The organism is Nonomuraea salmonea (assembly GCF_042428605.1).
Lineage (GTDB): Bacteria > Actinomycetota > Actinomycetes > Streptosporangiales > Streptosporangiaceae > Nonomuraea > Nonomuraea salmonea.
On record NZ_JBHMCF010000013.1, the window covers coordinates 1 to 56,327 of the forward strand.

Sequence of the window (56,327 nt, forward strand, 5' to 3'; positions counted from 1 at the left end):
CCTGCCATCTCATGCAGCGCAAGCGATCAAAGGGACATCAACTCGCGAACCGCCCTCTGAGACCGGTTGGGTCGGAGGTGCCGACGGGATTGTTGCCCGCGTAGGAGTAGGGGTTGGTCCATTGCGGTTTGGATACGTCGAGGAGAGGGTCCGTGGAGACGAACTTGCCGATGGCGGGGTCGTAGTAGCGGGCGGATAAATAATCCAGACCTGTAGAAGCGTCTTCGTCTTGCCAAGGAAACCCCGGTCGGTGAACGGCAAATCGTCGCCCCCACGGCGCTGGCCGAAAGGCAAGTAGCGTTCGCGGGAGACCTGACCGGTGGCGTCATCGATGGCCAGTTGACTGGAGCCGTGCAAACCTGAGGCCAGCCACTTCAGCGTAGTACTGGTACGCATGGCGACGACAGCGCCGTCGGGGCCGGTGTAATAGCGCGTCGACCTGGTCGCTGCACCACTCGCCTGGACCTCCATTGAACCGAGGTAGAGGGTGGCGGTGCCGTCAGGGTCGCGACGGATGAGCCGTTCGCCATCGGCGTCGTAGACCATCGAGGTTTCTTGGCCGTTGACGACGGCCTTATCCATCTGCCCCAGAGCATTCCAGGTGAAGGTGGCCTGCTTGTTGTCAACGGTGCGGGCGGTCAGTTGGCCGGCATTGTCGTAACCGTAGGTGTCGGTCCGGCCGGGCCTGGCGATAGAGCTGACAGCGTTGGGCCGAACAGCGGACGGGCCCGCGGCCGGGTATCCGTACGTTGCAGTGGTGCCGCCGTCAGTGACGCTGGTGAGGTTGCCGACAGGGTCGTAGGCGAAGGACTGGTCATAGGGGTCGCCACCATTGCCGTCGGCTCCCGCGGCGCACGCTGAGCCGGTGGTGGTGTAGGCGGTACTCAGCCGGGACAGGCCGTCATAGGCGAAGCACTCCGACTGACCGGGACTACTGCCCGGGATGGCGGAGGCGGCGTCCAAGATACGGGTGATGTCGCCGTTGGTGTGGTAGGTGAGTTGATCGTCCTGCGCGAGCTGCGACCCGGACGTGGTGGTGAGCCGGTTGAGCCAGCCAGTCCCCTCATCCCACGTAAAGGTGCGTTTCACCTGAGCGCCGGCGCCATAAGTGCGTTCGTTGAGGCGTCCGGTGGCCGAGTAGGTGGTTTCGTTGATGTAGGTGGTACCGCCGTCGTAGTTCGAGGTAAGGCTCTTGGCCAGGCCGAGGTCTGTATAGGAGAAGGTGAGCGTTTCCGAGTTCAGGTCGCCCTTGCCCGGCACAGTTTGCTCGACCATGTTGCCGGCGACGTCGTACTTGGTGGAGAAGACGTACTCACCGGCCAAGCCGCCTTCGACTTGGGGGATGGTGACTTTGGTGGCAGTAGGCCGGTAGGAGTTGTCGTAGGTGGTGATGGCATCGGTATAGGCGTTGGCGCCGACGTAGCGGGTGGCGGAGGTCTGGTAGCCCTTGGCGACGCTGTCGTAGGTCCATTCAGCGAGCTTGGTGCCGGTCTGCGGTTCGCCGGACCATTGGGTGAGGCTCCGTCCGAGGTCGTCGTAAACGTTGGAGACCTTGGTGCCGTTGCCGTTGACGCCCCAAAGTTGTCTCCCTGCGGCGTCGTAGCCATAGGTGGAGTTTCGGCGTCGGGATCGGTTGCGGCAGTACGGCGGCCGAGCCAGTCGTAGGTGAAGGTGCGGACGTTGCCGTTCGCGTCGGTGATCTTGGTGAGGTTGCCGGCGGCGTTGTAGGTGTAGGTGGTGTCGTGGTGGGTGGTGGCGTCCTTCCACTCCTCGGTCTTAACCGTGCGATCAAAGACGTCGGACACTGTGACGGTCTTGCCGCCGACGGGCGGCGTGACTTCGATACGGTCAAGGCCCGGGTAGGCGGTGGTGGTTTGCCGGTACTCGTTTGCCCCGCGATAGTCGACGACCGCGGTTGGGCGTTCCATACCGTCGTAGACGGTCTTCGTCCACGAGGGCAGCGCGGCTGCAGGAGACCCATCCCAAAGAGCCCGGTGAACGTCGGGCGCCCCAACATATCCCCGCATTTGTAGACACGCTGGACTCCTAGTTGCTGGAGCTCTCCTAAAGCGAGTGCCGCAGGTTTGAAGCCTGCCGGGGCCACTCACCCAGATCGCCACAGTTTGGCCCTGACCTGCGGTTTCAAAGCCGCAGGTTTTTTGCTTTCCGGACCTCGGTAGGCGAGCCAAGAGTGCCTGCATGCGGCCGTGCGGCGGCCAGCATCATGGGATGTCTATCAGGCATTCTCCCAGGCCAGCCCCTAATGTCGGGTCATCCGCGCGGCCCACAACCCGCTACGACCGCCTCGGTGCGCGGGCGACGCCCACAGCCGTCGATTGTGCCGGATACGTACGTACGACCAGGAGCGTCCCTCGGCCATCGCCATTGAGGGCGGCGGCATCCTCCTTGGCTGCGCGCTGGCCGCGGACCGTCTCCGACCGGGTGGCACCATTCCGGCTCCTTGCCTCCTGGAGGGCCGGGGCTCAGCTGGCCGGGCGATGTCGCTGGCAGGGTGGGCTCGTGCACCGCTCCCCTGGAGGACGTCTGAAGGGGCGGGCAACCGTTGGTGGGCTTCAGCAGGTCATAACGGGAGCCGGGACGACGGGAAGGGCGCGGTTGATGCGAGATAAGTCGGATTTCGTGGCGTATGTCGAGGCGCGATCGCCACGACTGTTACGAACCGCCTACCTGCTCTGCCGTGATTGGGCGCAGGCGGAGGACCTGCTTCAGACCGCGCTGGTACGCGTGTGGCGGGCCTGGGGCCGCGTGGGTGAGCATCCGGACGCCTATGTTGCCCGGGTCCTGGTCAACACGCACCTGTCCTGGCGGCGCCGGTTCTGGCGGCGCGAGTTGCCCACGGAAGCACCGCCTGAGATGGTCCTGGCGGACGACATGACCGGCGTGACCGACGAGCGGGCGGTGCTCTGGGCGGCGCTGGGACGCCTGCCGCCGCGCCAGCGGGCGGTGCTGGTGCTGCGCTTCTTCGAGGATCTGCCCGAGTCCGCCGTGGCCGAGATCCTCGGCTGCTCCGTCGGCACCGTCAAGAGCCAGAGCAGCAAGGCACTGGCCAAGCTGCGTATCGACCCCGAGATCGCGCCGCCGGCGGTGGCGTCCCGTGTGGAAGGAGAGCGGGGATGACGCCTGCCCTGCGTAAGCTGCGTGATCTGTTCGACGACATGAGCGCCGACGCGCCGGACAACCACGGGCGCATCGCCCAGCTTGAGCGGCGTATCCGCAGCGACGCCCGCCGCCGGGCAGCCGGCGCGGCCCTGGCGGGGGTGACCGTGCTCATCGCCGCCGGGGTCTTCGTCCCCGCGTTCTTGTCCCCCGGACGGGCCGTGCCGCCGCCCGAGACCGCGGCGGCCGTGCAGCCGGCGGCCGAGTTGCCGCCGCGTTTCACCTCGGGCGACGGCTCCGCCTATCGCCGGCTCGCCTCGGCCATGCTCAAGGCGGAGTCGAAGGGGGAGACGAAGGTGTCGGTCACGGTTCCGGTCTCGGGCAGGCCGCTGGAGGTGGCCGCGCTGTGCCCGCGGGACGGCTCGATCAAGGTGGCGAGACCGAGGGTCGTCGTGAACGGCGAACCCACTGCCGGCTGGTTCCAGCAGTGCATGACCCGGCCGGGGATGGGGATGGCCCTGGACTCGGTGAGCGTGCCCAAGGGCGTGAAGCAGGTGACCATCACCTTCGACGTCACCGGTTCGGGCTGTGTTCGCGAGAAGGGCGGGCCGTGCCCCACCCGTACGTTCTCGCAGCATGCCGACTGGCCCTTGGCGGTCTACGAGTACACGCCGCCGGCCCGGCCCGTCGAGCCGGATCCGGTCGAGGCGTTCCCCTCTCAACTGGGGACCCTGGAGCTGGCCGGTCGGGCCTCTGGGGTGTGGCCGCGCGAGACGTCCTTCGAGCTGACGGTCACGAGCCCGGGCGGCTACTTCCGGATCGAGCAGCTGTGTACGGGCGATCTGGCGGATCGGCTTTCCCTCTCGTATCGGATCGGCGACGAAGCATCCCAAGGGGACGAAGCATCTCAAGGGGAATGGGCCTGTAGTCGTCACCGGGACCTGGACGAGACGAATGGGACGTTGTGGAGCGAGAAGATCCCCGAAGGCACGAAGATCACCATCTCGGGGAAGGTGAGGGTGCGGGGTGGGCATCCCAAGCGCCAGGTGGGCTGGTCGGTGGGGGTGTACTCGAGCAAGATAGTCAGGCTCGCACGCTGAGCTTCCACAGCCGGCCATGAGCCGTACGCGGTGGTCCCGGTCACCGGCTTGACCGCCGCGGCAGCGGAAGCCACCGGCCGGCGCATGGCGCGCGACCCCGGTCCAGAACCGGCATGGCCGGCGCGGTCCGTGGCGTCCATGGGCAGCGCCAACAGAGGGGATGTCGATGAATCTCTCCGGGGAAAGCTGGGAGCTGCTGCGCGCCTACGGCATGGACGACAGTCTCGTCAGCGCGTGGTGCAAGGGGCTGAGCGTGGAGGAGGCGGCGACGCGGCTACGGGCCGACCTGGGTTCGGCCACGCCATGCACGTGGGAGCGTATCGAGGACGGCCTTGATCCGGCTTCGCCGCGGGAGGGCGTCGTGTGGATCGGTGCGCAGGCGCCGGGCTGGGTGCTGATCATCGCCTTCGAGGGGGACCACCTGGCGCTTCCCGAGCCGCAGCGGGCGCTGACTGCGAACGGCGGCGAGCTGATCTACCTCGGCTGGCCCCTGTATGAGATGGAAGGCCCGCAGGATCTTGAGTACGTGGTCGATGGCCGGCCGCGGACGAGCGTCTGCCTCGTCGCCCCCGACGTGCGGGCCGGCCGCGAACCCGACGCACTCAACGCCCACATGGAGGGGCTCGCGCTGGGAGCCGGCAACGACTCCGACACCATCTCGGACGCCGCGTTCGCGCTCATCGGCAGAATGACCGGCCGGCCGTTGAGCGCGGACTGGCTGCGGGCTGAGCACACGCGATACGTCCTCCCAATGGGCGCGTGGAACGGGTGAGCCGGGTCAGTAACTGATCACGATCAGGTCGTAGCCGTGGGCGGCGACGTCGCGGTAGTAACGCGCGAGCCACCGTAGGTTGTTCATGGCGCGCGCGAATGTCTCGTCCTCGTCGTCGTCCGAACGCGTCTTGTAGACGCCAGGTGCCATCTCTCTGATCGAGAATTCGCGGCGGATGGACGTCTCGTCCAGTGCCTCGATCGTGTCGGCGGCCTCGATGAGGAACGCTCGGGCGGAGCAGCGCCACAGCATGCCCTGTCCCGAGACCGCGTGGTCGGCGAAGTGCCGGTCGCCGTGGATGATCCGGTACGGCAGCGAGCGCTCCCGCTCCTCGTAGTCGTCCCACTGGCGGTACGCCGCCGGGTCGAGCGCGTACTCGGCTTGCTCATAATCACGTGCACCCGAGCACCAGGGGCCATCGAGCGTGTCGAGGGCGCTTGGACGGTCCGCCAGCATCGCCTGGTTGGTCTCGGACAACGGCTCACCGATGCCGTCGGAGCCGGAGCCGGCGTCGGAGTCGGAGTCGGAGTCGGAGTGGAAGGGCGGCTGCCACGAAGCGGTCTCCCACACCTCCGCATCGCGACGCATCGCCCGGACCGGCTCCGAGTTCAGCCGGACAGGAACGCTCCGCAGGTCCATGCCCATCGTCGTACCTCGATACCGCGTTTACGCGCTTCAGGGTGCTCAAGCGTCCCGCATGAGAAGGTTCTTCGCGGACTGCACGAAGTTGGACACCAGCGGGTTGCGGTCGCCGTTCCGGGTGACGACGACCACCTGGCAGGGCTCGATGCCCTCGACAGGGACGGTGGTGAGGTCGTCTCGCAGGGCAGGGCGTGGGTCGTCGGCGGGTACGAGGGCGATGGCCCTGCCGTCGGCGACGGTTTCGAGCTTGTCCTCGAACGTGTCGACGATCATGTGGCCGAGCGGGGCCGGGTCGCCGTTCGGACGGGGGTCGAGCCGCCAGAACCCGGTCCACAGCGCGGCCATGCCGGCGCAGGCCACGAGGGGTTCGTCGGCGAAGTCCGCGGCGGTGACCGACTCCTTGCCGGCCAGCGGGTGGGTGGCGGGCAGGAGGAGCGCACGGGGTTCGTCGTACAGGACGGTCACGCGCAGGCCGTCGGTCGGGATGGGCAGCGGCGTCCGGGCGACGAGCGCGTCGACCCGGCGCTCGGGCAGGGCGGTGGTCTCGTCCCAGTCCAGGTGGCGGGTGCGGACGTGGGCGCCGGGATGGCGGCGGCGCAGGTCTCGTACGGCGGGCGAGATGACGAGATCCTCGACGTAGCCGATCGTGATCGTACGCTGCGGGGCGGCGGAGCGGGCGGTGAGCGCCGCCTGCTGGGCAGCGTGCACAAGCGCCTGCGCCCTCGGCAGGAAGGCCGCGCCCGCCACGGTGAGGCGGCTGCCCTGGGGAGTGCGCTCCAGCAGCCGTACGCCGAGCACGTCCTCCAGCCGCTGGATCTGCCGGCTCAGCGACGGCTGGGCCAGGTGCAGTGCCTCGGCCGCGCGGGCGAAGTTGAGGTGCTCGGCCACGACCGTGAAGTAGCGCACCAGCCGCAGGTCGAGATCGATGGCGGGCTGCGATTCCACTCCTGTTTCGGACACTTCATCACCGTATCCGTTATGCGGATCCTGCATGACGAGGTGCGGAACAGGTCTTGGACGCCCAGGTGAGGGCGGCGGTTGACTGAGGAACGTCCCGCTCGGGACGAGAACCGGTAACCCGAATACCTGTGAAAGGGCCGTCTGATATGGGCAAGTACGAGGGCAAGAATGTTGTGATCACCGGCGGCGGCAGCGGGTTCGGCCTGGCCACCGCGCGGCTGCTGGTGGCCGAGGGCGCGCGCGTCCTGATCACCGGGCGTACCCAGGCCACCTTGGACGCCGCCCGTGCAGAGCTCGGCGACCGCGCGATCGCCGTCCGCAGCGACGCGGCCTCGCTTTCCGACATCGACGCGCTGGCCGAACGGGTGAAGGCCGAGTTCGGCACGGTCGACGCCGTGTTCGCCAATGCCGGCGTCAACGGTTTCGCCCCCTTTGAGGCGACCGGCGAAGAGCTGTTCGACGAGTTGATGGCCATCAACGCCAAGGGGCCGTACTTCACGGTGCAGAAGCTCGCCCCGCTGATGGCCGAGGGCGGCGGCGTCGTGCTCACCACCTCGGTCGCCAACGTGCTCGGCCTGCCCATGCTCAGCGCGTACGCCGCCACCAAGGCCGCCCTGCGCTCCATGACCCGCAGCCTGGCCCGCGAACTCCTGCCCAGCCGCATCCGCGTCAACGCGGTCAGCCCCGGCCCGATCGACAGCGGCATCCTGGAGAAGTCGATGCCCAAGGAGGTGGCCGACCAGACCAAGGCGCAGATGGCCGCCGACAACCCCATGCTCCGCATGGGCACCCCGCCCGAAGTCGCCAAGGCGGTCGTCTTCCTCGCCTTCGAAGCCACCTTCACCACCGGCGCCGAACTCCCCGTGGACGGCGGCGGCTCCCAACTCTGAACCCGGCCAGGGCCCGGCGTGGCTTCGTCGTGCTGCCGCGCAAGGTGGGCAGGCGCGCGCCCAAGGTGGGCAGGCGCGCGCAAGGTCGGCAGGCGCGCGCAAGGCACTGAACAGCGCCTGGGTGGTGACGGCCGCATGCCGTCCTCACAGCCCGATCGCTCCGTCGATCCGTTCACGGAGCAGGTCGGCATGGCCGTTGTGCCGGGCGTACTCCTCGATCATGTGGATGAGCACCCAGCGCAGCGACACCCGTCCGCGCCACGCGTCGTGGCCCTCCAGGTTCAGGTCGGGTGCGGCGGCCGTGAACGCGTCGGCGAACGCCACCTCGCCGCGCCATGCCTCCCATGCCTCCGCGACGACCCGCCGATCGGGCACCGCGCCGTCGAAGTCCTCATCGGGCCGCGTGGCCGAAGAGAAGAGATGCGGTGCGTCCTGACCGGCCAGGACGCACCGGAACCAGCGACGTTCCACGTCGGCCAGGTGGCGGACCAGCCCCAGCAGCGAGAGGGTGGAGGGCTTGACCGACCGGCGGGACAGTTCGGTGTCCAGGCCGGAGCATTTCATCTCCAGGGTCGAACGTTGCGCTCGCAGGAAGTCCGTGAGCATGCGCCGCTCGTCGCCCGTGGCAGGGGGGTCGAACCGGCGGTCATCGGCCGTGGGGAACAGCTCGGCTCGCCTCCGCCGACCGTCCGCGTCGGGGGCAGGCGGGCCCTGATCGTGCCGCTTCGCGTCCTGCGCATGGTGCGGAAGGTGTCCGGTCACTGCCGTGACATGGTCGCGTGGACCGGACACCGCGACGGCGACCTGGCCGATCTGCTCGCCCGGGGTCGCCGCCGGCGCGGCGAGATGGTCGTCGCGGTCGAGGGCCTGCTGGTCGAGACCGACGGTGATCTCGTCTGCGGGGCGCGCCGTGGCGTACAGCTCGCGCAGGTGCTCTGGTGCGGCGCGCAGGACGGACACCGGGCGCGGGTCCGGGCCGGGGACCAGGTCACCTGGGACGTCCATGGCGTCAGGCGTCGGAGGAGCGCCGGCAGCCGCCGTCCCATGGTGACCCCGAGCACGGCCGCCGGGCACGTCGCCGAAGGCGGCGGCTCGCGCGTGCTCCTGGCATCGCGCCTCGTGGTCGCCGGTCCAGCCGTACCACTCGCCCATCCGCTGGAACTCGCGGGCGATCGTGGTGTCGGAGGTGGTGCGGGCGTCGGTGGAGATGGTGACGGCCAGCCCCTCGGCCAGCAAGCGGTCTGCGGGATGGGCGGCGGGACGGTCTGCGGGGTGGGCGGCGGGATGGGCGGCGGGATGGGCGGCGGCCTCGCGTACCGCCCCGGTCTGCAGGTTGCTGGTCGGGCACATCTCCAGAGCGACGCCGTCCCGCCTGAGCCGGTCGAGCAGGGCGGGATCGTCCGCCGACCGCACCCCGTGCCCGATGCGCGCGGCGCCGAGCACGTCGAGCGCCTCCCACACGCTCTCCGGCCCGGCCGCCTCGCCCGCGTGCACGGTGACGGGGAGCCCGGCGGCGTGCGCGGCGGCGAAGGCCGGCAGGTGCGGCGCGCCGGGACGGCTCTCGTCGCCGGCCAGGTCCACGCCGGCGACCGATCCTCGGTGGCGCAGCGCGGCGGCCACGACCTGCTCACTGATCTCCGGCGGCTGCTGGCGCAGGCAGCACAGGAGGAGCGCACAGCGGACGCCGGTCTGCTCCGATCCGGCCGCCAGGCCGTCGGCCACCGCCTCGACCGCCTCGTCGAGGGTCATCCCCCGCTCGCCGTGCAGCTGCGGCGCGAACCTGGCCTCGCCGTACACGACTCCGTCGGCGTGCCAGTCGTGCACCAGCTCCAGCGCCGCCCGGCGCAGCGCCTCGGGGGTCTGCAGCACCCGCAGGACCGGATCGAGGTAGGTGAGGTAGGTCATCAGGTCGCCGCACTCGCGCGGGGCCACCACCAGCGACTCGACCGGCCCGCCCAGCGTGATGCCCTGCTGCGCGGCCAGCTCGGCGACCGTGGCGGGACGTACCGAACCGTCTAGATGGCAGTGCAGTTCGTAACGGCCGATCATGCGCGTGCCTCCTCCGGCGCCAGCAGGCCGAACAACAGGTCCTTGAAGCTCTTCTCGTGCACGCGGCGGACGAGGGTGACGTTGGGCGGCGGGCCGGTCAGCCGCCGGTCGACCATGGTCTGGCCCCGGGCCTCGTCCCCGAGCGCGATCCGCACGTGGGCCGTCTCCCGCTCGGCCACCAGGCCGGGGCGCAGCGCCACCGCCATGGCCACCGGGTCGGGCAGGTCGTAACCGGAGAGCCCGGTCACCCGGGCGGCCCACTCGGTCACCTTGCGGTTGATGCGGTGAGTGAAGCCGGCCAGCGGGGAGTCCAGGGCGCTCAGCCGTTCCTGGTCGGCCGGCGTCATCACCGCGTCGCGCCGTGAGACGTCCCAGCCGATCCAGGTGACCCGACCGGGATCGGCCGCCGCGAGGACGACGTGCGCGGCCTCGGGGTCCGCCCAGACGTTGAACTCCGCCGTCGCGCTGATGTTGCCGACCGCGTCGGGCGCGCCGGCCATGCAGTACACCTGCTGGTAGCGGCCCAGCAGGTCGCGGTCGCGCAGCAGCGCGGCGGCCAGATTGGTCAGCGGCCCCAGGGTGACCAGCGTGTACTCGCCCGGCCGCGCGTGGGCCCGGTCGAGCAGCACGTCGACGGCGTGCCCTGCATGGGGATGGCGGGCGGGCCCCGGCAGGCCGAGATCGCCCATCCCGTCGTCGCCGTGCACCGGCTGCGCGGTGGACAGCGGCCGCACCATCGGGCGGTCGCAGCCCTCGAACACCGGCACGCCGTCCATCCCGGCGACTTCCAGGGTGAGCAGCGCGTTGCGGGTGGCCTGCCGCAGCGGGACGTTGCCCGCGACGGTGGTGACCGCCTCCAGCTCGGCGCTCCTGTCGCGCGCGGCGAGCAGCAGCGCCACGGCGTCGTCGGACGCGGTGTCGGTGTCCACGATCAGTTTCATCACGGCTCCGTGAAGGAGGAGGGGGAAAGCAGCTTGTCTAAACGTTTAGATTCAGTGTCGGGTGCAACGATGGTGGCCGCGTACGTGAGCTGTCAAGAAGGGAGCGGGTATGGCGGTGACGATGGCCGACGTGGCCCGCCGCGCCGGAACCTCGATCGCGGTGGTGAGCTACGTCGTGAACGGCGGGCCGCGGCCGGTCGCGGCGCGCACGCGGGAACGTGTCCTCGCCGCCGCGGCAGAGCTCGGGTACCGCCACAACCGGGTGGCCGCCGCGCTGCGCTCCGGCTCCTCCGGCCTGGTCGGGGTCGTGCTTCCCGACACGGTCAACCCCTACTTCGCGGCCCTCGGCCAGCGGCTGGAGGAGGCGCTCTCCGCCTCCGGCAAGCTGATGGTCGTGGCGAACTCGGGCTATGACGGGCAGCGCCAGGCCGCCGTGATCGACGCCCTGCTGGGCGCGCAGGTCGACGGCCTGATCGTCGTCTCGGCCCCGGGCGCCGACGACCCGGCCGGCCTCGCGGCCGAGAGCGGCGTCCCGCTCGTGCACGTCCACCATCGGCCGCCCGGCTCGGACACGACGCTCGTGGCCGCCGACAACGCCGCCGGGGTCGCCGCGGCGGTCGCCCACCTGCGCGGGCACGGGCACGGGCACGACCGGGTCGACTTCCTGGCCGGCCCCACCGACGAGGGTCCCGTGGGCGACCGCGTCGCGGCCTGGCGAGCGACCGGCGTGCCGGGCGAGCTGCTGCGTTCCGAGTACGGCCGAGCCGCCGCCGCCCGCCTCGTGGCCGGGCTGAAGGCCGCGCCTCGGGCGCTGGTCGCGGCGACCGACGAACAGGCCGTCGGCGTGCTCGCCGGCTGCGGCGCGGCGGGCATCGAGGTGCCTGGCAGGCTCGCCCTGATCAGCTGCGACGGCAGCTCGGAGACCGGCTTCACCGTGCCGCCGCTCACCACGGTGGAACAGCCGCTCGCCGAGATGGCCCGCCGGGCCGTACGCCACCTGCTCGGCGAGCCCGTGCCTGGCACCCCTCCGACGGCCACGCTCGCGATCCGGCGAAGCTGCGGCTGTTCCCACCCGGGCTTCTCCGGGGTCGGGGCGACGGATTGAACGCCCCGCGGGCTGCCGGCATCCTGGGTGCTCCCCGGCCATGGCGCACCCTGGCGCACCTCACCCTCCCAGGTGAGCAAGGCGATCAGAAACGGCTGAGACATCCCAGCTCGCATGGAAGGCCGCGCCGCCTGACACCTCCTGACCGCCGTCTCAGGAGGCCTTCCACGTGACAGGCTCGGCGCCCTCGGCGGTGGAGGAGAAGGTGACGGTGACGGGCTTGTCGCCCTTGTCGACGAGGTACACGCCGCACTGCTGCACGCTCTTGCCCGGCTGCACCATGCCGTACGGCTGAGAGGACGGGCAGCCCTTGGGGCCGTTGCTGCCGATCGCGATGAGGGTGAGCTTGCGCAGGGTCTGTCCGCTTTCGGTACGCAGGATGACCGCGTCGTCCATGCCCGGGTACAGCTTGGACGTGCCGTTGTTGCGGTACGAGAACGTGACGAAGTACACCGTGGCGGCCTTCTGCCTGGCGTTCAGCTCGTAGTCGGAGAGCGCGCCCGCGCCGGCCTTGCGCACGCTCCTCAGCGCGACGGTCAGCGGCACGTCCTTGTCGTCGGTGTCCTTCCACGTCACCTTGGCCGGCTTGCCCGCGGCCAGCACGCCGCCGCCGACGTCGCCGCCCTCCACCTTCCACGTCCTGGTGACGGACTCGGCGCTGTAGGAGACGGTGGCGGGCTTGGCGTCCTCGGGCAGCAGCACGACCCGGCACTCGGTCGCCGCCTGGCCGGCCGTCAACGTTTTGGGAGCCGTCGTGCCGATGCACGTCTCCAGCGGGCCGGTGCCGGGCGTGGCCAGCGGGTTGCCGCCGAAGAACGAGACGGCCTTGCCGGCGGTGCCGTCGGCGAGCGCCACGCGGAAGTTCCTGACGGCCGTGGAGGGCTCGACCGCGTCGGTACCGGCGTTGGTGACCGACACGGTGAGGTAGTGCGGCACCATGCCGCGCATGTCGTCGTCGAGCCGCACGCCGTCGAGGTCGCTCGCCGAGCCGCGCGTGAGCTGGGTAGGGTTGAGCGTCAGCTGGTGCACCTTGTCGTCGCGGTCGGTGTAGTTCACCCGCCGCGGTGCGGTGTCGAGCGTCAGCGGCGTACCGGGGGACGCGGGCGTCTCCGCGGCCTGCGTCTTCTCCGCCGTCTTCGGCTGCTCAACGCTCTCGCCGGTGTCGGCGCCTCCGCAGCCGGCCAGGAGCAGCGCGAGAACGCCTGCCCCGGCGGTGGTGCTGATCCGTCGGCTGACGCGCTGCACTACAAACCCCCGTCGTTCCAGACTCGTGTTGTGAAGGACCACCTTAGAGGTGACCCGCACCAGTCCTCCGGTCGATGCGGATACCGCCTATGGGGCATGCTGGGCGTTCGCCGGTGCCGGACCGATTACGGCCGTGACTACGCTGGAGCGGTGTCCCCCGACGCAGCGCTGCGCCGTTCGCCGGGACTGCCTCGATGCCCCGGGAGATGGTGATGGACGCGACCGGTGATGTCGTCTTCGCTCTGTCCGACGGTGTTCTGCTGCTCGATGTGGCCGGGCCTGTGCAGGTGTTCGACAGCGCGGGTGGGTATCGGGTGCGGCTGGCCTCGGTGGATGGGCGAGCCGTTCGCACCGATGTGGGTGTCTCGCTGGGCGTCGATCTCGCGCTGTCCGAGGTGGGCGGTGACGTGGACACCTTGGTGGTGCCGGGATATCCGCGGGATGAGTTCGCCGGAGTCGTGCCGGAGTTGGTGGACGGCGTGCGACGGCTGGCGGCCGGCGCGCGGCGGGTGGTCTCGGTGTGTACGGGGGCGTTCGTCCTGGCGCGGGCGGGGTTGCTCGACGGGCGGCGGGCCACGACGCACTGGCAGGCCTGTGCGGCGTTGGCGGAGTTGTATCCCGGGGTGCGAGTGGAGCCTGATGCCATCTACGTGCGGGATGGTCCGGTCGTCACCTCAGCGGGGGTGACCGCCGGGATTGACGTCGCTCTCGCGCTCGTCGGGGAGGATCGGGGTGAGGATCGGGCCCGTGCGGTTGCGAAGTACCTGGTCGTGTTCCTGCAGCGTCCTGGTGGACAGTCGCAGTTCCGTGCCCGCCACGCCGTGAGCGGTCCGCGCTCTGCGACGCTGCGCCGGGCGCTGGACCTCGTGGCCGCTGACCCGTCCGGCGATCATCGCCTCGCCACGATGGCCGGCGCGCTCGCCGTGAGCGAGCGCCACCTGAGCCGTCTGTTCCGTCGGGAGCTGGCGATGACGTGCGGTCAGTTCGTCGAACGCCTCCGGGTCGAAGCGGCGCAGACTCTCCTGGAGTCCGGCGAAGAGCCGGTGCCGGCCGTCGCCCGTGCCTGCGGTTTCGGCTCGGCCGAGACGATGCGGCGGGCGTTCCTGCGGGTGCTCGGCGTCTCGCCGTCGGCCTACCGGCATCGCTTCCGGCTCGCCGACCAGAGAACCGCGCCATGGCGACCGGTCAGTTGACGTACGTGAGGATGATGAGGCCGAGGCCCAGCGGCACGTCGAGGAAGATGCAGGCTTCGGCCAGCGACGGCGCCACGACCAGCTTGCGGCGGAGGTGGATCGCGTCCCAGATCGCGTGGCTCGCGAGTGCGAGGCCGGCCACGATCACGCCCGTCTGAGGTGCGATGAACACCGCGATCACGGCGGCACCGCCGAATCCGGCCACCGCGAGGGCCTGGGCGAGGAGCGCGGGCCGTGACACGCGCAGGGCAAGGCCGACGACCACCAGGACGACGGCCGTGCCGCCGAGGCCGGCCCACCAAGGTGTTCCGATCAGCTCGCTGACGACGACGACCAGGCTGCCACCGAGGACGGCCGGCCACACGGTCCAGGGTCTGCCCAGCGCCGCCGCGGCGAGGTAGCACACGGCGGCGACGGCCAGGGTGATGGCCAGGGACTCCTCGTTGCTGCCGGTCACCAGGGAGAGGACGGCGACGGCCAGCCCCAGTGCGGTGGGCCAGCGATGCAGGACGAAGCGCCGGCGGTCGGCCGCCGGCGAAGGGGCACTCATGACGGGGAGAGTACGAGAGCGCGATGCGACCGTGAACAGAATGACCGGAGACGTGGAATTGATGGCCGTCAGCGTGGAATCCGACCACTGGTCGTGCCGCATATGGGGGTGAACGACTCCCCTGGCTGACCGGTCGCAGAACTTTGTCGGTCGATGCCGCCATACTCGCCGCTGTCGATCACGATGAGGCTGGGTGGTGGGAGCGGTATGGGCGTGGAGCGCAGGCTGACGTTCGTGGGTGGGGGTTCGGCGAAGTTCTGGGAGGTGCGGCAGGACGGGGCGGAGCTGCACATCCGGTACGGGCGGCTCGGCGCGGCCGGGCAGACCCAGGTCAAGTCGTTCGACACGGACGCCACCGCCGCAGCGGCCGCGGAGAAGCTGGTGGCGGAGAAGGTACGTAAGGGCTACACGGAGGACGAAACGCCGCAGGCGGCCGGCGGCGGCGTCGCGGATGAGGACCGGCTGACGTGGCCGGTCGCCTGGTTACGCGCTCTCCACCCCCGCCGCGGCGGAACGAAGGTCGCCGTGCCGGGGCCGGATGCGAGCGCACCCCAGAAACTGGCCGCCGAGCTGGGCGAGCATCGGAAGGCGCTCGCCGGCATGGTGGCGACGTGCCAGGACCCCGAGCTCGCGGCTGCGGGCGCGGCGTACCTGGCGGGAGATCCGGGCGGCACGCCGCTCGGTGCGGCGGTGGTCGCGACGGCGATGGCCGCGACCCTCTCGTGGCACGAGCGCGAGGAGCTGTCCCTGTTCGCCGACGCCTGGCTGGCCGGACGCGGCCTGGCGTTCGCGGCGGTGGCCGTGACAGAGCTGGCCTCACTGGAATACGCCTACCGCGGGGCCACCCTGCAGATCCGGCAGGTGCCCAGCGGCGCGGCCCCCGACAGGTGGTACGGCGGGCACGCCACGGGGCGGATCGACGCCCGGGTCCGCGCCGTCCTGGCCACCGTGCCCGACACCGCGTACGCCGAGGTCGTCGCGGCGCTGGCGGTGAGCAGGGAGAGCGGGCTCCACCACCGCGTGGCCGCCTCCTACCTGGCGCCCACCGAGACCGGCTGGGTGACGGCCGACTGCACCGAGGTGCGCCAGAACCTCCCTGCCCTCGCCCCGCGCCTGCTCCCCGCCATCAGCACGCCGGAGCAGGCCGAGCTGATCAAAGACCTCGTGCCGCCCTACTCCGTCGGGGACGACCTCGCCATACCCGTCACGATCGTCGACGGCATGGGCGAGGCGGCCGTGCCACTGCTGGCCTTCTGGACGGACGATTACCGCGGCACGGACGCCAGGAAGCGGCTGCTGGACGTGCTCGCGGAGGTGCCGTACGACACGGCGATGCGGGCGCTCCTCGGCCAGGTCGAACAGACGTACGTGCAGCCGGCCTTCCTGCGCGCGGCCGCCCGCTTCCCGCGCCGCGCGATGCGGCTGCTGCCCGAGTACGACGGCAAGATCGTGGACCTGTTGCTGCGCACCCACGTGGCGACCCACCCCGACCTGGCGGACGAGCGCCTCAAGAAGCTCGTGGACATCACCGCCGCTCCGCGGGAGGCCCTGCCCGAGGTGCTGGTCAGCCCGCCCTGGACCCGGGAGCGCAAGGCCCACAAGACGGTCGTGGTCAACGGCCTCACGTGCACCGACGCACCGGCTCTCGTGTGGGCGCCGGGCGAGCAGGACAGCTGGCGGGAGAGGACGACCAACACCTCATGGGACCGGCACCGGAGCTGGAAGGACATAGCACGCAATATCGCCAAGGGCGCGGACGGCTACTGGGCCGACGAGATCGCTCTGTTCGTCGCGGGGCCGGAGGACATGGCCGCCCCGCTGATCGAGCAGTGGCGTCCCGGCGACCTGTGGGGCGCGGGCGACTGGATGCCGACGGTGGTGGCCAGGTTCGGGACGGCGGCGCTGCCCATGGTGCTCGACAGCGCCCGCCGCGCGCCCAGCTCGCTCGCCGCGTCGCTGCTGCCGTTCGCCGCGCCTGAGGTCGCCGTGCTGATGGCCGGTTGGCTGAACCGGCTGAAGTCCGTACGCATGACCGCCCTGGCCTGGCTGCACCGCCACCCGGCGGCGGCCGCCAGAGCGTTGATCCCGCCGGCTCTCGGCAAGCCGGGCACGGCCAGGCAGCGGGCCGAGCAGGCACTGGTGACGCTGGTCGCGACCGGTCACCGGGACGCCGTGGCCGAGGCCGCCACAGGCCATGGGCCGGCCGCCGAAGCCGCGATCGCCGGCCTGCTCGTGAGCGACCCGCTCGACGTGCTGCCGGCCACGATGCCGGGGCTGCCCGAGTGGACGGAGGTCGCGATCATGACCCCGATCCACCTGCGTAACGGCGCGGGCGCGCTGCCCGCCGAGGCGGTCCGCCACCTGATGACGATGCTGGCGATCTCCAAGCTCGGCGAGCCGTACGCCGGGCTCGCCGTGGTCAAGGAGACCTGCGAGGGCCGCAGCCTCGCCGAGTTCACCTGGGGGCTGTTCCAGCGCTGGCAGGGGGCCAGATATCCGTCCACGGAGAAGTGGGTGATGGACGCGCAGGCGCTGCTCGGCGACGACGAGACCGTACGCCGGCTGACCCCGCTGATCAGGGCCTGGCCCGGCGAGAACGCGCACGCGCGCGCGGTCACCGGCCTCGATCTGCTGGCTTCCATCGGCTCCGAGGTCGCGCTGATGCATTTGCACGGGCTCGCGGAGAAGGGCAAGTTCGCCGGGCTCAAGAACCGGGCCAAGCTGAAGATCGAGGAGGTCGCCGCCGAGCTCGGCCTGACGCCGCAGGAGCTGGCCGACCGGCTGGTGCCCGACTTCGAGCTGTCCGCCGACGGCAGCCTGACCCTCGACTACGGGCGCAGGCAGTTCGTGGTGGGCTTCGACGAGCAGCTCAAGCCGTACGTCACGGACGCGGCCGGCAAGCGGCTGAAGAACCTTCCCAAGCCGGGCGTCAATGACGATCAGGAGCTCGCGCCCGCCGCCTACCGCCGCTTCGCGGGGCTGAAGAAGGACGTGCGCTCGGTGGCGGGCGACGCCATCCACCGCCTGGAGCAGGCCATGGTGGACCGGCGTCGCTGGAGCGCCGCCGACTTCGCAAGGCTGCTCGTCGGCCACCCGCTGCTGTGGCACATCGTCCGGCGGCTCGTCTGGGGCACGTACGACCCGTCGGGCCGGCTCACCGGCACCCTGCGGGTGGCCGAGGACCGCAGCTTCGCCGACGTGAACGACGACGCGCTGCCGCTCCCCCAGGACGCCCTCGTCGGCGTGGTGCACCCGCTGGAGCTGGGCGACGACCTGGCCGCGTGGGCGGAGGTGTTCGCCGACTACGAGATCCTGCAGCCGTTCCGGCAGCTGGACAGGGAGACGTACGAGCCGGACCCGAAGCTGATCGCCGAGATCGAGGCCGCGAAGGTCCCCACCGGCGCGGTGATCGGTCTGGAGCGGCGCGGCTGGCGGCGCGGCACGCCCCAGGACGCCGGCTGGCAGTATTGGATCGAGCGGGACGTACCGGGCGGCAGGATCGTCACGATCAGCTTCGATCCCGGCATCGTGATCGGCCACCCCGACTTCGCGGAAGAGCAGACCCTGATGATGCCGGGCCTCGACGACCTCGACCCGATCACCGCCTCCGAGATCCTGCGCGACCTGAAGGACATCACCCGATGAACGCCCAGCGGCCTCCCGCCGAGCTCCGCTACGCCGACGAGCTGGCCAGGCTGCGGGAGCACGACACCGACGACCGGCCGCCCGGCTGGGCGCTCAGCCTGCGGGCCGCCCGGCGGTTCGTCCTCGGGGACGAGACGCTGGGCGTCAGCCGCAAGTTCGTGGGCGATCCTTCGCTGATCGACCGGTCCCTGGTGACGCTCGCGACGAACCGCGGGCTGATGCTGGTGGGCGAGCCTGGCACGGCGAAGTCGCTGCTGTCGGAGCTGCTCGCCGCGGCCGTGAGCGGCACCTCGACGCTCACCATCCAGGGCGGCGCGGCCACCACCGAGGACCAGATCAGATACTCCTGGAACTACGCGCTGCTGGTCGCCGAGGGCCCCTCCACCCGGTCGCTGGTGCCCGCGCCGCTGCTGCGCGGCATGGCCGAGGGCAGGGTGGTGCGGTTCGAGGAGATCACCCGCTGCCCGCTGGAGGTGCAGGACTGCCTGCTGTCGCCGCTGTCCGACCGGGTGCTCGCCGTGCCGGAGCTGAGCGGTCCCGAGTCGATGGTGTACGCGCAGGAAGGCTTCACGGTCATCGCGACCGCCAACACCCGCGACCGGGGCGTCAACGAGATGAGCGCCGCCCTCAAGCGCCGCTTCAACTTCGAGACCGTCTTCCCGATCGCCGACTTCGCCACCGAGCTGGCGCTGGTGGAGGCGGAGGCGACAGCGCTGCTCAAGCGTTCGGGCGTCACCGCGCCGCCGCGCCGCGACGTGCTGGAGGTGCTGGTCACCGCCTTCCGCGAGTTGCGCCAGGGGCAGACGGCGCGCGGAGACACCACCGATCGGCTGTCGGGGGTGATGAGCACCGCGGAGGCGGTCTCGGTCGCCCATGCGGTCGGGCTGCGCGGCTGGTTCCTGCGCGGCGAGCCGGGCACCGCCGCCGACCTGGTCTCCTGCCTCGCCGGTACGGCCGCCAAGGACAGCCCGGACGATCTGGCCAAGCTCCGCAGATACCTGGAGCGCAGGCGGCACGGCGACCAGTGGCAGGCCCTGTACGAGGCCCGCCACCTCCTGCCGGGCTGACGCGATGGGGGTCGTCTTCCTGGGCGTGCGGCACCACAGTCCCGCCTGCGCCCGGCTGGCCGCCGAGACCATTCATGCCGTACGTCCCGCGTACGTGCTGGTCGAAGGCCCAGCGGACATGAACGACCGGATGGACGAGCTGCTGCTCGGCCACGACCTGCCGATCGCCGTCCACACCGGCTACCGCGACCACGAGCGGCGCCACAGCTCGTGGACCCCGCTGTGCGACTACTCCCCCGAGTGGGCCGCGCTGACGGCGGGTCGCGCGACCGGCGCCGAGCTGCGCTTCATCGACCTGCCCGCCTGGCACCCCGCGCTCGCGGACCTCGCCAACCGGTACGCCGACGCCCGCCACGACGAGGCGGCCGGAAAGCTCTGCCGGGCCTTCGAGGTGGACAACGTGGACGCGTTGTGGGACCACCTCTTCGAGGTCCCACCGGCCGACGGGCTGGCCGGACGGCTGGCCACGTACTTCGACCTCGTCCGTGGCGACGCCCAGGCCGGTCCTGATGACGCCGCCCGCGAGGCGTACATGGCGCAATGGGTCCGCGCGGCCGCGTGGGAGGCGGGCGAGCGGCCGGTGGTCGTGGTGACGGGCGGGTTCCATCGTCCCGCGCTGATCCGGCTGGCCACGCGGGGCGAGCGGACCTGGCCGAAGGTGCCGGAGCCGCCCGAGGGTGCGGTGGCCGGCAGTCATCTGGTGCCGTACGCGTTCCGCCGGCTGGACGCCTTCGACGGTTACCAGGCGGGCATGCCGTCGCCCGGCTACTACCAGGACCTGTGGGAGCACGGCGTCGACGGCGCCGCCCACCGGCTCGTCGAGGCCGTGACGGCCAGGCTGCGTTCGCGACGGCAGCCGGTGTCCACGGCCGACCTGATCGCCGCGCGTGCCGCCGCCGACGCCCTCGCGCTGCTGCGCGGTCACCCGCATCCGGCCCGGGTGGACGTCCTCGACGGGCTGGCCGGCGCGCTGGTCGGCGAGGCGCTCGACACCCCGCTGCCCTGGGCGTCCCCTGGACGTCTCCAGGCCGGTCACCATCCGGTCGTCGTGGAGATGATCGCGGCGCTCAGCGGTGACCGGACGGGCCGCCTGCATCCTTCGACGCCGCTGCCGCCGCTGGTCCGCGCGGTGCTCGCCGAGCTGGGCGGCCCCGGCGACGAACGCCTCCACCTCGGCGATCCCGCCGATCGCGAGCGCAGCCGGTTCCTGCACAGGCTGCGCGTTCTGGGCATTCCGGGCGTGGTCCGCAGTGCGTCGGGGCTCCGCGTCGAGCAGTGGACGCTGACCGACACCGACGACCGCATGCCCGCGTTGATCGAGGCGGGCTCCTACGGCGTGGACCCGCAGGAGGCGGCGGCGTCCGTCCTCGCCGAGCGGATCAGGGACGCCGACCTGGGCCGGCTGACCGACGTGCTGTTCGACGCCGCGCTGTGCGGCATCGGCGAGCTGGCGGGGCGGGTGCTGAACGACCTCGAGCGGGCGATCGGCGCGGCGGCCGACCTGGGCGCGCTGGGCCGTACCCTCGCCGTCGCCCTGGGGATGTGGCGGCACGACGACCTGTTCGCGATCACCTCGGGCGCCGTCGTGCGGGCCGCCGCCCTCCGGGTGTTGTGGCTGGCCGAGGGGGTGCGCGGCGGGTCCGTACCGGCTGATCCGCGGCGCATCGACGCCATGGCCGCCGTACGCGACGCGCTCAGGCACGCCGGCACTCAGCTCGGCCTGGACGTGGACGCGGCGCTGGGCGTCGCCGACCGCGTCGCCGCCTGCCAGGACGCGCCGCCCGACCTGCGCGGCGCCTCGCTCGGGCTGACCTGGTCACTGCGCGGCACCGCCGCTGATCCCGTACGTGCGGTACGCGGCGCGTTCGTCCCCAAGTCGGCCGGCGACTGGCTGGCCGGGCTGTTCGCGCTCGCCCGGGAGGAGGTGCTGCACACCGGCGGCATGCTGGAGCTGCTCGACGAGCTGGTCGGGGCGATGACCGACCAGGACTTCCTGGTGGCCCTGCCCGCGCTGCGCCAGGCGTTCGGCTACTTCCCGCCCCGCGAACGGCACCTCATCGCCACCCGCCTGGTCGAGCTCCGCTCCGGCAGGTCCGCACGGGACCTGCTGCGGCTGGACGCTCCGCCCGAGCTGGTCGCCGCGGGCATGGCACTGGACGAACGCGTCGACACGGCGCTGCGCAGGGAGGGGCTCCTATGACGCTCGAACGGTGGCGGCTGCTGCTCGGCGAGGCCGGCGGCGCCTGCCTCGGCGGCGGCCGGCTGGGCGACGAGGCCGCCGGCCGCGACGCCGCCCTGGAGTGGCTGTACGGCCGCGACGAGGACCTGCGCGAACGCGGCGTCCGCCAGGCGGGGAACGGCCCGTCGAACCTGACCACCTTCGACTGGCTCGACGACATCACCCGCTTGTTCCCCAAAGAGACGATCGAACGCCTGCAACGCGACGCCGTCGAACGCTACGAGATCCACGACCTCGTCACCGACCCCGACGTGCTCGCCCGCATCGAGCCCAACCCTGCCCTGCTCAAAGCCGTCCTGCACACCAAACACCTGATGAACCCGCAGGTGCTGCGGCTGGCCAGGCGGCTCGTGGAGCAGGTCGTACGGGAGCTGATGAACAAGCTCGCCACCGAGGTGCGCACCGCCTTCTCCGGCGCCAAGCTGCGGCGGCCAGGCCGGCTGCGGATGGCACGCAACTTCGACATGACGAGGACGCTGCGCGCCAACCTCGGCCACTACCAGCCCGACACCCGTAAGGTCGTGATCGAGAACCCGCTGTTCTTCACCCGCACCCGCCGCCACCTCGAACAGTGGCAGGTGATCCTGCTCGTGGACCAGTCCGGCTCGATGACCGACTCCGTGATCCACTCGGCGGTCACCGCAGCCTGTCTGTGGGGCTTGCCCTGTGTACGCACCCACCTCGTCGCCTTCAGCACCGATGTGGTCGATCTGACCTCCGATGTGGACGATCCCGTTGAGCTGCTGATGAAAGTCCAGCTCGGGGGTGGCACGGACATCGCGCGGGCGGCGGCGTACGGCGCCGGGCTCGTGGACCGGCCGCGGCGGGCCATCGTCGTGCTGATCTCCGACTTCTATGAGGGCGGCGACGCCCACCAGCTCGTGCGCATCGTTCGTGGCCTGGTCGAACAGGGCAGCAAGGTCCTCGGCCTGGCCGCGCTCGATTCGCAGGCCAATCCGGACTACGACCGGGAGCTTGCCCAGCGTCTGGCCGATGCCGGGGCGTCCGTGGGCGCGATGACTCCAGGCGAGCTGGCGACCTTCGTCGCGGAGCACGTGGGCCGATGAGGACGGATCTGCTCGGGCTCACCACCGACGCCCTCGCCGCGCTCACCAACCGGGGGCTGGTCAAGCGGGCGGGCAAGGAGGCCGCGCCTGACCTGCGTACCGATGCCGATGGGACCGTGCACGGGGACTTCGCGGGCGGGCCGACCGCCAGCTTGCCGTCCGGTGGGCTCGACGTGGCCCGGTGCACGTGCGGGGCTGCCGGAGTGTGCCGGCATGTCGTGGCGGTGGTGCTGGCGTACCAGCGCCGGCACGCCGATCGTCCCCCTGAGGCTGACGCCTGGTCACCGGGGGACGTGACCGACGACGAGCTGACTCTGCGGATCGGCGCCCGCCTGATGACCGCCGCCCGCCGTTCCTTTGAGGCGGGCTACACCGCCCGCGTCCGCCGCGCCCCCGCCCCGCAGGTCGAGCTCCCCACCGCGACCGTACGCTTCCTCATCCCCGGCGACCTCGGCTTCGTCCACACCGACACCGTCGCGGGCAGCCGCGACGACCTCATCGCCCTCGCCGTGTGGGCGTTCCGGGTGGCCGACGAGCTGCATCCAGGGATGCGGGAAGTACGGGTGGACGTCGGCGGCTCACCGGCGCCCGGCACCGGATCCGGGCTGGAACGCGCCCTGGAACTGGCCGGCACGGTCCTGCGCGAAGGCGCGGCACACCTCGGGGAAGGGCTCGACGCGACCATCGCCGACGTACAGCACGATCTGGACGCCGCCGGATCCCGATGGCCCCTGCTGGCCGTCGGCGACCTCGCCGGACAGCTGACCGCGTACCGCGACCGCAGCGCCCACTACCGTCCCGAGCTGCTCGCGAGCCACCTCGCCGAGCTCCACGCCCGGCACCGGGCCGTCATCCGCCCCGACGCCACCCTCCGCAGCAGCGTGCTCGGCACCACCGAGGCCGCCGAGACCCCGCTGCGCCGGGCCCGCCTGGAGAGCCTGGGCTGCCGGATCCGCGGCCTCGCCGGCCGCCGCATCGCCGAGGTCTACCTGGCCCACAGCGCCAGCGCGACGGTCCTCGTCCTGCGCCGCGAATGGGACGGCGACGACGACGGCCCCGCGCTGGCCGGCCGCCGCATCGCCGGCATCACCCTGTCCGCCCTGGCCACCGGCAACCTCGTCACGGAGTCGGCCGTCCGCAGCGCCAGCCGTACCGTGCGGCTGGCCACCGGACGCATCTCCAAGACGACGGTGAGCGCGTCGCGCGGCGCCTGGGCCGACCTCTCACCGTCCCTGCTGGTCACCGACCTCGCCGCCCTCGGCCGCGAACTCGACGCCCTCACCCTCCGCCCCATCCGCCCGCGGGTGGAAGCCGAGCTGGTCCGCGTCGTCGCCGTCTCCCAGGTGCTCTCCCTGGCCTACGTCCCGGGCGACCAACGCCTCGACGCTCTGATCACCGATCAAGCGGGCAACACCGCCACCATCACCGCCACCCACACGACCACCGCTCCTGGCCGCCTCGACGCGCTGGCCGCCGTCCTGGAAGGCGGGTTACGTCACGTCAGCGGCGTCGTGGGCCGTAGCGCGGGCGGCATCGTCATCGACCCCATCGGCCTGTCCACCGGCGAGCGGGTCGTCGTACCCGACCTGGAACCTGCCGGAGCCGGCGTCCCTTTCGCGATCGCCGGGTCCGGCCCGTCCGGCCCGCTCACCGCCGTACTGACCGACGCCCGAGCCCTGCTCGCCGAAGCCGCCCACCACGGCCTCGCCCGCCTCCCACCGACCTACGACGACCGCCTCGCCACCGCCGCCCGCCGGCTGACCACGCTCGGCCTCCACCGCATCGCCGGGGCGGTCACGGCGTTCGCGACCGAGCCGGTCGAACAGACCTGGGTCGACGCCTACCTACGCCTGGAGGTGGCCCTGGACCTGACGTTCTCAGGAGCCGCGAGGACGTCCTGAAGGACGTCCTGCAGCGTGACGCGGGACAGCTCGCCCCGGAGGGTCTCCTCGATGCCGTCGTAGACGCGCCGCATCGCCGGCTGGATGCCGTGGCCGACGACGCAATCCTGGTCCGGAGTGGCGCGGTGGAGGGCGAAGAGGGGGCCGGTTTCCACCGCTTCGTACACGTCGAGCAGCGTCATCGACTCCAGGTCGCGTGCCAGCGTCCAGCCCGCGCCCAGCCCGCGCCGCGACTCCACGAGCCCCGCCCTGCGCAGGTCACCGAGCAGCCGCCGGATGACGACGGGGTTGGTGTTCACGCTGGACGCGATCTGTTCTGAGGTGGCGACCTCATGGCCCTGGCGCTGGTAGAGGCCGATCCAGGCCAGCGCGTGGGCGGCGATGGTCAACCTGCTGTTGGCGCTCATGATGGTCGTCCCTCCCGGTCGCAACTCCCGATGTTACGACATGCTTGTCGTAACAGCTATGGTTGCAACATGGCGGTCGTAACTATTAGCGTTACGACAGTCCGAGATGGCCAACCAGTTAGGACGAGAACCATGAACAAGCCACTGACCGGCAAGGTCGCCCTGGTCACCGGAGGATCCCGCGGGCTGGGAGCCGCGACCGTACGGCTCCTCGCCGACCAGGGCGCCGACGTCGCCTTCACCTACGTCAGCTCCGACGAGCGAGCCCAGGCCATCGTCGACGAGGTACGGGCCAAGGGAGCGAAGGTAGCCGCGTACAAGTCCGACCAGTCGGACACGAGCCAGGCGCCGGCCCTGATCGACAACGTGATCGCCCACTTCGGCGCCCTGGACATCCTCGTCAACAACGCCGCGATCTCCATCAACGCCACGGTCGACGACCCGAACGCCGACACCGCCGCCCTGGACCGCATGCACGCCACCAACTACCTCGGCGTCATCGCCATCATCCGGGCCGCCTCCCAGGTGCTGCGCGAAGGCGGCCGCATCGTCACGATCAGCTCCGGACTGGGCACCCGAGCCGGCGTCCCTGGCGTGGCCGACTACGCGGCGACCAAGGCCGGCGTCGAGCGCTACACCATGGGCGCCGCCCGCGACCTCGGCCCCAGGAACATCACCGCCAATGTGGTGGAAGCCGGCATGATGACGGACGGCATGGAACACCCGGACCCGGAAATCATCAAGGCCCTGCTCAGCTCACTGTCGCTGCAGCGCCTGGGCCACCCGGACGAAATGGCCGCCGCGATCGCCTTCCTGGCCAGTCCGGCGGCGTCGTACGTCACGGGTACCAAACTGGACGCCCACGGCGGCTACAACGCCTGATCCTCTTTGTCAGTGGCCGGCCGTAACCTGGCGCGATGATCCGTGATCCGTGGGAGCAGGGCTTGCTGGAGGCCGCCGCCTTCGATGCCGAGTCCGCGACGCTGGAGTTCGATCAGGCCCGCTCCTGGCTGCGCGCGGCCCTGGACGGACCGATGGAGCCGCTGGGCGCCGAGGTCTGGGTGCTGGATCCTGGGTTGGAGCAGATCCTGCTGGTCCAGCATCCCTGGCGCGGCCTGGTGCCGCCCGGCGGCAAGGTCGAACCGGGCGAGAGCCCGCGCCAGGGCGCGGCGCGCGAGCTGGCCGAGGAGTGCGGGCTGCGCCCGCAGTTGCTGGACCGGCCCGCCGCGGTGGCCGTGCGCTCGTTCCACCCGGACCTGCCGCTGACGCTGTCGTTGTCTTATGCCGCGATCGCCGACCCGGCCGAGCCGCTGACCCCAGAACCCGGACAACCGGCACTGTGGCATCGGCTGGACGAGGGCTGGGCCGGCTTCTTCCCCCAGGACCCCGACCGGGTCCGGCAGTATGTGAAGGCCTTGAGGAGCGGCGCGGCGGCTTGAGCGGGGATCAAAGCTGTCGCGCGATAGACCCCACCTGGGCCGCCGCTGCCATATAAGCGACTTTCTCCTAGTTGCCGCCACAAACCAGGCAAGATGACCTCATGTCTACTGCGCCGGGGTCCTTCTTGCTCGAACGCCTGCACGCGGCCGGCCTGACCGACATCACCGCGGTCGAGCCGGCCACCGGAGGCCTCGCCGCGACCGCAGGCCTCGCCCGCCGCGGCGACGACACGTCGGTGTTCGTCAAGGCGTTCACCGAGCCGCCTGCGGACGACGTCTTCGCCACAGAAGCCGAAGGCCTCACCGTGCTACGTGAGGCAGGCGGCATCACCACCCCCGACATCATCCTCGCCGACCGCGACGTGCTCGTACTGTCCACGCTGCACCCCCGCCCGACGACCGAGGCCTTCTGGGAGCAGTTCGCGCACGCACTCGCCCACCTGCACACCACCACCCGCCACCCCCGCTTCGGCTGGCACCAGGACAACTGGCTGGGCCGCCGCCGGCAGATCAACACCTGGACCGACGACGGCTACGACTTCTTCGCCCAGCACCGCCTGCTGCGCTGGCTCACCGAACCCCGCGTCCAGCAGGCCCTCGGCCCCGCAGAGCGAGCAGCACTCGAACGCCTCTGCAACCGCCTCCCCGACCTGTTGCCCCCCAGCCCCGCCTGCCTGACCCACGGCGACCTGTGGACACAGAACGTCATGTCCACCCTTGATGGCCAACCCGCACTGATAGACCCGGCAGTGTCGTACACCTGGGCCGAAGTCGACCTCGCCCACCTCTGGACCACGGCCCCACCGCCGGAAGCACGCGCATTCTTCGACCTGTACGCCGACCTGACGAACCTCGACACCGACTGGCGCAACCGCATGCCCATCCTGCAACTACGCCAACACCTGGCCGTCATCGCCCAATTCACACCAGACTGGGGCGCCGCCGACATAGTCCGCACCACCCTCGCCCCCTTCCGCCCCCGCCCCAAAAACCAGCCGAGCGGACACCACACGACATCAGCCCCCGAGCCGACCACGTAGCCACCCGGCAAGGTGGCCGCTACGCATTCCTGGCCTGATCTGGTGTCACCTCGGTTGGTGTGCGGCGCATTTCCTCTTCGAGGGTCTCGAGAACCGCCTGGGCCACCGCTCGTATCCGAGTGCGATGCCCGGTCAACTCCCTGGCGAAGCCCTGAGCAGTGCGACCGACCCAGATGGCCTGGCCCGTGAACTGCTCGCAGGAAGGGTCGAGCGCCGTCTCCAGCCGGTCCACGTGCGCCCTGGCCTGGGCGATGAGCTGCTGCAACTCCGCGTGGCGCGGGTTGGGTACCGGAGCCATCGGCTTCCTAAGGGAATTGGTTGAATGGGTTGCAATGACCTACCGACCATTATGAGACTTGTCCGGGGTACCGGCCTGCCTTCGGAGGCAAATCGATGATAATTCCGGCATGGCGCGTGGTTTTGATGTCCTGGGTTGCGCTCTTCGTGCTGGCCGGATGCGGTGGGTCGAACGATCCGGAAGTGCCAACGGCCGCCGAAGCCGGTGCGACACTCAAGGAGCACATCAATCGAACCCTCGAAGGTGCTCAGGCCAAGACCATCGAGGTCACCGATCCGGGCGGCAGAGACGTCCCCTGCGGTGAGGGCAAGGTCAAACGCACCTACGCTGCCACAGCAAGAAATGACATCGGATCAGGAGATCCTAACTCGATGCTCCTGGTCATGGTCGGCGCCCTCGATATCGTCGCCGAATATGAATTGAATGCGCCCGGACAGCCCACCGTGCAGGATCTCGTCAACAAGGAATACAAGACACACATCGTGCTGTCGTCACCGGCCGAGCATGTCATGGTCATCCGCGGCGAGACGGATTGTCTTCCGCCCGGCTGAGCTCATCGAATCGCTTCCACTCGTCCTCCGCCGCGTCCTTGGCCCCGCGGAACATCACATCCAACTGCTTCGTTGCCTCGCCGATGCGACTCTTGTCCGTCAGGCCGGATCCGTTGGCGATCAGCCAGTTGTTGAGGTTGCGAAGGCCTTCCTTACTCTGGGCGATCTTCTCGAAGGGCAGCAGCTTTCCGTTCTCGTCGACGATCGGCGGCGTGTTGAACCGTTCGTCCGCCGCCGACACCTGAGGTTCGAACCCGCCGGCCGTCAGCACATCGACCAGCCACCTGCCTCTCGCCAGAGCTGCCAGCCTGGTCTTGTCATCGAGGGCGTCCAGTCGCGTCTTGTCGACCTCGGTCAGGTCGCTCAGCATGGATCCTGCAATCGTGGTCGCCGCTATCCAGAGTGGCTGCCCCTGCAACGCCACGGGCACGCCCGCCACGTTGATGAAGAACCCGAGCTTGGCGAGTTGCTGTTCGCGGAACTCCTTGTCCCGTTCATCGAGCAGGCCCTGCACGGCCCGTTCCGCAGCGAACTGCATGCCCGCCGTATAGCCGAGCGCCTTCATCGCCCGTTCCAGGTGCTCAACGCCCCGCCCGCCGTCCGCCTTCGCCGCCGCGGCCATGAGCCGATCGGTCAGCTTGCCCATGCCCTCCTCGAACGGCGCGATGGTGGCCGGTGAGTTGGCGAACAGCTTGACGAACGCGTACGTGTCCTCGGGCGACAACCGAAAGGTTGGGTTCAGCCCCGGCACGACCGTCTTCACCGGGCCGAAGGCACTGCCCTGTGTACGGTTCGCGTCGCCGAGGTTCGCACCCTCGGTGATCTCCGTTGCGTACGCGCCGGCGATCTCCGCCAGGTGCTTCCTGGTCGCGTCGTCGAGGTTCAAGGCCCTGATGCCCTGTTGTCGCTCGGCCGCGCTGGGGTTGGCGAGGTCGGGCAGCGCCCGCATGAGGTCGAAGGCGAATCTCGCCGATCTGGACGAGTGCGCCCCATCCTTTTCGTCATAAGCTCCCGCAGCGGCCGCGAGCATCCGCCCAAAGGCGTCCGCCGCCTCGGGACCAGACGACACCTCTCGACGGGTCCGCCAAACGAGGTCGCGCAGCAGCGCCGACAACGGCACACCGTCCTTGCGCACCGCGGCCATGGCCAGCCGCGCGGCGGCGGGATTGTTGCCCAGCGCGGCCAGATAACCCGCCATCTCCTTACCCTGGAGCCGGCTGTCCGGCGTCAAGGCATGCGCCTTCACCACTTTGGCCAGCCACTCGGGCGGAAAGTCGCCCGCCCGCAGCAGCCATCCCAGCGAGCGATCGCCGGGAAGTCCGGGCCCGCGCGCGAGCTCGTTCTTGAGTTTGGCGAACCCCGGCATGTCCGTACCGGTGAAAACAGCCGACCGCTCAGTGTGTCCGCGTGAGACGACGTCCCCACCCCGCACCGCGGTACCGAACGCGCGGCTCACCACATCGATCGCCTTCTCCGGGTCACGCATGCCCTGCCGCAGCTTGCCGGCAATAGCGAGCGTGCCGTCGACACCCAGCCCGGCGAAGAAAGCCGCAGCGAAATCAGGGTCGTCCCGATGGTCGTCCAGCTCAGCGATGAGAGCGGCGAGTTCTTCATCGTGGGGCCGATTCATCAGCGGTCCGGCACCCGATCTCGCGTCCCTGAACCGCTCAGCCAGCTCCGTCCCCTTCTTCCTGGCCTCGCTCTGAGACATGAGCCGACTGTCGTCGAACGCCAGCAGACCGGTCCGCCACGGGGTGATGGCGTTCGCCGCCCTGGCGGTCTGGGCACGACGGCGCAGCTCGGGCAGTTTTATATCCAGCCACATCAAGGTGGCGGCGAGCGGCTGCAGATCCGCCGTAGGCAGTCCCGCCTGCTCCAGGATGCGACGCAGCGCCCCGGCCTCCTCGCCGACCCGATCTCCACCGCTCTTGAACGTGGTGATGAACCTCTCCATGAGCTCGGGATCGAGCCCGCTGTAGTCAGGAGAAAGTGGACCGGTACCCGGCGGCGTGATGCTCATGATCGCCTCCCGCCTGTTGGCAGCGCCCTCAGCGTAGGAGCAAAACCAGCCACACCAGCATCGATCGACCCTTTCGGCATATTCGCCGACTGATGGTCGTGCATTCGACAGCGGCTTCGCAGGATATGACTCAGGCGCCCGGTCCCCATCGCTGCACCAGTCGTAATGATCAGATGATGCTCAGGGTGAGTAGTCGAGATCTGCCCCGCTGGCCGGGAAGGGAGGAGTAGTCGGACCATCGGCACGCCTAATCATCCCGCACTTCGATGGCTGCCTTGCGGCCCTTCATCGTGCCCAAGCCGGTGTGAGGGCCCCATTCTCGTCTGCCCATGATTTCCTGGCCCTCGTAGATCCGAAAGGCGTCCGCGTTCGTACGGCAGCCCTGCCCAGGACGAGACCAGTAGCCGGGATCGTTGGGGAGAACCAGTACAGCGCCGTTCCACCCTGGCCGCCCATCAACGAACCGCTCGACCCGCTGAATGTCCTTCACCACGTCATAAGCACGGATGTCCTGTGCGCCCTGATTCAGCAGCTCGAAGCGCCCGTCCCTCACTTCACCGAGGTCTGACCTGGAGAACAGCAGATCCAGGAGCTGATGCTGTCGGTCCGCGGTCCTGTACATCACCAACTAGGGCACGTGGAAACGTTCCCGGGCAGGCGTGCGTCCCCGACGTGCCGGTGCGGCTGTGGCATCCGGCCGGAGCGTCGGTGGCGGAGGTGCACGGCTGGCGGGAGGTGGTGCAGGACAAGGAGCTGCGCCAGCCGTTCAAGCAGGCCTTCCGCGAGATCTACCTGCTGACGCCCGCCGAGGAGGCGTCCGGCGTTCACTCCAGCCGGTTCGAGGGGCAGGTGGTGCACTATCGGCGGCTGCGGGCGTTGTTCAAGGATCGGGGCTGGACGTCGAAGTTCCAGGGGCATTGGGAGGAGGACTGCGACGCGCACCGGGTCATGGCGGGCGGCGAGTGGCGGGCGACGCTGGAGCACTACCTGGCGGACGAGGTCCACGCCGACATCGGCCGGGCGAGCTTCCAGCGCAGGAGCGGCGGCGTTTGGCGTGATGTGCCGCTGAGGGAGGTGCCGCCGCTGGTGTTCAGCGAGGGCATGCGGGACATCGACCTGTTCGTGGGCGTCGCCTCCATCACTCTCGACCCGCAGTGGGCGGGTCAGGGGCCCGACCGGCTGCGCGACCACTGGGAGGCGGGGCCGTTCGCGCCGCTGACGCCCTCGGCCGAGGTGCGCAAGGACGCGCTGGCCCGCCTCATCGGGCGCACGGCCATCGCCGACCGGTGCACGCTCACCGACCGCTATCTGGTGGTACGCGGTGATCTGCGGACGTACAAGATCCACCTCGGGTCGGCGAACATCCTCATGGAGCCCAACGACGCCTACCTCTGCATCGTCTCGGCGCGCGGTTTCCAGCCGGGGCTGTTCCTGCCGTTCGAGGAGGACGGGCGGCTGGCGCTCATCCTCAGCAAGGCGTTCCTGCTGGCGAACGACACCGCGATCACCGACCCCTCCATCACCCGCCAGCTGTCGGGCTAGGGTGAGGGCGTGTGGTACGTGCTCGGCGCCGTCGCGGTGCTCGCCGTCCTCGCGGTCGTCGCGCGGCGGGCTCTCGTCGTCGTGCGGGTGAGCGGCGTGAGCATGGCGCCGACGTTCCGTCCTGGTGATCGGGTGCTGGTACGCAGGACCGCGGCGGTGCGGCGGGGCCAGGTGGTGGTGTTCGAGTCGACGCGGCCCACGGGGTGGGGCACGGGGCCGCCGGCGCCGCCGTGGGCGATCAAGCGGGTGACCGCGGTGCCGGGCGATCCGGTGCCCGGTGACGTGGCGGCGGCGGCCGAGGCGCGGCCCGGCGATCGCGTGCCGGTAGGGGCGCTCGTGGTCGTCGGCGACGGCACGTCGAGCGCGGACTCGCGGGTCTACGGCTACCTGCCGGCCGACCGGGTGCTCGGCGTGGTCGTGCGGACGCTGTCCCCCGGTCGTGAGTCGCCCGGTCCGTCGTCTCCTGATGTGCCGGACGGTGCGGTCTCGTAGCCGGTGGCCTGCAACGTGAACAGGCGGGCGTACTCACCGTCCATGGCCATGAGCTCGTCGTGCGTGCCGCGTTCCGCGATCCGCCCCTCGCTCAGCACCACGATGAGGTCGGCGGAGCGTACGGTGCCGAGCCGGTGGGAGATGAGCACGCTCGTCCGGTCGCCCCGGTAGGCGCGCAGGCTGGTGTGCACCTCGTGCTCGGCCTGGGCGTCGAGGCCGGAGCTGGGCTCGTCCAGGATGAGCAGGTCCTGGCGCTGCCGCAGGAACGCGCGGGCCAGCGCCAGGCGCTGCCACTGCCCGCCCGACAGGGAGACGCCCGACTGGTCGTCCCGGTCGCCGAAGAGGCGGCTGAGCATGGTGTCGTAGCCGCGCGGCAGCGCGGCGATCGTGTCGTGGACGCCCGCCCGCCTGGCCGAGTCGCGGATCCGGCTCGGCTCCGCGGTGAGGTCACCGAGCATGATGTTCTCAGCGGCGGTGAGGTCGTAGTCCATGTAGTCCTGGAAGACCGCGCCGATCCTGGCCCGCAGGTCGGCCGGGCTCGCGTCGCACAGGTCCACGCCGTCCCAGGTGATGCGGCCCTTGGTCGGGTCGTACATCCGGCACAACAGCTTGACCAGCGTGCTCTTGCCCGCGCCGTTCACCCCGACGAGGGCGACCGTCCGGCCCGAGGGGATGAACAGATCGACGCCGCGCAGGATCCAGGGGTGCTCGTCGCTGTAGCGGAACCACACGTCGCGCAGCTCGATGCCCTGGCGCAGCGCGGGCAGCGCGGCGGGCTCGCGCGGCACCGGCAGGTCGGGCTCGGCCGCGACCACGTCCGTGTAGTGGCCGAACATCAGCAGCGCGTTGTGCACGTCCGCCCAATGGCTGACGATCGCGGTCAGCGCCGCCTGGACGCCCGCGACCGCCGCGACGAAGACCGTCACGTCGCCCACGCTGACACTCCCGGCGGCGGCGCTGATGATCGCCCAGAGCAGGCCGCCGGCCGCCACGACGCTGCCGAGCAGCGCCATCGCGCCCTGGCTGCGCAGGGCGCGGCGGTCGACGTCGCGTTCGGCCCGGTTGATGCCGCGCACCTCGTCGAGCATCCTGGTACGCAGGTAGTCGCCCAGCCCGAACAGCCGCACCTCCTTGGCCGCCTCGGGCCGGGTGAGCAGGTCGCCGAAGAAGACCTGGCGCCGCATGGCGGGCGTGATGTCGTACATGACCTCGGCGCGCCTGCGGCTCAGCATGAGCTCGATGCGGGCCGAGGGCAGCGCGGCGACCACGATGACCGCGATCATGAGCGGGTTGACGGCCGCCAGGCTGGCGGCGAAGCCGGCGAGCGTGATGATCGCCTGGCCGATCGCCAGCGCGCCGATGACCAGGCGGTCGGGGGCGTTGTGGCTCGCGTCGTACGCCAGCCTGAGCGTGTCGTGGAAGGCCGGCGTCTCGAAGCGGCTCAGCCCAGGATGGCGGTTGACCGCGCGGAACAGCCGGTCATAGATGAGCACCCGCAGCGACCTGCGCAGCTGCGCCTTGGCGTAGTCGGCCAGGTGCGGCAGCACGATGAGGGCCAGCCCGGCGACGGCGAGCCCGGCGGCCGTCGGGGCCAGCGCGGCGAACCCATCGCCCCTGACCAGCCCGTCGAGGACCAGCTTGGTCAGCCAGGCGGTCGCGACCGGGGCCACGCCGGTGAGCACGCCGAGCACGGCCGCGCCCGCGGCGGCCGCCGGGTGGGCGGCCCAGGCGAGGGCGGCGGCGACGCGGATGCGGTTCAGCATGCGGGGTCAGGCGGTCGCGGGGATGGGGAGCTCGTCCGTGGAGTGCGCGGAGGCCGTCACGGTGCCCTCGGCGTCCACGAGGTAGAAGCCGGGGAACGGGGGGCGGCCGAACGCGGTGTACAGGGACCCGTCGCGCTCCTCGGTCACCACCGTCGCCAGGTCCTCGAGTGCGGCCGTGAAGGTCTGTTCCTTCGGGCCGCCGCCCACGACCAGCGCCACGACGCGGTCGCGGCCCAGGTGGCGGACCCGTTCGGCGAACACGGGCAGGTGTTCGTCGCAGGCGGAGCAGTCGGTGGAGAACATGCCGACGACGGTCGCCGCCGATGTGAACGTGACGGGCGCGGTGAAGCCCGCCAGCCTGGTGCCCGGCGGGGTGAAGGCGGGTGGCGCGGTGACGTGCTTCAGGACGTTCGCGTGCGCGCGCAGGCGGCGGATCACGGCCAGGAGCAGGAACAGGTTGACGGCGCTCAGCACGCCGACGAAGACGACGGCGGCCACGAGGAAGGACATCGGCGACCCTTTGCGGTGAGGAGCGTCATTTCGCCGTGAACAGGTCGGCGAGGTCGTCGGTGAAGACGGCGAACAGCGCGATCAGGCCGCCGGCGGCGATCGCCAGCACGGCTCCCGCGAGCTGCGGCTGCGGGCCGGCGTACGAGGTCGCGAGGCCGGTGCAGGCCACGGCGATCAGGGCGAGGTTGCGTACGAGGTGCCTGCGGCCCAGCGGCGCCGACGAGGCGCCGAAGCAGTTGCAGGACGCCCGGGAGCCCGCGCGGAGCGCGTGCCGGATCCCGAGGGAGAAGGCCAGGAGCACGGCGCCGGCCAGGGCCAGCCCGGCCGGCGCCGTGAACTCCGTGGTCAGCAGCAGCACCGTCGCGGCTTCGAGGGCCACCACCGTGGCAGGCAGGGCGGCGGGCAGGGCGGCCGGCACCCGGCCCCGCGGCAGCGGGACGAGCGCCGGCACCGACCGCCGGAACGCCTCGAAGGCCGCACGCCCGCGCACCTTTCCCGCCACCGCCACCAGGAAGACGATCCCCAGCGTGCAGCGGGCGGCCAGCGCGACGTACTCCATGCTGCCGATCCGGTCTTACTAGCGGCAGTAGGTCTTGCCGGCGTAGATGCAGCAGCGCATGCCGGTGTCGGTCCACCAGCAGGGCTCGGCCTCGGCGGTGGTGGTGGGCAGGAACCTGCTGAGCAGGCGGTCGCTCAGCTCGTTGAGTGCACGGAACACAGGGGTCCTCCTTGATGTGCGCGCCGACGTACGCGATTTGGGTGATCAGCGCCGACACCTGGACAATAACCACGGATGATCAACTGACAGAAGCGGTCAGGGCCGACAGCAACCTGCCGTGCCCGGCAGCTTGTTGTCACTCGTCCATCGGGAGCCACATGAGCCTCAGCAGTCTCGGACTGACCGACTTCGAGGAATGCGTGTACCGGGACCTCCTGAGCGGCCACGAGACGACATCGGACGGCGTGCCCGCCGCGCTGCAGCGGCTCGCGGCGCTCGGCCTCGTACGCTTCGACGCGGCCGGCCACCCCGTCGCCGTCGAGCCGGAGATCGGCGTCAGCCGGCTGATCCGGCGCCGGCTCCTGGAGACGCACGCGCAGCAGCGGCGCATCTCGGCGGCGTGGGAGGCGGTGCACCTGCTGAGCGCGCGGCAGCGCGGGCGGGGCCGTACGGTGACGATCGAGCAGATCGACGGCGCCGACCGGGTCGCCGAACGCATCCGCTCCCTGGCGCTCGACGCCCAGGAGGTGCTGGCCATGCACCGGTCCGTCGACCTGCCCAGGCCCGGCGAGACCACCCGCCGCCGCACGATCGTCTCCAGGAAGAGCGTGCTGGACCAGGCGTTCCTCGATCACTGCCGCGCCCTGCACCGCTCGGGCGACCACCACCGGCTCGTGGACGACGACGGTCAGCAGCTGGTGATCGTCGATCGCGCGGTGGTCTTCGTCCCCAGCGAGCCCGGCGGCGACAGCGCCTTGCTCATCTCGCAGGCGGGGGTGGTGGCGGCGATGGCGGACCTGTTCGAACGCGTCTGGTCACACGCCCAGGACCTCGAACCCTGCCCCGCCCCCGGGCTCACCCCCCGGGAACGGCGCGTGCTGTACCTGCTGGCCAGCACCCGCAAGGACGAGGTGGCGGCCAGGGAGATGGGGGTGAGCCTGCGGACGTACCGGCGGCACGTGGCCGCGTTGTTGGAACGCCTGGGCGCCGCGAACCGCTTTCAGGGCGCCCTCCTCGCCAAGCAGCAAGGCTGGATCTGACCACCTCAACAGGGCCGCGTGGCCGGTCGTGCGACGGCCACGCGGCCCCTGCCAGGCCCCCGTGCCAGACGCCCCTGTCAGGCGGCCAGGGACACCGACGAGGTGGTGATCGGGACGCACTCGGACTTCTTGGTGATCTCTCTAGTCACCTTGGTGACCAGGTCGATCGCGGTGATCTTGGTGACGTGGGGGTTGGCAAGGAGTGCACCGCACTCCTGGCGCAACCAGACGGCGTCCTCACGAAGGCTCTGACCGAGGACCACCTTCACCTCGCCGGAGGCGTTGCGGGCGTAGAGCAGGGAGATGCGGTCCCACGCCTGGTCCACCTCCTCCTTGATCTTGTCCCACGGCATCTCGGCGGGGTCCCACTCCGGATTCTTCGCGTTCGCCTGCGGGATCCCGCGGCCGTCCATGAGCATCTCGAGCGTGGTGCCGCCCTCCTCCCTCGCGATGTCCGCGGCCTCTTCTGGGCCGGCGTTGCGGTACTGCTCGGGTCCCGTCTCCGTACGGCCGGACCAGAAGAAGGCGGTGTTCTTGCCGGTGCTGTAGTCGCCCCTGAGCATGGCCTGCACTTCGGCGAGCACCAGCTGGTGGCGGTTCCTGATCAAGCCGATGCGGACCTCGGACAACGCCGTCGATCTCCCGAGAGCCGCCTTGCCGGCGTTCTTGATGGCGCGGAGGCCGCCGCTGATCAGCTTGCCGACGCCGTAGAAGGCCAGCTCGGTGAGGGCGATCGTGCCGATGTTGAGCAGCGTCTTGCCCAGCGACTGGTCGCCCATGACGAGGCGGTAGATCTCCAGGCCGACCTCGCCGATCGTCATCACCGTGCCGCAGACCAAGGTGACGGCGCAGCCGATGAGGGCGGGCATGCCGGCGGCGAGCATCAGCGCGTTGCCGTACTGGATCGCCCGCAAGGTGACGTTGAGGCTCTGCGTCACCTGGAACCCGGGATCCAGGACGGAATTGATGCAGTTCTGGTAGTCCTGGCCGTCTTTGTCGTAGATGTCGCAGAAGGCGGAGTTGATGTACGCCCGGACGGCCAGGTCCTCGGAGGAGCCCAGGTAGTTGTCCGCGCAGTTCTGCACGTACTGGCCCTCCTGGCCGTAGAGCTTCTCCAGGTCCTCGAACGGCGTGGTGTTGTACGTGTCGGCGCAGATGTAAGCCTGGACGATGGCGGCCTCGCGCACCGCGTCGGAGGCCGCCGCGGCCGCTGCGAGGGCGGCCTTGGCGTTGGAACCGGCTCGCAGCGCCTCCTTGTGCGCCGTCCTGGCCGCGTTGCCGGCCCGGTTGGCGGCCTGGATGGCCTTCTGCTGCGAGGTGATCGCCCAGGTGGCGGACCGGACGGCACTGCGGGCCGAGGTGTTGGCCCTGGTCGCCGCTTCGCGGGCGGTCCTGACCGACTGTGACGCCTTCTGGGCCGAGGTGGCGGCCTGCTGGGCGTGGCTCGCGGCCTGCTGGGCGTACTGGGAGGCCCGCTTGGCCGAGTCGAGGGCCTGCTGGGCGTACGACGCGGCCTGCCCGGCGTCCTCACGGGCCTCGGCCGCCACGCGCTGCGCCTCGTACGCGTGCTGCAGGGCGGTCTCCGCGCCCTCGTGGATCTTCTTGAGCAGCCCGGCCACCACGGCGAGGTGGGTCGCGCTCTCGTAGTCCCGCTCGGCCGCGGTGTACCGGCCGGTGTCGAGGAACATCCGCAGGCCGGGCGCGGGCCCCTCCAGAGCGACCTGGGCGGCGGCCTTCAGCTCAGGGCCGCTGTCCTCGTCGGCCAGGATCTGGTTGACGCGCACCCGGTTGCCGATGGCCTCGGCGGTGTACCGGCCGGTCTCCAGGAAGTCCCGCAGCGCCTGCGGCGTCTCGGCGTCCAAGGCCTGCTGCGCCCGCTCCGCCAGCACGACGTCGCCGGCCTCCTGGGCGGCGGACAGGATCTGGTTGACCTTCAGCCGGTCCGCGCTGTAGCGGCCGGGGTAGTTCTGCGTGCGCAGGAAGGTCGCGACCGCCGTGTCGTCGCCGTCCAGCGCGGTCTTGGCCGCCGCGGCGAGGTCGTCGTCCTCGGAGATCGACAGGCTCATCACCGCGAGCCGGTTGTCCTGGGCCACGGCCTCGGCCAGGTCGGTACGGACGAACTCCAGCACGAGGTCGTCGGGGCTGCCCAGCGCCGCCAGCGCCGACTCCCTGGTCCAGGCGCCCTGGCCGCTCGCCAGGTTGAGCGCGGCCTTGCGGGCCGCCGCGACCGCCTCGGCTCGTTCGGTGGCCGGGTTCTTCGCCACGGCGATGAGCCGGTCGGTCTCCTCGTCCCGTTTGGCGGCCTGGTCGGCGTCCCAGTCGGCGAGCCGCTGCTGCTTTTCGTAGGTGACGTTGGCGACCCTGGCGTTCTCCAGGCCCTCCTCCTTGGCGACCGCCAGGCGCTCGGCGTCGGCGACGCGCGCCGCCTCGTACACGGCGTTCGCCTGCGTCGCGGTCTCCAGCGCCTCGTGCGCGGCGTCGATGGCGGCGTTGGCGTGCGCGGTGGCGCGTTCGGCCGCCTTCGCCGCGTCGCCGGCGTGCTTGGCGGCGTCGAGCGCCGCGACGGCCGCGGCGTTGGCGTTGGCCGCCGCCCGCTGGGCGGCGTCGCGTGCCTTGTACGCCGCGTCGAGCGCCGTCTGGAGATGGTTCTCGGCCGCCCGCGCCGCCCTGACGGCCCGTTCCGCGTTGGCCCGCGCCCGCGCCGCGGCGGCGACCGCCTCCCCGGCCTCGGCCCCCGCGGCCTGGGCCCACCTGACTGCCTCGTCGTTGGCCACGGCCGCCTGCACGGCGTGCTCGGCCGCGTTCCTGGCGGACTTGATGGCGTTCTTGCCCTGTTCCAGTGCCTTGGCCGCCGCGGTCACCTTGAGTGCGGCCTCTTCCGTCTCCTGGGCGATCCGCATGGCCGCGCCCGCCGCCTGCCGTGCGGTGTCCGCCTTGTCGGCGTCCACGGAGGCCGAGGCCGCCGCCCGGTACGCCTCTGAGGCCCTCTGGTTCGCCTTCGACGCCATCTGCGCGGCCCGTGCCGCGGCGGTGGCGGCGGCACGGGCCGCCCGGTTGGCCGCCGCCGCGGACTGCACGGCCACGCGTGCCGCGTCCGCCGCCTTCTCGGCCGCGACCGCGGCCCGCTTGGCCTGCCTCTTCGCCTCTGTGGCGTTCTCGCGCGCGGCCTTGGTGGCCGCCGCGGCCTCCGCCGCCGACCGGCGGGCCGCTTGCGCGGCGTCCTCGGCGCGGGCGGCCTCGGCGGTGGCGCTGACAGTCTCCTGCTCGGCCACCACGCCGGCCGCCTCCGTCTGCTGGAGCAGCTCCTCCAGCGTCGCGGTCTCGTCGTCGCGCGCCGACGCCACCGCCCAGCCGTAGGCGAAGAACGCCTCCAGCGCCTCCGGGGTCCCCGCGTCCAGCGCCTTCTGGCCCTCGGCCTGGACGTTCTCGCCGCCGGTTTTGATGGCCTGGTTGACGCGCAGCCGCTGGTCGGTGTTCCACTGCGTGCGCCAGCCCGACTCCAGGAACTTCTCGAGCCTCTCGCTGTCCCCCGAGTCCAGGGCGTCCTGCGCGGCCTGCTTGAGCTGCTCGCCGCCCTCGCTCATCAGCTGGTTGACCGACACCCGCAGGTCGATGTCCGCCGGCGCCTGCCAGCCGCTCGTCAGGAACGTGCTGATCGCGTCCCGGTCGCCCGCCGCGTCGGCGTCCAGGGCGGCCTGGGCCTTGGCGCGCAGGGACGGGCCGCCGTTCGCGATGACGTTGGTGAGGCTGTCGCGCTCGTCCTGGCGCCTGGCCTCCTCCCATCCTTCGGTGAGGAACGCGCTGACCTGCTCGTCCGGGCCGAGCAGCGCCGCCTCAGCCGCTGATCGGACCTGCGGGCCGCCCTCCTGCCAGGCGAGCACCACGTGCGAACGGTCGGGCTCCGCCTGCTGGTCGGCGTGCGCCGGCGGCACCCGCAACAGGGTGGTCAGCAGGGTCAGGGCGGCGACGGTCGCGATCGCCGCTCGCCGGCGGGCCGGCCCTAAGCGCGCCCGTCCCCTCATCGTCGGTCTCCAGGTACGCACACTCAGCCTCCGTCGCCAGTCGAGGATTCGCACACAGGGGAAGCGCTGAAGAACGATCAGCTTGCGGAGTGTCACACGGTGCCGGAAGACCGGACAAGACCCGATATTGCGGGATATACCGCCGACATACCGGGCGTCTCTAGCCTCCCTTTTCGTGCCCGCAGCCACCGGAGGTGTGATCATGAGTGCTCCATCGCGCTGGGCGACGCTGGGCGTCGTCGCGGCGATGACCGCGTCCTTATCCGTCGTCGCCGGCCCTGCTCCGGCCGGCGCGTCCGCGATCTCGCCGCCGTCGCTGGTCGGCGGCGACGTCCACCCCTATCCGGGTGCGGCCGAGATCCTGGAGGCGCAGAACGTCCGGCTCATCTCCGGCGACGGCCACATCGTGCTGGCCGACTGCGCCACGCCGCCAGAGGGCGACATCGGCCTGCTGAGAATCTGGACGACGGACGAGGCCATCGGCTCCGACGGCATCGGCCGGGTGTGCTTCCGCGTCACCGGGCCGACCGGCGTACTGAACCTCGAAGTCCCCGGCGTGTACGAGATCCGCGGCGACGGCCAGCGCGAGGGCACCGGCCACGAGGTGACCGCGAAGCTGCGCAGCGACGAGGGCGAGCAGCTCACCATCGACGTGGACCCCCACGGCAGCACGCAGGTGGGCCTGGGCGCCGACCCGGAGGCGTCGCCGACCATGCTGCTGCAGCTCAGGACCGGAACCGCGCCCGCGCCCGTCACCGGCGAGCAGGCGGCGATCGGCAGGCTCTCCACGCAGGGCCGCGAGTGCACCGCGACGCTGGTCGCGCCGCGCTGGGTGATCAGCGCCGCGAGCTGCTTCGCCGCCGATCCGAACGACCCTCAGCTCACCGAGAGCCCGCCGGCCGCGACGACCCACGTCACGCTGCCCGGCAGGGACGCCGCCGAGGTCGACTGGCTGAGCCCGAGGCCCGGCCGCGACGTGGTGCTCGCCCGGCTGGCCGCCCCGATCAACGGGGTCACCGTGATCCCGCCGGCCAGCACCGCGCCCACCGCCGCGCCCACCGGCGCCGAGCTGACCGCCGTCGGCCACGGCCGTACCGCGACGGACGGGGACTGGACCACCGACCGGCAGCACAGCGTTCCTGTCACGTTCACCGAGGCGACCGCGACGACCCTGACCACCGCGTCGGGACCGCTGGTGTGCGGCGGCATGGCCGGCGCGCCCGTGCTGCACGACGGCGGGCTCGTCGCCGTGCTCAGCCAGGCGGGCCAGGCCGGCTGCCCCGATACGGAGGGGAACGGCAGCGCGCTCACCGCCGCGCGTACCGACGACCTCGGGACCTGGGGCACCGCCGTCACCGGGGACGCGGACCACACCTGGTCCCTGGCCGACCCGCCCCCGGCCGCCGCTTCAGGCTCCCCTGTGGGCACGGTCGCCGACAGCGCCTTCACCGGGACCGGCCGCCCGCTGACCGCCACCGCCGGCGCGACCTGGACGACCGGCGACACCTACAGCCCGGCCGTGCGGCTGAACGGCGCCGCGACCCTCGCCGCCGCCGGCCCCGCAGTCGCCACGAACGCCGACTTCAGCATCAGCGCCCGCGCCAAGCCCGGCACCGGCGGCACCGTCCTCTCCCAGGACGGCACCAGGACCGCCGGCTTCAAGCTCTGGGTGGAGAACGACGCCTGGCACTTCGCCATGAGCAGGTCCGACGTGGCGAGCCCCGTCTGGGACACCGTCAGCGCGCCCACCGGCAGCGCCCCCGCGGGCGCCTGGTCGCAGGCCACCGTGACGTACCAGGCCGCCACCGGCGTCATGGTCCTCTGGGTGGACGGCAGGAACGTGGCCGGCATGCGCCACACCGCGAAGTGGGAGGCGACCGGCGCGCTGCGCGCGGGCGCGCACAAGACCGGCGCCACGAGCCTCGGCGGCCACTTCGACGGCGTGCTGTCCACGCTCAAGGCGTGGAACAGGCCCGCGCTCACCCCCGAGCGCAACACCCACGACTTCGACGGGGACGGCCGCAACGACGTCATCATCACCGACGGCAACGGTGACCTGTGGATGTATCCGAACTGGGGCGGTTCGGGGATGAACACCGTCAGCGGCGCCGACCGGGTGAAGATCGGCACCGGATGGGGCTCCCTGAGGTGGATCGTCACCGATTGGGAGGCCGACGGCCTGGCCGACGTCGCCATGATCGACGCGGACGGCGAGATGTGGTTGTACCCCAATGAGGGCGGGAAGCTGTCCTCCGCCCGCCGCAAGCTGATCGGCACCGGCTGGGGCGGCTACACGCACGGCGCGGGCAACGCCGACGACTCCCCGCACGCCGACCTGTTCGGCATCAAGAAGTCGGACGGCAAGCTGTACTACTACCCGAACGGCGGCGGCAAGACCCAGATCGGCAACAGCGGCTGGTCCGCCCACCGCCTCTTCCCCGCCGACTTCACCGGGGACGGCCGCGCCGACGTCATGGCCATCGACGGCAAGGGCGAGCTCTGGTTCTACGCCAACACCAGCGCGAACGGCGTCACCCTCGCCGCCCGCAGCCAGTCCGGCACCGGGTGGAGCAGCTACAAGCCCGTGGCCATGGACCTGAGCGGTGACGGCAGGACCGACCTGGTCGCCGTCGACGGCAAGGGCACGCTGTGGGTCTATCCCGGCAGGGACGACGGCCGCTTCGGCGCCCGCTACCAGATCGGCGTCAACTGGCGGATCACGGCCATCGGCTGACCTCGTACGGAGGAGGCGGCCCACGCACGGCGGGCCGCCTCCTTCACTGCTCTCGCCGACCAGCCTGCCCGGTCACACCCGCTGAGGTGTCAGGATGTCCGCGTGGCGGCAGGCCAGGCGCTTCACCACGCACCAGCCGGTGTCCCTGGCCGGCTCGCGGGTGCCCGTGTCGAGGGCGGTCAGCCGCAGGTGGCTCGCGCTGTCCAGGGTGGCCGGCATCCGGCGGCTGGTGACGATCACCGCGCAGCGTGTGCCCGCGGGGATGAGCGGCCGTACCTGGTCGGCGTCGAGCGCGTTGTCGAGGACGACCAGCAGGTTGCGCGCCGAGGTCAGCGAGCGGTAGCGGGCCGCGGCCTCCTCCAGCGCCGGCGGCACGGCTGCGCCGTCCAGCCCGAGCGAGCGCAGCAACCGGCACAGGACCTCGTACGGCCCCACCGACCGGGTGGTGGCGCGGAGGTCGACGTAGATGACGCCGTCCGTGAACAGGTCGGCCACCGCGTGCGCCACGTGGATCGCCAGGGTGGACTTGCCCACGCCGCGCGGCCCGTGCACCGCCGCGACGGCGGGCAGCCCCGGCTGGGCGAAGGTGAGGGTGTCGCGCAGGCAGGCGGCCTCGGCGGTGCGCCCGATGAAGGTGCGGACATCCGGGGGCAGCTCGGCGGGAACCACGCGGCCGGGCGGGTGCCCGGGCGCCCCGGCCGCCGGCCGGGGTAGGGCTGGTCCGGCGGGTCCGGCCGGCGGCACTCGCCGGCGTGGCAGGTCCAGCGCCGGGTCCCGGTGGAGTACGGCCTGGTGCAGGCGGCGCAGCGCGGGACCCGGTTCGATGCCGAGCTCGTCGGACAGCGCCCGGCGGGTCTCCCGGTAGACCTCCAGCGCCTCGGACGTCCGCGAGGCGCGGTACAGCGCCAGCATGAGCTGGGCGCGCGGCCGTTCGCGCAGCGGATGGGCCTCGACGTGGGCGGTGAGCGCGGACACGACCTCGTGGTGCTGCCCCGCCGCCAGCCGTACGTCGACGTGCTCCTCCACCGCGGCCAGATGCTCCGTCTCCAGGCGGGCGGACTCGGCCTGCGCCCAGGCGTCGGTCATGCCGGCCAGCGCGTCGCCCCGCCACAGGCCCAGCGCCTGGTGGTAGAGCCGGTCGGCGGCGGCGAGGTCGCCGCGCCGGTGGGCGGCGCGCGCCTGGCGGGTCAGCTGGGTGAAGCGGTGGACGTCGACGGACTCGCGCGGCAGGTCGAGCCGGTAGCCGCCGGGCACGGTCACGATGACCTCGGGCAGCAGCGCCTCCCGCAGCTTGGACACCACGATGTGCAGTTGCTTGCCGGCCGTCGTCGCCGCGCTGTCGCCCCAGATCTGCCCCCGCAGACGCTCGGCCGAAACGGTATGCCCGGCGTTCAGCGCCAGTTGCGTCAGCACGGCGACCCGCCGCTTGCCGGTCAGTACGGCGGGCTCGCCGTCGGCCAGGACCTCCCACGGCCCCAGAACGTTGATCTCCAGCCCCATCAGAGCCCCCTGTTCATACTGGAGGGAAGGTGTGGATCTCTGTGTGCCAGGGGGAAGCGCGCGCATGACTCCACAGGTCCGGACCGCCGCTCCCCCATGCGGCGGCGACCCGCACGGCCACCACCTTAGGGACGTGTCGGGCGGGGTACTGTCCGGCGAACGCCCTACACCTTGTCGTTCAGCTCGGCGAGCGTGATGAGCCCGTCGTCGAGCGCCCGGCTGACCAGGTCACTCTTGGTACGGGCGGCGCGCCCCACGCTCGCGTACTTGACGCGGACCCGCGTGATGTAGGTGTCGACGGTCTTGACGCCGATGTTGAGCTTGGCCGCGACCAGCTCCTTCGAGGAGGAGACGAACCACGCCCGCAGCACCTCCGCCTCCCGCTGCGACAGCCGCGGCCGCTCGGCGGAGGTGTCGGCGATGAACGCCCCGGACAGCGACGGCGTCGTGTACGCCTCGCCGCGCGCGGCGGCCTGGATGGCCGGCACCAGGTGCTCGGGCCCCTCCCGCTTGGTCAGGTACGCCAGCGCGCCCAGATCGACGCACTTGATGGCGATGCTGTCCTCGATGTGCTGGGAGTACACGACCACCCGCCGGCCGCTGTCCACCAGCCGGCGCAGCTCCCCGAAGTCGGGCATGCCGGGCACCAGCTCCAGATCGAAGATCACGACGTCGGCGTCGGCGCCCGGCCCCGTCCAGACGTCGGCGAGCCGGTCGCCCGCGTCGATGAGCCGGATCGGCGGCACGGCGGCGGCGCACCAGACGCCGACCCCCACGGCGATGGCCGCGTGGTCGTCCACGATGACGGCGGTGATCACGCGGTCGTCGGCTGCCATGTGGCCTCCATCCAGATCAGGTCACCGTGCCGCAGGGCTTCGACGAGGACGCCGTCCGACGCGGGCCGCGGCGCGGCCACCTCGTCACCGTCGGCGACGACGCTGACCGACACCTGGTCGTCGCCGCCGACCACGGTGACCCGGGCCCGCGACGAGGCCGTGGCGAGGACGGTCAGGACGGCCTCGGTGAGGTCGCGGCGTACGGCCACGGGCGGAACCGGCCACGAGCCCCGCGCGTCCAGCTCGACCGCGACCCCCTTGCGGTCCGCCACGTCGGCGCAGTGCCGCAGCTCGTGCCAGAGGGGGTCGGCGACGGAGTCGGCCTCGGCGAACAGCCGGCGCATGCGGGCCGCCTCGATCGCGCAGCGCCGCCGCACGCCGGGGTCCCCGGGGTCGAGCGAGCCGCCGGCCAGCCCTTCGAGCAGCGGCACCGTGCTCGCCGACAGTTCGTCGTAGCGGGCCAGCCTGAGCCGGTGCGCCTGCGCGGTGGCCTCCTCGGCGACGCGGACCCGTTCGGCCTCCGCGTGCGCGTCCGCCGCGACCTGGCCGAGCCGCCGGACGATCGCCGCCATCACCGCGAGGCACAGCGGGAACCCCACCACGCTCACCGACCCGGTGGCGAACCTGGCCAGCGCCGCCTGCGTCGGCACGCCGAACAGCAGCAGGTTGAGCAGCGCGGTCGCCTCGTGGGCCAGCAGGAACGCCAGGCAGGACCGCAGCGGCCGGTCGAGCAGGACGACCACGCCCACCCAGTTCGCGGCGCCGAACACCCAGTCGACCGAGGACAGGTTGGCCCGGTGCGGCATGGTCGCGTACGACAGGATCGTCGCGCCCATGACAACGGCGACGGCGGGCGCCCTGAGCCGGTCCCACGAGCGCCCGCGCAGGAACAGGGCCACTTCGCCGGCCAGCACGACCGCGAGCGCCGCCATGGCGCCGAACTGGGCCAGCGCGTACTCGTGGCGGTCGAGGTCGCGCAGCAGGTTGGACAGGCCGAGACCCAGGACGATCGCCGAGGCGGCGAGCAGCGTCGCGACGCGCAGGCCGTGGCGTAACGCGCCCTCGATCAGGTCAGCCATCATCGGAGCGCCACTCCAGACGTACCAGGGTGCCTTCGCCGGGCGCCGAGGTGATCGTGGCCGTGCCGCCGATGCGGGCCAGCCGGCCGCGTACGGACTCGCGCAGGCCGTACCTGGTGGCCGGGACCGCGTCCGGATCGAAGCCCGCCCCCTGGTCGGCGATGTCGAGACGCAGCTCGCGGGCGTCGCCGGTGAGCCGGATCGTGGCCCGGGTGACGCCCGCGTGCCGGCGGACGTTGGTGAGCGCCTCCCCCGCCGCGTCGGCGAGGGCGCGCGCGGCCTCGTACGGCAGCGGCAGCTCGCCTGGCCCGTCGAACTCCACGGTCAGGGGCACGGCGTCGAGGCCGGCGCGGAGCATCGTCACGAGGTCGGCGCGCGAGGCGGCCGCGCCTTCGCCGTGGGAGCTTCTGAGCCTTTCCAGGTCCCTGCGGGCCTGGACGGGCAGCCAGGGGGCGTCGGAGCGTACCTGGCCGACGCCGACCATCAGCAGGGTCGTCGCCGCCGTGTCGTGCAGGGAGGCGGCGAACTCGCGCTCCTCGGCGCGGACGGCCGCGGCCACCAGCGACGCGCCGCGTACCCGTGCCGCCTCAGCCACGGCGAGGTCGGCGCGGCGGGCGGAGCGGCGTACCAAGGTCCAGGCCAGGCGGGAGAGCGCGGCGGCGGCCGGCGTCCACAGCAGGCCCATGATCAGGTCGCCGTCCGCGGCGCCGGTGACGGCGACGGCGGCCGCCAGCCCGCCCGAGGTCAGCAGGGCCGCGGCGACGCCCACCGGCGCCGTCGTGTGCCACTGGCAGGTGACGCACATGAACAGCACCAGCAGCCGCAGCCACCCGGTGTTGGTGTCCGCGATCGCGTCCGTCCACCAGACCGACGCCGACAGGCCCAGCAGGACGGCGACGTCGAGCGCCACGAGCGCCTCGCCCCTGCCCCAGGTGAGCCATCCGGCGTACGCGCAGGTCCACGCCGCCGCGACGGCGACCACGGCGACGGTGGCGGGCAGGTTCTCCGGCGCGGCGCGGAACAGCGCGATCGCGCAGATCGGCGCCGCCGTGGCCAGCCGGACGACGGCCGCGTACCGGCGCCCGAAGCGACGCAGCAACGCCGCCGCCTGCGTCACGCGTGCCACCTCGCTCCCGCCGATCCGGTACGGACGAAAGCCTAACCACCAACCTGGCCACCGCAGGCGTCAAGCGGCGATCCCGAAGGAGATCAGCCGGCGGCGCGGTCCCCGACCGGGCGGCGGCGCAGGGCGGCGTCGGTCAGCGGGGCGGGGCTCCAAAGGCCGACCGGGTGGTAGACGTTCGTGCCGGGCGGCACCAGCTCGTCGATCCGGTCGAGCACGGCGTCGTCGAGCACCAGCGAGGCGCCCTTCAGCAGGCCCTCCAGCTGCTCCATCGTACGCGGCCCGAGGATGACCGAGGTGACCGCCGGGTGCGCGGCGGCGAAGGCGATCGCCAGCTCGGGCAGCGTGCGGCCGAGCTCGTCCGCCAGCTTCACCAGCTCTTCGACGACCTCCAGCTTGGCCGCGTTGACCGGGATGGACGGGTCGAACCGCTGCGGCGCCCGCGCGGCGCGGCCCCGCGACAGGTCGATCTCCTGCCCCTTGCGGTAGCGGCCGGTCAGGAAACCCCAGCCCAGCGGGCTGTAGGTGAGCACGCCCATGCCGAGCCGCTGCGCCGTCGGCAGCACGTCCCCCTCGATGCCGCGGGCCAGGATGTTGTACGGCGGCTGCTCGGTGCGGAACCGGTACAGCCCGCGCTGCCTGGCCACGTGGTACGCCTCGACCGTCTCGTGCGCGGGGAAGGCCGAGCTGCCGAAGGCGCGGATCTTGCCCTGGCGTACGAGGTCGGTCAGCGCGCCCAGGGTCTCCTCGATGTCCGTCCTGTGGTCGGGACGGTGGATCTGGTACAGGTCGATCCAGTCCGTGCCGAGCCGCCGCAGGCTCGCCTCCACCTCGCGGACGATCCACCGCCGCGAGTTGCCGCCCCTGTTGGGCCCCTCCCCCATCGGGAAGTGCACCTTCGTCGCCAGCACCACGTCGTCCCGCCGGCCGCGCAGCGCCTTGCCCACGATCTCCTCGGACTCGCCCGCCGAGTACATGTCGGCGGTGTCGACGAAGTTGATGCCGTGGTCGAGCGCTCTGTGGATGATGCGGATGCTGTCGTCGTGGTCGGGGTTGCCGGCCGCGCCGAACATCATCGTGCCGAGGCAGTAGGCACTGACCTCCATGCCGGTGCCGCCGAGAATGCGATATCTCATACTTCGCGACCGTAGATCTTAGAGCCGACTCTAAGTCAAACTGACGGGATGTCAGGTCTGAGCATCGGCCAGGTCGCCGAGCGCACCGGTCTCAGCACTCACACGTTGCGCTTCTACGAGCGCGAGGGACTGCTGGCCCAGCCGGTACGCCGGGGCAGCGCCGGGCACCGCGTCTACAGCGAGGACGACGTCGACTGGCTGGGCGTCTGCATCCGGCTGCGGGCCTCCGGCATGCCCCTGACCGACATCCGGCGCTACACCGAGCTGGTCAGGGCGGGCCAGGGCAACGAGGCGGAGCGGCTGGAGGTGCTCCGCCGGCATCGGGAACGGGTGCTCGCGCGGATGCACGAGCTGGACGAGTGCCTCGAGCTGATCACTCACAAGGTCGGCGTGTACGAGAGCCGCCTCGGGCTGCGGGACGACGTCGTGGAGTGCGTTCAGTAGATGCGGTACTTCTTGCCGCAGTTGTCGAACTTCCCGGCCCAGCAGGTGAACGTGTAGACCTTCTTGATCCCGTGCCCGCTCCACGTGCCGACGACCTTGCCGTCCCACGCCTTGTTGAACTTCGTCCAGTGACCGTTCTGGTACACCTCGAACCAGACCCAGCCCTTCTTCCCGCCCCGCTTGTCCACCCCGTACCACTTCGTGAACACCTTGCCACCCGACTGCCACGTCTTACCGAACGTGTACGCCTTGTGGTCGCTGGAGAACACCTTCCCCCACGACGTCCCCGTCGAAGCCTGAGCCGGCGCCGTCATCGCCAGACCGGTGACAGCCATCGAACCGGCAAGAGCAGCGATCGCCAGAGTCTTACGCATGTCGGGTTCCTCCCCGTCGTCGGTGTGATCCGTTGACAGGGACATTACGGAGACCCACGCAGATCAACTGTGGACGAATGCACACAACGAACGTGATCGGCGCCACATGGATCCCCGACCCCCACAGATCCCTCGCGGCGGCCCGTCACACCTGCTCCAGCCAGTCCCACAACTCCTCCTCGCGCGCGGCGTCGTAGGACTCGGCGGACGACCGCGCGACCCTGTCGCGGTGGACGTAGGAGCCGGTGGGGGCGTGGGTGCGGCCGAGCACGACGTCCGCGAGCCTGCCGCCCGCGGCTCGCGGAGTGTCGACGAGCGGGGTGACCAGGAGCAACGGGACGATCCACGTCATGACGAGCTGAAGGGTGCGTCCGGCGTCCCTGGCGAGGCCGGTGCCCGACACCAGGCTCGGGTTGTAGGAGACGATGTCGATGCCGTCGGGCAGCCTGCGGGCCCACTCGTGCACCAGGTGGATGCCGCCGAGCTTGCTGGTGGTGTACGCGCGGCGGCCCGCCCTGATGCGGGCGGGACGGTCGAAGGCGCCGGGCCTGGAGACGATCTCGGGGCCCGCCCAGTGCGGCGCCGGCATCGTGCCGCCCGTGTGGCGCAGGTCGCCGAAGTGGGCGTCGCTGACCGTGACGACGATGCGGGCCGGCTTCCTGAGGTGCGCGTGCAGCCGTCTGAGCAGTACGTGGGTGGCGATGACGTTGACCGCGAAGGTCAGCTCGTAGCCGTCGGCGCTCGTCGTGAGGGCGTTGGAGAGGTGCACTCCGGCGTTGCAGACGACGCCGTGCAGCGGGGGCAGCTCTCCCGCGTCGAGGAGGCCCTCCACCCGCGCGGCCGCCGCCTCGACGCTCGGTATGGGGGCGCGGACCTGCCGGCGCCCGTGGTCTGCGACCGACTGTGGCGGGACGCGGGGCGTACGAGGAAGACCGCGTCGTGCCTGGTACCGGCAGAGCCACCCACCCGGGCCCCCGGCCGGACACAATGGACAGATGCCGAAAAACGACCGGGCGGACTTCGGGGAGTTCCTGCGCGGCCGGCGCGCCGCGATGACGCCCCCGGACCGGCCCGGCATCGGACGGACCTCCCACCGGAGGGTCCCGGGGCTACGGCGCCAGGAGCTCTCCGAGCTCGCCGGCATCTCCGTCGACTACTACACCCGCCTCGAACAGGGCCGGGCACCGCGCCCCTCCCGCGAGATCCTGGCGGCACTGGCGCGCGCCTTCGCACTGTCCGCCGCCGAACGAGACATTTGTACCGGCTGGCCGGCGAACCCCCGCCCGAGGCGCACACCCCCGACACCGAGATCCGCCCAGGACTCCAGCGGCTGCTCCGCCGCCTCGACGACACCCTGCCGATCACCGTCCACGACGGGCGCCTCGACCTGCTGGCCCGCAACGCCGCCGCCGCGGCCCTCTTCGGCCCGTTGCCGGCCGGCGGCCGCTACGCCCGCAATATCGTCCACCAGTGCTTCACCGCCACCACCGCGCTGTGCGAGGTGCTCGGCGACGCGGGCACCGAACACCTCACCCGAGTGGCCAGGGCCGAGCTCCGCTCGGCACTGGGCCGCTACCCGGCCGACGACTACCTCCAGTCCCTGTTCACCGAGCTGTGGACCACCAGCACCACCTTCCGCACCGCCTGGGCCCGCGGCGAAGTGGGCGCCCTCCGCTCAGCCGCGAAACGCGTACACCACCCGACCAGGGGCTGGCTCGACTTCGACATCGAGCTACTGCACGATCCGGAGAGCGACCACTGGATCATGCTCTACAACCCCCGCGAAACCGCCTGACAGCCCCGCCCGGCAGTTCGACGCTCAACTCACCCTGCCGGCCGGGCCCGGGCCTCCGGGCGAGCGATCATGATGAGCGGCAGGTGGTCGGCCGCACTCCTCCCGAAATCTCGGAAGAAGAAGCCTCCATCAGGAGGAGATACGACCTTCCCTGATGCTGACCTATCGTTTCACGTTGTTCTCGTCTCCTTCGCTGAAGGCTCGATATGTGGCGACTATGGCGGCGATCACGGCGGCGAGGGCGCCCGCGACAATGACCAAAGTGGGGTCGATGACAGCAAGAGCGATCAGCGCAGCTCCGGCGACCAGGAGAAGCACGGCCAAGGTTCTGCGGAAATTTCCACGCATGGCGATGCTCGCCTTTCTCATAGGGGTTTGACGAGCCCTCAGTGAAACGCAGCCGCGGGTGGGGCGCCAGGCTTCGGGTGCGGATGGGACGCATCAAGTCAAGCCCTTGCCGATTTGGGTGCTCGTGGATTGGGGCGAACCTCCGTGGGGACGCTTCGGGACGAAGTATCGTAAGGTCGGGAGTCAATCTGAGACTAAATGAGACGCTGGGCCCAGGGTCGCGGAGGCTCGTCCGCCGGTTGCCGGTCGCTACGATCGAGGCCCGCCATCCGCATGGCCGTCCCATGCCGCACTACGAGGGAAGGAGTTGTGCTCGTGCTATGTGCGAAAATGAAGCGAGCGACGACTTAAGCGCCATCAAGACCTGGGCGGAGGCCTATGCCCTGCTGAGTGCGATACGGGCGACAAAAACCCGGCAGAGTCTGCGCAACTTGCATGAGAATATGGTCCGCGGAAACCGGGGCAAGGAGCTTTCTGCGGCCAGCGTCGTCAGCACGTCCACGCTGCAGAGGTTGTTCAAGGAAAAGCGAAAGCCCAAGACCTGTCATCTCATCGGCATTCTTTATGCGCTGGACGTGCCGCGTGAGCAGTGGGCCGCCTGGCGCGATCTCGTCAAGCGCCTGGAGACGGCCAGGCGGGGTGACCAGGACGCCGAGACGACGTGCCTGCGGGCCGAGGTGGAGAGCCTGCGGAGCCGGTTGGAGTGCGCGGAGAAGGAGGCGCAGGAGCTGCGGGAGGAGTTCCGCGGGTTGCGGGACACGTGCGAGTCGCAGCTGCGGGAGGCGAAGGAGGCGTTCCTCAGGGCGACGGCCGGAACCGTGGCCGCCACGACGTTCGGCCTTGCGAAGGCACAGACGCTGCGGCCCGGGCATCACGACTTCGAGAGCAGCAGCTTCGCCAAGTCGCGGGTCCGTCCCTACGTCTCGGACCGGCCTCAGGCGGAAACCCGCAGCCGGGTCACCGAGCCGCCGGGCGCGGACGCGGATGAGGCGCCGTCACCGGGCTGACGGCCCCGCCGGGCAATGAGCCGGCGGGGCCGTCAGCAGCGGCCGTGAGCAGCGGCCGTGAGCAGCGGCCGTGGCGGGGCCCCGGCACGGGTCAATCCAGCCAGCGACCGGTGCCGTGGACAGTGACCTCCAGGAGTTCTGATGGGTTGTCCGGGTTCGGGTAATAGATGACCATGGTGGTGCCCGCCGGGAGCAGCAGTTTGACGGCCTGGATGCAGCCGGCCACCTCCTGCCGCCGCGCGTCCGGTCCCGCGCCTTCGATCGGGACCGCGTCGCACACCCCGCCGGGGTTGTTCATCACCAGCCGCAGCGTGTTGTCCTGCAGCGCCACCTCCTTGGTGGCGACCCGGTACGCGAGCCGCGTCTCCAGATGCAGGGCGGGCGGCGGGACTGGGACGCCGAACTCCCGCCGGTACAGCAGGTCGAGCCGCTGTTCCAGGGCTCGCAGGTCGTCGTGGAGCCCGCTCTCGACGGTGTAGTTCGCCCACGCGCCGAGGTCGTCGGCCGGGGGCAGGGTCGCGATCGGCAGGCCGTTCGCGTCGAGCACGCGTCCCGACGAGTCGACGATGTAGCCCTGGTTGTTGAGCTGCTTGATCGTCCGGCTCACGTCCTTGAGCTGCTCGGCGGTCTCCGCGTACGGGCAGTCACCGCCGTCCCTGACGCACCCGACGGGCAGGATGCGCAGCAGCGACATCGCGAGGTCGGTCTCGTAGATCGCCGAGATGACCGCGCGGTCGAGGATGTTCTCCTGCAGGTACATGGTGCCCAGGACCGAGTTGTACTCGGCGAAGCGCAGGTCCGGGTCGACCATCGACTCGACGAAGCTCCCCTTCCACTGGCTCGAGTACTCGTTCCAGTTGGGGTCCTCGGTCAGGTCCATGACTCCGGCGATGCAGTCCCTGAACTTCTTGGTCGCGCCGCCGAGGCTGCTCTGGGGCGCCTTCTTGCACTTGCCCACGATGCTCCACTGGGACATGGCGTTGAGCAGGTCCAGCGCGGTCAGGCCCATGTACTCCTCGGCGAGCCGGTGGGTCTCGCTCTCCCGGTCGGAGATCCCGCGCTTCGCCCACGAGAACAGCGGGCTCATGACGACCGACAGGCACGCGTCGAGCGCCTTGCCGACGAACTGCTTCCTGCAGGCGTCGGCGCGCTCACCGGCGTAGCCGGCCGGGTCGTTGAGCGGCCCCTTGGGGTCGTCGAGCAGGTCCTCCACGTACTGGTTGCAGTCGTTGTACGTGGGCAGGCCGTTCTCCGGCCCCCACTTGCAGTGCCCGTACCACTCGGCCTTGATCGTGTCGAGCTTCTCCTTGGCCTCGTCCCGGTAGTGCTCGAACACCTCGGCGGCGATGCGGGCCGCCTCCGAGGCGCTGTTGCCCGCCCGGATCTGCGCGTCGTACGCGGTGTCGTACGCGGCGAACGCCCTGGCCGCGTCCTGCGCCGCCGAGACGGCCGACGCGCGCGCCCAGCGGGCGGAGAGCGAGGCCCGCCCGGCCGACTCCTGCGCCTGCTTGGTCGCGGCGGCGGCGGTGCGGACGGCCTGCGCGGCGCGTTCCGCCGACCGGGCGGCGTCCTGCGCGGCGGCCACGGCGTTGGTCGCGTGTTCGCGTGCCCGGCCGGCCGCCTGGGTCGCGGCGGTCGAGTAGCCGATGGCCTCTTCCGCCGCCCCGCGCGCCTGCGCGGCGGCGGCCTGCGCGGTGCGCGCGAAGTCGACCGCCTGCTCCGCGATCTTCGAGGTCTCGATCATCAGGGAGGTGGCCACGAAGTTGTGGGTCGCGGTCGCGTGGTCGCGCTGCGCCGCACGGTGCCGCTCCACCTCCAGGAACTCGACCTGCATCGCGGTCGTGCCGGCCAGCGCCACCCTGGCGCCGTTGCGCACCTCGGTGCCGTTGGCGTCGTCGCCCGCGATGGCGGCGACCTTGGCGCGGACGTCGATCGCGTGCGCGGTGTTGTACGTCACGTCGAGGAACGTGCGCAGCGCATCCGGGTCCTCGGAGCGCAGGGCGGTGTTCGCCGCCTCCGCGGTGTCCGTGTCGCCGGCCTCGACGGCTTCCCCGCGGATCCGGCCGACCCGCACCCGGTCCTCGGCGTCGCGCTCGGGATAGTCCGGGTCCTCCAGGAACGCGACGACGTCACGCCACCCGCCGGCGAGTGCCCGCTCGGCGGCGGCCCTCATGGCGGGGCTGCGCGTGACCGAGAGCCCGGTCAGCGTCGTACGGTCGTCCTGCTCCTCGGCGGCGGCGAGCCCGCTCCTGACGAACTCGACGACGCGGGCGTCGTCGTCCTCACCGAGCGCGGCCATGGCGGCGGAGCTGGTCCACGAGCCCGGCACCGTCGCGAAATAGCGGGCCACCTGCCGCGCCTTGCCGGCCGCCACCGCGAGGCCGGCGCCCTCCGAGGCGCCCTCCGCTGTGGCTTCCGCTGTGGCTTCCGCGATCAGCGCGTCGATCTCCGGCGTGTGATAGCGCTTCATCGGTACGTCGAAGCCGCGGGCGTCCTGCAGCCTGGCCTTGGCCGCCTGCTCGGTGACGTGCCGGGCGAAGGACAGCTCCAGCTCGTACTCGCTCCTGATGCGTTCCTCGTCCGCCTCGCGCGCCGCCTTGTAGACGTCCTGGGCCGTCTCGGCGGCGTCCAGCGCGTCCTCGGCTGCCTTGAAGGCGTTGTTCGCGTGCTCGGTCGCCAGCTCGGCGGCGTTGACGGCGGAGCCCGCGTGGCTCGCCGCGCTCGCGGCCGCGCGCGCCGACTGCTCCGCGTACGACACCGCGCGGGTCGCCGCGTCGCGTGCCTTGCCGGCCGCGTCCTGGGCGACGTTCGCGTGGCGTACGGTCTCGGCGGTGGCGGCCTTCGCCCGTTCCGCGTCGGCCCTGGCCCGGGACGCCGCCGCGAGCGCGGCCTTCGCTTCGGCGCTGGACACCCCCGCGTGCTGGGCGGCCGCCTCGGCCGCGCGGCCGGCCGCCTCGGTGTTGGCCCGTGCCGAGTTCGCGGCGGCGACCGCGGCGTGCGCCTGCCGGGTGACGTCGATGATCTGGTCGATGGGCGACATCCAGGCCGTGAGCGCCGGGCCGACCTGCTGCATCGCCCGGTTGTACGCCTCCGCGTCGGCCGCGGCCTCCGCGTCCAGCTCCGCCCTGGCGGCGGCCGCCCACGCCTCGTCGGACTTGGTGTGCGCCCGCGCCGCCGCGGTCGCCGCGCGTCCCGCCGCACCGGCCGCCATGCGGGCCGCTTCCGCCGCCGACCGCGCGGCCTGGACGGCGACGCGCGAGGCCGCGGCGGCACGATCGGCGGCGTCGGCCGCCCGCCGCGCCTGCTTCCTCGCCTCCGCCGACTCCCGTCCGGCCAGCGAGGCGAGCCGCTCGGCCTCCTCCGCCTCGGCCTTGGCGGCCGCGGCCTCGGCCTTGGCGCGCTCGGCCTGCGCCACCGCGGAGACCGCCTCGAACGCGGCCCGCCTGGTCGCCTCCGTGGCGCTGGTGCGCAGGTCGTTCAGCGTCTGGTTCTCGTCGTCCCTGGCCTGGGCCACGCCCCAGTCGATCTGGACGAACCGTTCCTGCATCTCCAGGCTGCCGTCCTGCAGCGCCCTGTTCGCCGCCGCCTGCACCTCCGGGCCGCCCTCGGCCATGGCGCGGTTGACG

47 protein-coding genes and 1 pseudogene (1 of these 48 running past the window's edge) are annotated in these 56,327 nt (G+C 71.4%); 23 read left to right on the forward strand and 25 right to left on the reverse strand.

The genetic code is table 11. From position 1 onward, the window contains the following. Window positions 1-9: 9 nt before the first annotated feature. Window positions 10-1,767 (reverse strand): RHS repeat domain-containing protein, encoded by a 1,758-nt coding sequence (locus ACFFR3_RS50255; protein WP_446686045.1) that lies wholly within the window; start codon window positions 1,765-1,767, stop codon window positions 10-12. Between the two features lie 873 nt (window positions 1,768-2,640). Between ACFFR3_RS50255 and ACFFR3_RS17945 the strand changes: the two genes are divergently transcribed. The 3 genes from ACFFR3_RS17945 (at window position 2,641) to ACFFR3_RS17955 (ending at window position 4,989) form a co-directional block, all read left to right on the forward strand. Beyond that, window positions 2,641-3,138 (forward strand): SigE family RNA polymerase sigma factor, encoded by a 498-nt coding sequence (locus ACFFR3_RS17945; protein WP_345390659.1) that lies wholly within the window; start codon window positions 2,641-2,643, stop codon window positions 3,136-3,138. Beyond that, entirely contained in the window at window positions 3,135-4,217 is a 1,083-nt protein-coding gene (locus ACFFR3_RS17950; RefSeq protein WP_364385992.1) for a hypothetical protein, read from the forward strand. The genes ACFFR3_RS17945 and ACFFR3_RS17950 overlap by 4 nt, the downstream gene beginning before the upstream one ends. A 166-nt stretch (window positions 4,218-4,383) precedes the next feature. Next, entirely contained in the window at window positions 4,384-4,989 is a 606-nt protein-coding gene (locus tag ACFFR3_RS17955; RefSeq protein WP_379483466.1) for a DUF6461 domain-containing protein, read from the forward strand. A gap of 6 nt (window positions 4,990-4,995) precedes the next feature. Here the strand turns inward: ACFFR3_RS17955 and ACFFR3_RS17960 are convergent, their stop codons facing one another. Next, on the reverse strand, window positions 4,996-5,577 hold the full coding sequence (locus ACFFR3_RS17960; RefSeq protein WP_364385986.1) for a hypothetical protein: 582 nt from the start codon (window positions 5,575-5,577) through the stop codon (window positions 4,996-4,998). 96 nt (window positions 5,578-5,673) lie between these two features. Next, window positions 5,674-6,591, reverse strand: a complete 918-nt coding sequence (locus ACFFR3_RS17965; RefSeq protein ID WP_345390671.1) for a LysR family transcriptional regulator — start codon at window positions 6,589-6,591, stop codon at window positions 5,674-5,676. 146 nt (window positions 6,592-6,737) lie between these two features. Here ACFFR3_RS17965 and ACFFR3_RS17970 point away from each other — a divergent pair, with 146 nt between their 5' ends. Next, the gene (locus ACFFR3_RS17970) at window positions 6,738-7,481 is read left to right on the forward strand and encodes an SDR family oxidoreductase (RefSeq protein ID WP_345390674.1); all 744 of its coding nucleotides are present in this window, start codon (window positions 6,738-6,740) and stop codon (window positions 7,479-7,481) included. A gap of 144 nt (window positions 7,482-7,625) precedes the next feature. On the opposite strand, the gene add is transcribed toward ACFFR3_RS17970, so the two are convergent. Continuing rightward, complete coding sequence (gene add, locus ACFFR3_RS17975) at window positions 7,626-9,530, reverse strand: adenosine deaminase (RefSeq protein ID WP_379483467.1); 1,905 nt, start codon at window positions 9,528-9,530, stop codon at window positions 7,626-7,628. Continuing rightward, window positions 9,527-10,471, reverse strand: a complete 945-nt coding sequence (locus ACFFR3_RS17980) for a nucleoside hydrolase (protein WP_345390682.1) — start codon at window positions 10,469-10,471, stop codon at window positions 9,527-9,529. Before ACFFR3_RS17980 ends, add begins: the two co-directional genes overlap by 4 nt. Window positions 10,472-10,580: 109 nt before the next feature. Between ACFFR3_RS17980 and ACFFR3_RS17985 the strand changes: the two genes are divergently transcribed. After that, complete coding sequence (locus tag ACFFR3_RS17985; protein ID WP_345390685.1) at window positions 10,581-11,576, forward strand: LacI family DNA-binding transcriptional regulator; 996 nt, start codon at window positions 10,581-10,583, stop codon at window positions 11,574-11,576. Between the two features lie 153 nt (window positions 11,577-11,729). Here ACFFR3_RS17985 and ACFFR3_RS17990 read toward each other — a convergent pair whose 3' ends face one another. Continuing rightward, a complete protein-coding gene (locus tag ACFFR3_RS17990) occupies window positions 11,730-12,821 on the reverse strand; it encodes a DUF4352 domain-containing protein (RefSeq protein ID WP_345390688.1) in 1,092 nt (363 codons plus the stop codon). 212 nt (window positions 12,822-13,033) lie between these two features. On the opposite strand from ACFFR3_RS17990, the gene ACFFR3_RS17995 reads away from it, so the two are divergent. Then, complete coding sequence (locus tag ACFFR3_RS17995; RefSeq protein ID WP_364377202.1) at window positions 13,034-14,014, forward strand: GlxA family transcriptional regulator; 981 nt, start codon at window positions 13,034-13,036, stop codon at window positions 14,012-14,014. Here the strand turns inward: ACFFR3_RS17995 and ACFFR3_RS18000 are convergent. Then, on the reverse strand, window positions 14,007-14,564 hold the full coding sequence (locus ACFFR3_RS18000; RefSeq protein ID WP_345390697.1) for a hypothetical protein: 558 nt from the start codon (window positions 14,562-14,564) through the stop codon (window positions 14,007-14,009). The genes ACFFR3_RS17995 and ACFFR3_RS18000 overlap by 8 nt on opposite strands. A gap of 213 nt (window positions 14,565-14,777) precedes the next feature. On the opposite strand from ACFFR3_RS18000, the gene ACFFR3_RS18005 reads away from it, so the two are divergent. From ACFFR3_RS18005 to ACFFR3_RS18025, 5 genes are read left to right on the forward strand one after another with little or no spacing between them, the layout of a single operon-like run. Continuing rightward, window positions 14,778-18,209 carry a DUF4132 domain-containing protein gene (locus tag ACFFR3_RS18005; protein ID WP_379483468.1) on the forward strand — a complete coding sequence of 1,144 codons (3,432 nt, stop codon included), beginning with the start codon at window positions 14,778-14,780 and terminating at the stop codon, window positions 18,207-18,209. Beyond that, window positions 18,206-19,276 (forward strand): ATP-binding protein, encoded by a 1,071-nt coding sequence (locus tag ACFFR3_RS18010; RefSeq protein WP_345390703.1) that lies wholly within the window; start codon window positions 18,206-18,208, stop codon window positions 19,274-19,276. The genes ACFFR3_RS18005 and ACFFR3_RS18010 overlap by 4 nt, the downstream gene beginning before the upstream one ends. Before the next feature lie 4 nt (window positions 19,277-19,280). Further along, window positions 19,281-21,476: a DUF5682 family protein gene (locus ACFFR3_RS18015; RefSeq protein WP_345390706.1), complete on the forward strand. Its 2,196-nt coding sequence runs from the start codon at window positions 19,281-19,283 to the stop codon at window positions 21,474-21,476. Next, on the forward strand, window positions 21,473-22,582 hold the full coding sequence (locus ACFFR3_RS18020; RefSeq protein ID WP_345390709.1) for a VWA domain-containing protein: 1,110 nt from the start codon (window positions 21,473-21,475) through the stop codon (window positions 22,580-22,582). The genes ACFFR3_RS18015 and ACFFR3_RS18020 overlap by 4 nt, the downstream gene beginning before the upstream one ends. After that, a complete protein-coding gene (locus ACFFR3_RS18025; protein WP_379483469.1) occupies window positions 22,579-24,483 on the forward strand; it encodes a YehQ family protein in 1,905 nt (634 codons plus the stop codon). Before ACFFR3_RS18020 ends, ACFFR3_RS18025 begins: the two co-directional genes overlap by 4 nt. On the opposite strand, the gene ACFFR3_RS18030 is transcribed toward ACFFR3_RS18025, so the two are convergent. Continuing rightward, on the reverse strand, window positions 24,423-24,890 hold the full coding sequence (locus ACFFR3_RS18030; protein WP_345390718.1) for an Rrf2 family transcriptional regulator: 468 nt from the start codon (window positions 24,888-24,890) through the stop codon (window positions 24,423-24,425). The genes ACFFR3_RS18025 and ACFFR3_RS18030 overlap by 61 nt on opposite strands. Before the next feature lie 132 nt (window positions 24,891-25,022). Here ACFFR3_RS18030 and ACFFR3_RS18035 point away from each other — a divergent pair, with 132 nt between their 5' ends. The 3 genes from ACFFR3_RS18035 to ACFFR3_RS18045 all read left to right on the forward strand — a co-directional run bounded on the left by ACFFR3_RS18035 (window position 25,023) and on the right by ACFFR3_RS18045 (window position 27,369). Continuing rightward, on the forward strand, window positions 25,023-25,772 hold the full coding sequence (locus tag ACFFR3_RS18035) for an SDR family NAD(P)-dependent oxidoreductase (protein ID WP_345390721.1): 750 nt from the start codon (window positions 25,023-25,025) through the stop codon (window positions 25,770-25,772). 35 nt (window positions 25,773-25,807) lie between these two features. Further along, window positions 25,808-26,329 carry an NUDIX hydrolase gene (locus ACFFR3_RS18040; RefSeq protein ID WP_345390724.1) on the forward strand — a complete coding sequence of 174 codons (522 nt, stop codon included), beginning with the start codon at window positions 25,808-25,810 and terminating at the stop codon, window positions 26,327-26,329. Window positions 26,330-26,430: 101 nt separating this feature from the next. Next, a complete protein-coding gene (locus ACFFR3_RS18045) occupies window positions 26,431-27,369 on the forward strand; it encodes a fructosamine kinase family protein (RefSeq protein ID WP_364377220.1) in 939 nt (312 codons plus the stop codon). Window positions 27,370-27,388: 19 nt separating this feature from the next. On the opposite strand, the gene ACFFR3_RS18050 is transcribed toward ACFFR3_RS18045, so the two are convergent. Beyond that, the gene (locus ACFFR3_RS18050) at window positions 27,389-27,667 is read right to left on the reverse strand and encodes a hypothetical protein (protein ID WP_345390730.1); all 279 of its coding nucleotides are present in this window, start codon (window positions 27,665-27,667) and stop codon (window positions 27,389-27,391) included. 95 nt (window positions 27,668-27,762) lie between these two features. Between ACFFR3_RS18050 and ACFFR3_RS18055 the strand changes: the two genes are divergently transcribed. Then, complete coding sequence (locus ACFFR3_RS18055; RefSeq protein WP_364377223.1) at window positions 27,763-28,218, forward strand: hypothetical protein; 456 nt, start codon at window positions 27,763-27,765, stop codon at window positions 28,216-28,218. Here ACFFR3_RS18055 and ACFFR3_RS18060 read toward each other — a convergent pair. After that, entirely contained in the window at window positions 28,181-30,238 is a 2,058-nt protein-coding gene (locus ACFFR3_RS18060; protein WP_379483470.1) for a hypothetical protein, read from the reverse strand. The two genes, ACFFR3_RS18055 and ACFFR3_RS18060, sit on opposite strands and share 38 nt — an antisense overlap. A 247-nt stretch (window positions 30,239-30,485) precedes the next feature. Then, window positions 30,486-30,860, reverse strand: coding sequence for a hypothetical protein (locus tag ACFFR3_RS18065; protein WP_345390742.1), 375 nt, complete (start codon window positions 30,858-30,860; stop codon window positions 30,486-30,488). A 50-nt stretch (window positions 30,861-30,910) separates the two neighbouring features. Here ACFFR3_RS18065 and ACFFR3_RS18070 point away from each other — a divergent pair, with 50 nt between their 5' ends. Both ACFFR3_RS18070 and ACFFR3_RS18075 read left to right on the forward strand, forming a co-directional pair. Then, on the forward strand, window positions 30,911-31,780 hold the full coding sequence (locus ACFFR3_RS18070; protein ID WP_345390745.1) for a DUF4132 domain-containing protein: 870 nt from the start codon (window positions 30,911-30,913) through the stop codon (window positions 31,778-31,780). 9 nt (window positions 31,781-31,789) lie between these two features. Continuing rightward, a complete protein-coding gene (locus ACFFR3_RS18075) occupies window positions 31,790-32,272 on the forward strand; it encodes a S26 family signal peptidase (RefSeq protein WP_364377229.1) in 483 nt (160 codons plus the stop codon). Here the strand turns inward: ACFFR3_RS18075 and ACFFR3_RS18080 are convergent. From ACFFR3_RS18080 to ACFFR3_RS18095, 4 genes are read right to left on the reverse strand one after another with little or no spacing between them, the layout of a single operon-like run. Beyond that, window positions 32,164-34,035, reverse strand: coding sequence for an ABC transporter ATP-binding protein (locus ACFFR3_RS18080; protein ID WP_379483471.1), 1,872 nt, complete (start codon window positions 34,033-34,035; stop codon window positions 32,164-32,166). The genes ACFFR3_RS18075 and ACFFR3_RS18080 overlap by 109 nt on opposite strands. A gap of 6 nt (window positions 34,036-34,041) precedes the next feature. Further along, on the reverse strand, window positions 34,042-34,545 hold the full coding sequence (locus ACFFR3_RS18085) for a thioredoxin domain-containing protein (protein ID WP_379483472.1): 504 nt from the start codon (window positions 34,543-34,545) through the stop codon (window positions 34,042-34,044). Between the two features lie 25 nt (window positions 34,546-34,570). Then, a complete protein-coding gene (locus tag ACFFR3_RS18090) occupies window positions 34,571-35,104 on the reverse strand; it encodes a MauE/DoxX family redox-associated membrane protein (protein ID WP_345390757.1) in 534 nt (177 codons plus the stop codon). An 18-nt stretch (window positions 35,105-35,122) separates the two neighbouring features. Continuing rightward, window positions 35,123-35,263, reverse strand: coding sequence for a hypothetical protein (locus tag ACFFR3_RS18095; protein WP_345390760.1), 141 nt, complete (start codon window positions 35,261-35,263; stop codon window positions 35,123-35,125). 158 nt (window positions 35,264-35,421) lie between these two features. On the opposite strand from ACFFR3_RS18095, the gene ACFFR3_RS18100 reads away from it, so the two are divergent. After that, window positions 35,422-36,303, forward strand: coding sequence for a helix-turn-helix transcriptional regulator (locus tag ACFFR3_RS18100; protein ID WP_379483473.1), 882 nt, complete (start codon window positions 35,422-35,424; stop codon window positions 36,301-36,303). Between the two features lie 77 nt (window positions 36,304-36,380). Here ACFFR3_RS18100 and ACFFR3_RS18105 read toward each other — a convergent pair whose 3' ends face one another. After that, window positions 36,381-40,325 carry an ALF repeat-containing protein gene (locus ACFFR3_RS18105; protein ID WP_379483474.1) on the reverse strand — a complete coding sequence of 1,315 codons (3,945 nt, stop codon included), beginning with the start codon at window positions 40,323-40,325 and terminating at the stop codon, window positions 36,381-36,383. A 202-nt stretch (window positions 40,326-40,527) separates the two neighbouring features. Here ACFFR3_RS18105 and ACFFR3_RS18110 point away from each other — a divergent pair, with 202 nt between their 5' ends. Further along, complete coding sequence (locus tag ACFFR3_RS18110) at window positions 40,528-43,059, forward strand: FG-GAP-like repeat-containing protein (RefSeq protein ID WP_345390769.1); 2,532 nt, start codon at window positions 40,528-40,530, stop codon at window positions 43,057-43,059. A gap of 72 nt (window positions 43,060-43,131) precedes the next feature. Here the strand turns inward: ACFFR3_RS18110 and ACFFR3_RS18115 are convergent, their stop codons facing one another. The 5 genes from ACFFR3_RS18115 to ACFFR3_RS18135 all read right to left on the reverse strand — a co-directional run bounded on the left by ACFFR3_RS18115 (window position 43,132) and on the right by ACFFR3_RS18135 (window position 48,733). Further along, window positions 43,132-44,559, reverse strand: coding sequence for an AfsR/SARP family transcriptional regulator (locus ACFFR3_RS18115; protein ID WP_379483475.1), 1,428 nt, complete (start codon window positions 44,557-44,559; stop codon window positions 43,132-43,134). A gap of 164 nt (window positions 44,560-44,723) precedes the next feature. Further along, on the reverse strand, window positions 44,724-45,395 hold the full coding sequence (locus ACFFR3_RS18120; protein ID WP_364377245.1) for a response regulator: 672 nt from the start codon (window positions 45,393-45,395) through the stop codon (window positions 44,724-44,726). Beyond that, window positions 45,374-46,477 carry a hypothetical protein gene (locus tag ACFFR3_RS18125; protein ID WP_345390778.1) on the reverse strand — a complete coding sequence of 368 codons (1,104 nt, stop codon included), beginning with the start codon at window positions 46,475-46,477 and terminating at the stop codon, window positions 45,374-45,376. The genes ACFFR3_RS18120 and ACFFR3_RS18125 overlap by 22 nt, the downstream gene beginning before the upstream one ends. Next, a complete protein-coding gene (locus tag ACFFR3_RS18130; RefSeq protein WP_345390781.1) occupies window positions 46,467-47,591 on the reverse strand; it encodes a sensor histidine kinase in 1,125 nt (374 codons plus the stop codon). The genes ACFFR3_RS18125 and ACFFR3_RS18130 overlap by 11 nt, the downstream gene beginning before the upstream one ends. Before the next feature lie 92 nt (window positions 47,592-47,683). Beyond that, window positions 47,684-48,733, reverse strand: coding sequence for an aldo/keto reductase (locus ACFFR3_RS18135; protein ID WP_379483476.1), 1,050 nt, complete (start codon window positions 48,731-48,733; stop codon window positions 47,684-47,686). 48 nt (window positions 48,734-48,781) lie between these two features. Between ACFFR3_RS18135 and ACFFR3_RS18140 the strand changes: the two genes are divergently transcribed. Then, entirely contained in the window at window positions 48,782-49,177 is a 396-nt protein-coding gene (locus ACFFR3_RS18140) for a MerR family transcriptional regulator (RefSeq protein WP_345390787.1), read from the forward strand. Here the strand turns inward: ACFFR3_RS18140 and ACFFR3_RS18145 are convergent. Together ACFFR3_RS18145 and ACFFR3_RS18150 are read right to left on the reverse strand one after the other, a co-directional pair. Beyond that, window positions 49,171-49,551 (reverse strand): hypothetical protein, encoded by a 381-nt coding sequence (locus ACFFR3_RS18145; RefSeq protein WP_345390790.1) that lies wholly within the window; start codon window positions 49,549-49,551, stop codon window positions 49,171-49,173. The two genes, ACFFR3_RS18140 and ACFFR3_RS18145, sit on opposite strands and share 7 nt — an antisense overlap. 145 nt (window positions 49,552-49,696) lie before the next feature. Continuing rightward, complete coding sequence (locus ACFFR3_RS18150; RefSeq protein ID WP_379483477.1) at window positions 49,697-50,383, reverse strand: Rossmann-fold NAD(P)-binding domain-containing protein; 687 nt, start codon at window positions 50,381-50,383, stop codon at window positions 49,697-49,699. 220 nt (window positions 50,384-50,603) lie between these two features. On the opposite strand from ACFFR3_RS18150, the pseudogene ACFFR3_RS18155 reads away from it, so the two are divergent. Then, window positions 50,604-50,744 (forward strand): annotated as a pseudogene (locus ACFFR3_RS18155) (helix-turn-helix domain-containing protein); the annotation flags it as partial. A gap of 62 nt (window positions 50,745-50,806) precedes the next feature. Then, window positions 50,807-51,346: an MmyB family transcriptional regulator gene (locus tag ACFFR3_RS18160; RefSeq protein ID WP_379483478.1), complete on the forward strand. Its 540-nt coding sequence runs from the start codon at window positions 50,807-50,809 to the stop codon at window positions 51,344-51,346. A 162-nt stretch (window positions 51,347-51,508) separates the two neighbouring features. On the opposite strand, the gene ACFFR3_RS18165 is transcribed toward ACFFR3_RS18160, so the two are convergent. Then, window positions 51,509-51,715: a hypothetical protein gene (locus ACFFR3_RS18165; protein WP_364377258.1), complete on the reverse strand. Its 207-nt coding sequence runs from the start codon at window positions 51,713-51,715 to the stop codon at window positions 51,509-51,511. 299 nt (window positions 51,716-52,014) lie between these two features. Here ACFFR3_RS18165 and ACFFR3_RS18170 point away from each other — a divergent pair, with 299 nt between their 5' ends. Next, window positions 52,015-52,701: a hypothetical protein gene (locus ACFFR3_RS18170; RefSeq protein ID WP_379483479.1), complete on the forward strand. Its 687-nt coding sequence runs from the start codon at window positions 52,015-52,017 to the stop codon at window positions 52,699-52,701. A gap of 91 nt (window positions 52,702-52,792) precedes the next feature. Here the strand turns inward: ACFFR3_RS18170 and ACFFR3_RS18175 are convergent, their stop codons facing one another. Further along, on the reverse strand, window positions 52,793-56,327 hold the 3' portion of the coding sequence (locus ACFFR3_RS18175; protein WP_379483480.1) for a hypothetical protein. The gene runs 554 nt beyond the window's last position; only the last 3,535 of its 4,089 coding nucleotides appear in the window; its start codon lies beyond the right edge, outside the window; the stop codon is at window positions 52,793-52,795.

Excerpts from the sequence above, each read along its gene's own strand:
- ACFFR3_RS17950 (WP_364385992.1), top strand. The coding sequence starts at position 3,135 with ATGACGCCTGCCCTGCGTAAGCTGCGTGATCTGTTCGACGACATGAGC.
- ACFFR3_RS17955 (WP_379483466.1), top strand. The coding sequence starts at position 4,384 with ATGAATCTCTCCGGGGAAAGCTGGGAGCTGCTGCGCGCCTACGGCATG.
- ACFFR3_RS17960 (WP_364385986.1), bottom strand. The coding sequence starts at position 5,577 with ATGCGTCGCGATGCGGAGGTGTGGGAGACCGCTTCGTGGCAGCCGCCC.
- ACFFR3_RS17970 (WP_345390674.1), top strand. The coding sequence starts at position 6,738 with ATGGGCAAGTACGAGGGCAAGAATGTTGTGATCACCGGCGGCGGCAGC.
- add (WP_379483467.1), bottom strand. The coding sequence starts at position 9,530 with ATGATCGGCCGTTACGAACTGCACTGCCATCTAGACGGTTCGGTACGT.
- ACFFR3_RS17980 (WP_345390682.1), bottom strand. The coding sequence starts at position 10,471 with ATGAAACTGATCGTGGACACCGACACCGCGTCCGACGACGCCGTGGCG.
- ACFFR3_RS17985 (WP_345390685.1), top strand. The coding sequence starts at position 10,581 with ATGGCGGTGACGATGGCCGACGTGGCCCGCCGCGCCGGAACCTCGATC.
- ACFFR3_RS17995 (WP_364377202.1), top strand. The coding sequence starts at position 13,034 with ATGGACGCGACCGGTGATGTCGTCTTCGCTCTGTCCGACGGTGTTCTG.
- ACFFR3_RS18000 (WP_345390697.1), bottom strand. The coding sequence starts at position 14,564 with ATGAGTGCCCCTTCGCCGGCGGCCGACCGCCGGCGCTTCGTCCTGCAT.
- ACFFR3_RS18010 (WP_345390703.1), top strand. The coding sequence starts at position 18,206 with ATGAACGCCCAGCGGCCTCCCGCCGAGCTCCGCTACGCCGACGAGCTG.
- ACFFR3_RS18015 (WP_345390706.1), top strand. The coding sequence starts at position 19,281 with ATGGGGGTCGTCTTCCTGGGCGTGCGGCACCACAGTCCCGCCTGCGCC.
- ACFFR3_RS18020 (WP_345390709.1), top strand. The coding sequence starts at position 21,473 with ATGACGCTCGAACGGTGGCGGCTGCTGCTCGGCGAGGCCGGCGGCGCC.
- ACFFR3_RS18025 (WP_379483469.1), top strand. The coding sequence starts at position 22,579 with ATGAGGACGGATCTGCTCGGGCTCACCACCGACGCCCTCGCCGCGCTC.
- ACFFR3_RS18030 (WP_345390718.1), bottom strand. The coding sequence starts at position 24,890 with ATGAGCGCCAACAGCAGGTTGACCATCGCCGCCCACGCGCTGGCCTGG.
- ACFFR3_RS18035 (WP_345390721.1), top strand. The coding sequence starts at position 25,023 with ATGAACAAGCCACTGACCGGCAAGGTCGCCCTGGTCACCGGAGGATCC.
- ACFFR3_RS18040 (WP_345390724.1), top strand. The coding sequence starts at position 25,808 with ATGATCCGTGATCCGTGGGAGCAGGGCTTGCTGGAGGCCGCCGCCTTC.
- ACFFR3_RS18045 (WP_364377220.1), top strand. The coding sequence starts at position 26,431 with ATGTCTACTGCGCCGGGGTCCTTCTTGCTCGAACGCCTGCACGCGGCC.
- ACFFR3_RS18050 (WP_345390730.1), bottom strand. The coding sequence starts at position 27,667 with ATGGCTCCGGTACCCAACCCGCGCCACGCGGAGTTGCAGCAGCTCATC.
- ACFFR3_RS18055 (WP_364377223.1), top strand. The coding sequence starts at position 27,763 with ATGATAATTCCGGCATGGCGCGTGGTTTTGATGTCCTGGGTTGCGCTC.
- ACFFR3_RS18060 (WP_379483470.1), bottom strand. The coding sequence starts at position 30,238 with ATGAGCATCACGCCGCCGGGTACCGGTCCACTTTCTCCTGACTACAGC.
- ACFFR3_RS18065 (WP_345390742.1), bottom strand. The coding sequence starts at position 30,860 with ATGTACAGGACCGCGGACCGACAGCATCAGCTCCTGGATCTGCTGTTC.
- ACFFR3_RS18080 (WP_379483471.1), bottom strand. The coding sequence starts at position 34,035 with ATGCTGAACCGCATCCGCGTCGCCGCCGCCCTCGCCTGGGCCGCCCAC.
- ACFFR3_RS18085 (WP_379483472.1), bottom strand. The coding sequence starts at position 34,545 with ATGTCCTTCCTCGTGGCCGCCGTCGTCTTCGTCGGCGTGCTGAGCGCC.
- ACFFR3_RS18090 (WP_345390757.1), bottom strand. The coding sequence starts at position 35,104 with ATGGAGTACGTCGCGCTGGCCGCCCGCTGCACGCTGGGGATCGTCTTC.
- ACFFR3_RS18100 (WP_379483473.1), top strand. The coding sequence starts at position 35,422 with ATGAGCCTCAGCAGTCTCGGACTGACCGACTTCGAGGAATGCGTGTAC.
- ACFFR3_RS18105 (WP_379483474.1), bottom strand. The coding sequence starts at position 40,325 with ATGAGGGGACGGGCGCGCTTAGGGCCGGCCCGCCGGCGAGCGGCGATC.
- ACFFR3_RS18110 (WP_345390769.1), top strand. The coding sequence starts at position 40,528 with ATGAGTGCTCCATCGCGCTGGGCGACGCTGGGCGTCGTCGCGGCGATG.
- ACFFR3_RS18115 (WP_379483475.1), bottom strand. The coding sequence starts at position 44,559 with ATGGGGCTGGAGATCAACGTTCTGGGGCCGTGGGAGGTCCTGGCCGAC.
- ACFFR3_RS18120 (WP_364377245.1), bottom strand. The coding sequence starts at position 45,395 with ATGGCAGCCGACGACCGCGTGATCACCGCCGTCATCGTGGACGACCAC.
- ACFFR3_RS18125 (WP_345390778.1), bottom strand. The coding sequence starts at position 46,477 with ATGATGGCTGACCTGATCGAGGGCGCGTTACGCCACGGCCTGCGCGTC.
- ACFFR3_RS18135 (WP_379483476.1), bottom strand. The coding sequence starts at position 48,733 with ATGAGATATCGCATTCTCGGCGGCACCGGCATGGAGGTCAGTGCCTAC.
- ACFFR3_RS18140 (WP_345390787.1), top strand. The coding sequence starts at position 48,782 with ATGTCAGGTCTGAGCATCGGCCAGGTCGCCGAGCGCACCGGTCTCAGC.
- ACFFR3_RS18145 (WP_345390790.1), bottom strand. The coding sequence starts at position 49,551 with ATGCGTAAGACTCTGGCGATCGCTGCTCTTGCCGGTTCGATGGCTGTC.
- ACFFR3_RS18165 (WP_364377258.1), bottom strand. The coding sequence starts at position 51,715 with ATGAGAAAGGCGAGCATCGCCATGCGTGGAAATTTCCGCAGAACCTTG.
- ACFFR3_RS18170 (WP_379483479.1), top strand. The coding sequence starts at position 52,015 with ATGTGCGAAAATGAAGCGAGCGACGACTTAAGCGCCATCAAGACCTGG.